Origin of the sequence: Saccharopolyspora sp. NPDC049357, assembly GCF_040677225.1 — a bacterium.
Lineage (GTDB): Bacteria > Actinomycetota > Actinomycetes > Mycobacteriales > Pseudonocardiaceae > Saccharopolyspora.
The window spans coordinates 54,771-110,633 of the sequence record NZ_JBFAQJ010000015.1 but is presented as its reverse complement, the minus strand read 5'-3'; the positions used below and the strand labels follow the sequence as shown (position 1 = coordinate 110,633).

Genomic DNA, 55,863 nt, shown 5'->3' with positions numbered 1-55,863 from the left:
AGCAGCACCCGCACCGGTCGCCGCTGAAGGGTTCCGACGTGCTCCAGAGCCGCCGACACCGCGCCCCCGTAGGCGCGGACCAGGCCGCCCGCGCCCAGCAGCACCCCGCCGAAGTAGCGGGTCACCACGGCCACGGCGTTGGTGATCTCGTTGCGGCGCAGCACTTCCAGCATCGGCACCCCGGCCGTGCCCGCGGGTTCGCCGTCATCGCTGGACTTCTGGATCTCGCCGGAGTCGCCGAGGACGAACGCCGAGCAGTGGTGGCGGGCGTCGTGGTGCGCCTTGCGCTGGAGCTGGATGAACTCCCGCGCCTCGGACTCCTCGGTCACCCGCGCCAACGAGCAGATGAACCGGGATCTGCGCACCTCGATCTCGTGCTCGCCCGACCGCTTGATCGTCCGCATCAACCCTCCCCCGGACATCCTCCCACCTGGGGGTTCAACGATCGGCGTGTGGGGATTTTCATGGAAGGGACGGGCGATTTCCGCATTGTCGGTACCGCCACGTACCGTCCACCTCATGGAGCAATCATCGAGCCCGTTTGAACCAGGCGTGCGGGTGCGTGCCACGTTCGGCCGGTTCCGTGATCAGGAGGGCACGGTGGTGGAGACCGCCACGGGTCTCCCGCAGGTTTTCGAAGGCCCGGTCCTCTGGGTGAGATTCGACGGCGCCGAAGAACCGGGCCTGGTGGCAGGACGCTTCCTCGAAGAAGCGGCCTGATCTCGATCTGACGGTGATCGCCGTCCGCGGCGGTGCCGGGTAGCAGAACCTGAGCGGCTCCATGGACTGCGGGTGCCGTCGCCCATGCGGTCCAACGCACGACGCGACGGCCGTCCTCGCCACGAAGCCGCTCAGAACCTGCGGCGGTGCGATCGCTCCGGTGGGAAGGACGAGGACCGAGCAACCGCCCGCGAACGATCAGCCCCAGACCTCCTGGGCCGTTTCCACGACCAGGCGGAGCTTGGCGACCTCTTCCTCGTAGGTCAGGGCGTTGCCGTCCTTGGTCGAGGCGAACCCGCACTGCGGCGACAGGCACAGCTGGTCGAGGTCGACGTACTTGGCGGCCTCGTCGATGCGGCGCTTGAGCTCGTCCTTGGACTCCAGCTCACCGCGCTTGGTCGTCACCAGGCCCAGCACCACGTGCTTGCCCTTGGGCACGTACCGCAGCGGGGCGAAGGTGCCCGAGCGCTCGTCGTCGAACTCCATGAAGAAGCCGTCGACCTCCAACTGCCCGAACAGCGCCTCGGCGACGAAGTCGTAGCCGCCCTCGGCGACCCACGACGACCGGAAGTTGCCACGGCACATGTGCGTGGTCACCGTCAGCGTGTCCGGGCGGCCGCGCAGCGACTCGTTGATCAGCTCGATGTCCTTGACGTGCGCGTTCTCGCCGTCCTCGCCCCGAGCGTTGAGCATCTCCCGCTGCTTCGGGTCGTTGAGGTAGGCCAGGCTGGTGTCGTCGAGCTGCAGGTAGTGGCAGCCCAGGTCGGCCAGGGCGCGCACCTCCGCCCGGTAGGCGGCGGCCAGGTCGGCGCGGAACTCGGCCATGTCCGGGTAGACGCTGGAGTCGACGGCAGCGGGGCCGCCCCGGTAGGTCAGCATGCCCGGCGACGGGATGGTCAGCTTCGGCGTGTTCTTGGTGGTCTTCGAGGTCAGGAACCTGAAGGCGTCGGCGAAGATCGTGCCCGAGAGCTTGATCTTGTCGGTGACCTTCAGGTCGGGGGTGATGAACTCGATGTCACCCTGGGCGTTGTGGAACTGGACCTTGAGGCTGTTGTCGTCGACGCGCTCGACGCCGTCCAGCTGGTACAGGAAGTCCATGTGCCATGAGCTGCGGCGGAACTCGCCATCGGTGGCGCTCTGCAGGCCGATGTCCTCCTGCATCTTCACGACCTGGGTGATCGCCTCGTCTTCGATCCCGCGCAGCTCGGCGTCGTCGATTCGGCCGGCCGCGTGCGAGTCTCGGGCTTCCAACAGGCGCTCGGGGCGGAGCAGGCTGCCGACGTGGTCGGCCCGGAACGGTGGTGCAACACGTGGGCTCATGGCAGGCAACATAGTTCTCGGGTACCCCGGTGCCTAGGCGAGTTTTCATTTTCCGAAAACCTGTCCCCGATATGGTGCGGCGACGCCGTTCACGGCGTGTGACCAAGGACAATTCGGTACATACGGTCGAGTGGATAAAATTGTCGGGGTAGCTACGTCGGGGATGACGGATGGAGACGATGCGAGTTCTCGTGATCGGAGCCGGAGTCGGGGGACTCGCAATCGCCAACGGGTTGCTCGGCAAAGGCCATGACGTGCAGGTTTATGAGCACCACGACGCCTTGAGGACGTCTGGCGCGGGCATCACGGTGTGGAGCAACGGCACCGCGGCGCTGCGCGAGCTGGGCGTGGACATCACCGACCGCGGGCATCAGCTCGACAGCCTCCGGTCACTCACCGAATCCGGACGGTTGCTCTGGGAAGCCGACCTGGACGAGGTCACCGAGCGGCTCGGGTCGCCGACCGTGCAGATCCCGCGCCGGGAGCTGATCGCGGAGATGGCCGCCGCGCTGCCTCCGGGCGCGCTGCAGTTCGGCCGCCGCTGCGTCTCGGTCAGCGAGCACTCCGATCACGTGCGGGTCGAGTTCGCCGACGGCTCCAGCGCGGTCGGCGACGTGCTCATCGGCGCCGACGGGCAGCGCTCGGTAGTGCGCCAGCAGGTCCTCGGCGGTGATCCCGCCAAGCCCACCGGCTGGGCCAGCTGGCAGGGGCTGACCCGCAGCGACCTGCCGGTCGCCACGGGCAGGCAGACGCTCAACATCGCCGGGCGCAACGCGCACTGCGGGCTCATCCCCACCGGTGACGGGCTGCTGCACTGGTGGTTCGACATGCCCTGGAAGGAGGGCGACCGGGTCCACACGGTCGCCGAGCTGCGCGAGATGTTCCGCGGCTGGCCGGGTCCGGTCGAGGCGCTGCTGGCCTCCGTCACCGACGACGACCTGGGCTTCTTCCCCCACATCCGGCACAAGGTCCCGCACATCTGGGGCGGGCCGCGCAGCACCCTGCTCGGCGACGCCGTGCACGCGATGCCGCCCGCGGTCGCCCAAGCGGCCAACCAGACGCTAGAAGACGCCTGGCTGCTCACCCAGTACATGGCCGACGCCGAGGGCTCCCCGGCCGAGCGGCTGCGCGCCTACGAGTTCGAACGCCGCCCGCGGGTCCTCAAGGTCTCCCGCACGGCGGCGCTGACCTCGGCGCAGCGACGGACCCCGATCCAGCGCCTCGCCCGCTTCCCGGGCTGGCTGGCCACCCACAGCCAGGTCGTCTCGCTGCGCTCGGGCAGCAACGTCCTGCGCGCCCTGTCCCCGAAACCCCGCCTCCGCGTCGCCTGAGCGCGAAGGAGAAGGACCCCCGACCACCAGCGGCGGTCGGGGGGTCTTCTCAGCGAGGGCGAAGGCTCACATCTCGTCCGGGTTCGGGCCGACGCGGACGCCCGTTTCGAGGGCGGTGATGGCCTTGATGTCGTCCTGGGCGAGCTCGAAGTCGAAGACCTCGATGTTCTCCTTGATGCGCGAAGGCGTGACCGACTTCGGGATGGTCACGTTGCCCAGCTCGATGTGCCAGCGCAGCACGATCTGCGCCGGGGTCTTGCCGTACTTCTCCGCCAGGTTGGCGACCGTGGCGCTGTCCAGCAGTCCGTTGTTGCGGCCCAGCGGGCTCCACGCCTCGGTGGCGATGCCGTGCTCGGCGTGGAAGGCGCGCAGATCGGCCTGCGGCAGGTTCGGGTGCAGCTCGATCTGGTTGAGCGCGGGCACGATGCTGGTCTCGTCGAAGAGGCGCTGCAGGTGCGGGATCTGGAAGTTCGACACGCCGATCGCCTTGGCGCGGCCGCTGTTGTAGATCTTCTCGAACGCCTTCCAGGTGTCGACGTAGGCGTCCTGGCTCGGAACCGGCCAGTGGATCAGGTAGAGGTCCACGTAGTCGAGGCCCAAGCGGGACAGGCTGTCGTCGAACGCCTTGAGCGTGCTGTCGTAGCCCTGGTCGTCGTTCCACAGCTTGGTGGTGACGAAGAGGTCCTCACGCTTGACGCCCGAGTCGGCGATGGCCTTGCCCACGCCTTCCTCGTTGCCGTACACCTTCGCGGTGTCGATGCTGCGGTACCCGGCGTCGATCGCTGCGCGGACCGGGGCGATGACCTCGTCGGCCGGAACCAGGAAGACGCCGTAACCCAGCTGAGGCATGGAAGCACCGGTGTTCAGCGTGACGTTCGGAACCTGAGTCATGTGCGTGTTTCCTCCACCGAATTCGGGATTGGTCTGGCCAAGGGGCCCCGGTCGGCTGGAACCGATTCAGGGCCCCTTGCATTCCAGAGCACTCTTGTGAGCTGAGCAACCGCAGATCAGGCGGTGAGCTCGGATTCGGTCGCGGGCGATGCCTGGTGCGAGGCCACGACCCCGCCGCGCTTCGGACGGCTGTCCAGCCGGCCCGAGAGCACTGCGAAGCCGAGTCCGACGAGCGCCAGCAGAGCGCCGATCCAGCTCGGCGAGACCAGCCCGAACCCGGCGGCGATCACCACGCCGCCCAGGTAGGCGCCCAGCGAGTTGGCGATGTTGAAGGTGGACTGGATGCTCGCCGAACCCAGCGCCGGGGCTTCCTTCGCCTCGTCCAGGATGCGGGCCTGGATGCTCGGGATCGCGGTGAATCCGGTCGCGCCGATCAGGAAGACCATGATCGGAGCCATGATCGGGTTCTGCGCGGTCAACGCGAACACCACCAGCGACACCGCCAGCGCGGAGATCCCCACGCACAGCGTCTTGAGCGGCGAGCGGTCGGCGAGCCGTCCGCCCACCGCGGTGCCGACGGTCATGCCGACGCCGAACACCGCCAGCAGCGGGGTGACGGCGGTGGCGCTGAAACCGGTCACGTCGGTGAGCACGGGCTTGATGTAGCTGTAGAAGGAGAAGATCGCGGCGAAGCCGAACACGACGACGGCGAAGGCGAGCCACACCTGCGGGCGGCGGAACGCCCGCAGCTCACCGCGCAGGCTGACCTCGGTGGGCTTGGGCTGCTTGGGCACCAGGATCGCCACGGCGGCCAGCGCGATCACGCCGATCACGGCGACCAGGCCGAAGGCCCAGCGCCAGCCGAGGGCGTGTCCGAGCTGGGTGCCGATCGGCACGCCCACGATGTTGGCGACGGTGAGGCCGATGAACATCATCGAGATCGCCTGGCCGCGCCGGTCGGCGGCGACCAGTCCGGCGGCGACGACCGCGCCGATGCCGAAGAACGCGCCGTGCGGCAGTCCGGAGATGAACCGGGCGGCCAGCAGCGTCTCGTGGTTCATCGCGAACGCGGAGAACAGGTTCCCGGCCGTGAACAGCACCAGCATGTTCAGCAGCATCGTCTTGCGGCGCGAGCGCAGTCCGATCATGGTGAGCGCGGGCGCGCCGATGACGACGCCGAGTGCGTACAGCGAGATGTAACCGCCGGCGTCGGGGATCGACACCTGCAGGTCGGTGGCCACTTCAGGCAGCAGCCCCATCATCACGAACTCGGTCGTTCCGATCCCGAATGCGGCGATGGCCAGGGCCAACAGGGCAATGGGCAAGGAAGTCTCCCGTGTGGTGAAGAAGGTGGTGGTCTCTTCCGCGCGCGCTGCACTGCACGGCGTTGTCAGGCGATCGTCGCCTCGTGGGTGCGCGGTCGACGGAAACGATTCAGTTCAGCGCCGACGATGGCGCTCCGCACACGTTCAACAGTACGCAGGCCTGCGCTCTTCCTCGTCGGAGTATGAACCGCGCCACGAAGGTCATCGCCCGTTCGGCCCAGGGCCGCGGCGCAGCGAGGCGTGCGCTTCGGACTCCAGGCGATCGGCCATGTGCGGGTAGTGCAGTTCGAAAGCCGGGCGGATGGACCGGATGCGCGGCAGCGCGGTGAAGTTGTGCCGCGGCGGCGGGCACGTCGTCGCCCACTCCAGGGAGTTGCCGTGGCCCCACGGGTCGTCCACGTCCACCGGCGTGCCGAAGCGGTAGCTGGTGAGGACGTTGTAGAGGAACGGCAGCATCGAGGCGCCGAGCACGAACGCGCCGATGGTGGAGACCGTGTTCAGAGCCGTGAAACCGTCGGTGACCAGGTAGTCGGCGTAGCGGCGCGGCATCCCCTCGTCGCCGAGCCAGTGCTGCACCAGGAACGTCAGGTGGAACCCGACGAACGTCAGCCAGAAGTGCAGCTTGCCCAGCCGCTCGTCGAGCATCCGGCCGGTCATCTTCGGGAACCAGTAGTAGACCCCGCCGAACACCGCGAACACGATCGTTCCGAACAGCACGTAGTGGAAGTGCGCCACGACGAAGTAGGTGTCGGTGATGTGGAAGTCCAGCGGCGGTGAGGCCAGCAGCACCCCGGTCAGGCCGCCGAGCAGGAAGGTCACCAGGAACCCGATCGAGAACAGCATCGGGGACTCGAACGTCAGCTGTCCGCGCCACAACGTCCCGATCCAGTTGAAGAACTTGATGCCCGTCGGCACCGCGATCAGGAACGTCGCGAACGAGAAGAACGGCAGCAGCACGGCGCCCGTGGCGAACATGTGGTGCGCCCACACGACCGCGGACAGGCCCATGATCACCATGGTGGCCAGCACCAGCCCGGTGTAGCCGAACAGCGGTTTCCGGCTGAACACCGGCAGGATCTCGGTGACGATCCCGAAGAACGGCAGCGCCACGATGTAGACCTCGGGATGGCCGAAGAACCAGAACAGGTGCTGGTAGAGGATCGCTCCGCCGTGGGCCGGGTCGAAGACGTGCCCGCCGAGGTGGCGGTCCACCAGCAGCCCGAACAGCGCGGCCGTCAGGATCGGGAACGCCATCAGCACCAGGATGCTGGTGGCCAGGATGTTCCAGGTGAAGATCGGCATCCGCCACATCGTCATACCCGGGCAGCGCAGGCACACCACGGTCGTGATCATGTTGACCGCGCCCAGGATCGTGCCCAGACCGCTGACGATCAGCCCGGCCGCCCACAGGTCGCCGCCGGGGCCGGCGCTGAACCCGCTGCGCGACAGCGGTGCGTAGGCGGTCCAGCCGAAGTCGGCCGCGCCGCCGGGCATCAGCAAGCCGCTGATCACGATCAGCCCGCCGAACAGGAACAGCCAGTAGGAGAAGGCGTTCAGCCGCGGGAACGCCACGTCCGGTGCGCCGATCTGCAGCGGGAGGATCACGTTGGCGAAGCCGAACACGATGGGCGTGGCGAACAGCAGCAGCATGATCGTGCCGTGCATGGTGAACAGCTGGTTGTACTGCTCCTGGGACAGGAATTGCAGGCCGGGGGCGGCCAGTTCACCGCGGATCAGCAGCGCCATCGCTCCGCCGGCGATGAAGAAGGCGAACGAGGTGATCAGGTAGAGGATCCCGATGTCCTTGGGATCGGTCGTCCGCAGCCAGGGCACCAGCCGCGCGCCCTTGCGCGGGCGCCTGCCGGCCGCGGTCCGGGTGGGCACCGTCGTCGGTTGGATCTGAGTGGTGGCCATGCAGCCTCCGGCCTTCGCGGGAGCGACCTCTACCGACCAATGCTCCGTCCTTACCCGCGAATCCGCCCTCGCAATCTTCGTCGCGCGGTCAGGTCGGGCGCTGCTGATCACGGGCCGGTCGAGCCGGGGAGGACTTCGGTGGAATCCCGGCTCCACGATCTGGAGCCCGGCGGGGTTCAGATCGCTGCGATGGCTCCGTGCGCCATGTCGCGGAGGAGTCGCGCCATCGCCGAGGTGTCCAGGTGCGCGCTGAACGGCGTCGAGTTGATCAGGCCGAAGACCGCGTGCGCCGCCGCGCGGGCGCGGGGCCGGTCCAGCTCCGGACGGGCGTCGCGCAGCACCGCGACCCACACTTCGACGTAGAGCCGCTGGGATTCCCGGACCCGGCGGTGGTCGCGGTCGGAGAGGGAGTCCAGGTCGCGCATGTGCACCGTGATCAGCGCGGGGTTGTGCAGCGCGAACTCCACGTGCCAGCGCACCAGGCGATCCAGGGCGTCCTGCGGGCCGGAAGCGGCGTCGACCCGGTGCTTGCCGCCGAGCAGCAGCCGGTCGCTGATGCCGGTCAGCAGCTCCGCCAGCATCGCGTCCTTGCTGCGGAAGTGCCGGTACAGCGCGGGTCCGGAGATGCCCACGGCGGCTCCGATGTCGTCGATGCCGACGCCGTGGAAGCCGGCACGCGCGAACTTCTCCGCCGCCGCGGTCAGGATCTGCTCGCGCCGGGTCGGTTTCGCCGCATCGGTCGACATGCTGCTCAATACTAGACGACTCGGTTAACCGGCGTTAACATGGAGCACAAGTTAACGATGACTAACCGAGCCAAGCGGAAGGTGTGCCCCATGGATGCGCCCGCTCTGCGCACGTCGGTGGACCCGGGCTCGCCGGAGTTCGCGCGCAACGCCGAGCAGCACGCCAAGCTCGTCGACGACCTCAACGCGCAGCTGGACAGGGCCCGCCTGGGTGGGCCGGAGAAGGCGCGCATCAGGCACGTCGAGCGCGGCAAGCTGCTGCCCCGGGATCGGGTGGACGCGCTGCTCGACCGGGGTTCGCCGTTCTTGGAGCTCTCGCCGATGGCCGCCCACGGCCTCTACGACGACGAGGCTCCGTCGGCGGGGATCATCACCGGGGTCGGCCGGGTGTCCGGTCGCGAGTGCGTGGTGGTGGCCAACGACGCTACGGTCAAGGGCGGCACCTACTACCCGGTGACGGTCAAGAAGCACCTGCGCGCGCAGGAAGGCGCACTGCACAACAACCTGCCCTGCCTGTACCTGGTCGACTCGGGCGGTGCGTTCCTGCCCAGGCAGGACGACGTGTTCCCGGACCGCGAGCACTTCGGTCGGATCTTCTACAACCAGGCCACGATGTCCGCGCGCGGCATCCCGCAGATCGCCGCGGTCCTCGGCTCCTGCACGGCGGGCGGCGCCTACGTGCCGGCGATGAGCGACGAGGCCGTGATCGTCCGCGAGCAGGGCACGATCTTCCTGGGCGGTCCGCCGCTGGTGAAGGCCGCGACCGGGGCCGAGGTGACCGCCGAGGAGCTGGGCGGTGGAGAGCTGCACTCGCGCACCTCGGGCGTCACCGACCACCTCGCGGCCGACGACGCCGACGCGCTGCGCATCGTCCGCAACATCGTCAGCACGCTCGGTCCGCGGGAACCGCGCCCGTGGGAGGTCGCGCCGAGCGAGGAGCCCGCGGTCGACCCCGACGAGCTCTACGGCGCCGTGCCCACGGACTCCCGCACCCCTTACGACGTGCGCGAAGTGATCGCGCGGATCGTCGACGGAAGCCGCTTCGCCGAGTTCAAGCACGACTACGGCCAGACCTTGGTGACCGGTTTCGCCCGCATCCACGGCCAGCCCGTCGGCATCATCGCCAACAACGGGATCCTGTTCAGCGAGTCCGCCCAGAAGGGCGCGCACTTCATCGAGCTGTGCGACAAGCGCTCGATCCCGCTGGTGTTCCTGCAGAACATCTCCGGGTTCATGGTCGGCAAGGAGTACGAGGCCGGCGGTATCGCCAAGCACGGCGCGAAGATGGTCACCGCCGTCGCCTGCGCCCGGGTCCCGAAGTTCACCGTGGTCATCGGCGGCTCGTTCGGCGCGGGCAACTACTCGATGTGCGGCCGGGCGTACTCGCCGCGGTTCATGTGGATGTGGCCCAACGCCCGGATCTCGGTGATGGGCGGTGAGCAGGCCGCATCCGTGCTGGCCACCGTCCGGCGCGACCAGCTGGACGCGCGCGGCGAGCAGTGGCCCGCCGAGGACGAAGAAGCGTTCAAGCAGCCGATCCGCGACCAGTACGAGCACCAGGGCCACCCCTACTACGCGACGGCGCGGCTCTGGGACGACGGCGTGATCGACCCCAAGCAGACCCGGGACGTGCTGGGCCTGGCCATCTCGGCGGCGGGCAACGCACCGCTCGAACCGATCTCCTACGGCGTTTTCCGGATGTGAGGGATGAGCATGTTCGACACCGTGCTGGTCGCCAACCGCGGGGAGATCGCGGTTCGGGTCGTCCGCACCCTGCGTGAACTGGGCATCCGCTCGGTCGCGGTGTTCAGCGACGCCGACCGCGATGCCCGCCACGTGGCCGAAGCCGACACGGCGGTCCACATCGGACCCGCGCTGGCGACCGAGAGCTACCTCAACGGCAAGCGGATCCTCGACGCGGCCCGGGAAACCGGCGCGCAGGCGATCCACCCCGGTTACGGATTCCTGGCCGAAAACGCCAACTTCGCGCGCGCCTGCGAGCAGGCGGGCGTGGTGTTCATCGGCCCGCCCGCGAGCGCGATCGAGTCGATGGGCGACAAGATCCGCGCCAAGCAGACCGTCTCGGCGGCGGGGGTCCCGGTGGTGCCGGGCCGCAGCGACGCCGGCATGACCGACGCCGACCTGCACCGGGCCGCGCTGGACGTCGGGTTCCCGGTGCTGCTCAAGCCCTCGGCGGGCGGCGGCGGCAAGGGAATGCGGCTGGTGCACGCCGAAGCCGAGCTGGACGACCAGATCGCCTCCGCGCGCCGCGAGGCGGGCTCGTCGTTCGGCGACGACACCCTGTTCGTCGAGCGGTTCGTCTCGCGACCCCGGCACATCGAGGTCCAGGTCCTCGCCGACTCGCACGGCAACGTCGTGCACCTCGGCGAACGGGAGTGCAGCCTGCAGCGGCGGCACCAGAAGATCATCGAAGAGGCGCCGTCGCCGCTGCTCGACGCTCAGACGCGCGCCCGGATCGGGGCGTCGGCGGCCGACGCGGCGCGCGCGGTCGGTTACACCGGGGCCGGCACGGTGGAGTTCATCGTCTCCGCCGACCGGCCGGACGAGTTCTTCTTCATGGAGATGAACACCCGCCTGCAGGTCGAGCACCCGGTGACCGAGCTGGTCACGGCGGTGCGTGGCGAGCGCGGTGTGGACCTCGTCGAGCAGCAGGTCCGGGTGGCCTCGGGCCAGCCCCTGACCTGGGAGCAGCAGGACCTGACGCTCGACGGTCACGCCGTCGAGGCCCGCGTCTACGCCGAGGACCCGGCCCGCGGCTTCCTGCCCACCGGCGGTGAGCTGCTCGCCGTCCACGAACCCACCGGTCCGGGAATCCGCGTCGACTCCGGCATCCGCCCCGGCGGCAGCGTCGGCTCCGACTACGACCCGATGCTGGCCAAGGTCATCGCCTGGGCTCCCGACCGGGCCGACGCCCTGCGCCGTCTCGACAAGGCCCTCGCCGACACCACGATCCTCGGCCTGAACAGCAACATCGCCTTCCTGCGCGCCTTGCTGCAGCACGCCGACGTCCTCGCGGGCGACCTCGACACGGGCCTGGTCGAACGCGACCTGGACTCGCTGACCGAGAGCGAGGTGCCCGAGCACGCCTACGTCGCCGCGGCGCTGGAACGCCTCATCGCGGTCCAGCCGAGCAGCGGAGCCGACCCCTGGGAAGCGTCCAACGGCTGGCGCCTCGGCCGCCCGGCGTGGAGCACCTGGCGCTTCACCGGAGATCTCAAGGTCCACCTCCGGGGCGCTCCCGAGCGCGCGGAGGTCGCGGTCGAGACCGGGGACACGACGGCGTCGACGGACACCTCCGGCCACCTCCAGAGCGACACCCTCACCGTCACCTACCAGGGACGGACCCGCCGATACAGGTGCGCGCACGTCGACGGCACCACCTGGTTGGCCGCGGACGGGCACACGTGGGCGCTCACCGAGCACCGGCTGCTGGCCGAACGCGGCGGCGCCGCCGGCCGCTCCGACGGTGTCGTCACCGCCCCGATGCCGGGAACGGTGCTGGTCACCGACGTCACGCAGGGGCAGCAGGTGCGCAGCGGACAACGACTGTTCGTCGTCGAGGCGATGAAGATGGAGCACACCGTCACCGCCCCGATCGACGGAACAGTCACCGAAGTTCACGCGAGGAAGGGGCAGTCGGTCGGGCTCGATCAGCCGCTGGCCGTTCTCACCGCCCAAGGGGAGGAATGACGCGATGGTTGACCACCGGCTCAGCGAGGAGCACGAAGCGCTGCGCGAGAGCGTGCGGGAGTTCGCGCGCAAGGAAGTAGCCCCGGTCATCGCCGACTACTACGAGCGGGAGGAGTTCGCCTACCCGCTGGTGCGCAAGATGGGTGAGATGGGCCTGTTCGGCCTGCCGGTCCCGGAGGAGCACGGCGGCATGGGTGGCGACTACTTCGCGCTGTGCCTGGCGTTGGAGGAGCTCGGGCGCATCGACCAGTCGGTGGCCATCACCCTCGAAGCCGGGGTGTCGCTGGGCATCATGCCGATCCTGCGCTTCGGCACGGAGGAGCAGAAGCGCACCTGGCTGCCCAAGCTTGCCCGGGGCGAGGTGCTCGGGGCGTTCGGCCTCACCGAGCCCGACGGCGGTTCCGACGCGGGCGCCACCCGCACGACGGCGGTGCTCGACGGCGACGAGTGGGTGATCAACGGTTCGAAGGCGTTCATCACCAACTCCGGCACCGACATGACCGGGTTCGTCACGGTCACCGCCGTCACCGGTGAGCGTCCGGACGGCCGCAAGGAGATCTCGGCGATCCTGGTGCCCTCGGGCACCCTGGGCTTCACGGTCGCCAAGAAGTACTCGAAGGTCGGCTGGAACGCCTCCGACACGCACGCCCTGTCCTTCGACGACTGCCGGGTCCCGGCGGACAACCTCGTCGGCGAACGCGGCCGGGGTTACGCCCAGTTCCTGGCCACGCTCACCGAGGGCCGGGTGGCGATCGCCGCGCTCGGCGTCGGCACGGCTCAGGGCTGCGTCGACGAGTGCCTGCGCTACCTGGGAGAACGCGAGGCGTTCGGGCACAAGATCGGCGAGTACCAGGCGATGCAGTTCAAGGTCGCCCAGATGGAGCTGCGGGCCCACACGGCCCGGCTGGCCTACTACGACGCGGCCTCGCGGATGCTGCGCGGCGAGCAGTACAAGAAGGAGGCCGCGATCGCCAAGCTGGCCTCGTCGAACGCGGCGATGGACAACGCCCGCGACGCCACGCAGATCTTCGGCGGCTACGGCTTCATGAACGAGACGCCGGTGGGTCGCTTCTACCGGGACTCCAAGATCCTGGAGATCGGTGAGGGCACCAGCGAGGTGCAGCTCATGCTCATCGCCAGGGAGCTCGGCCTACCGGCCTGAGCAAGACGAGAGGTCGTGGTCGCGAGCGGGGGGCTTCGCGGCCACGACCTCTTCTTTCGCCGTCTCACATGGGTCGATAGCGGTCGACCGGGACGGTCATCTCTTCGGTCTGCTCGACGTCGGGGATGCCGCCGGCGAGCCGTGCTTGCATCGGGTCGGGGGCGTTGTCGGGGTGGGGGCCGTCCTGACCGGGCCACGCGGGCGCGTGAGCCATCGGCTGCTGCTGCGCCTGCGGCTGGGCCGCGTGTTCCTCTTCGGCGATCTCGAGGTGCTGCATCACCCAGTCCCGCGCGAGCGAGGCGGGGGATGTTCCCTGCTTGAAGGCGAGCTCGCGGAGACGCTCGTTGGCCAGCAGCGGCAGCCGCAGCTGGTACACCTGAGCGGCACCGAAGCGACGCCCTGATCCGGTGGTTTCGGGGCTTTCCTCCGGGTCAAGCGCAGCCAGGTACGACTCGAATTCGGGGTCCGGTTCGGCTTCTTCGGCGGGCTTGCGCTGCCGATTCGCCTTCGTTCGTCCTAGAGCCACGCGGACACGATAACGGTTGTATTGCGGCCTGCCTATCGTGGCGACCTTGGAGTTCGGCTCGCGGTTCTGGGCGCGAGACCGCCACCAGCGAGTCTTCCGATCGGGTGAGATTTGGCGAAAACCCGCTCTGACGTGGAAGGCCCCCGCGCCAGGGGGAGGAGCACGGGGGCCGGAGGGGGATCTCCACAGGTGCTGACCGGGGGTGTGTCAGCGCCGCTGATTGTGGCATGCGCCTCCCTCTCTCGGGGAGCGTTGCGGCCACGATTCGTGCATCCGGCGCCGTCCGCCTGCGCCCGGTAGGGGGTCTCGCTCGCCCGCTGCGGACCGTGAGATCGCAATGATCCGGAATGCGAGCGGCGTCCTGTTCGTTGTCCGGGGTGGACGCACGGTGTGATGCAGGCAATATCCGAAGTGGATCGAGCCACGCACGCGATTACTCTCAGTTGAAGGCGAATCACTCTCTGGGGGGCTGCGGCTGTTGACAACCTGTGGATAACCTGCGGCCGGAACCCGAGGGCCTGGGAGGCGTCATGTACGGGTCGCTGGACGTACGAAAGTTCTTGTGGCAGCAGGAAGACGGGCAGTCGCGGCAGCAGTCCGCGGTGCCCGGGCAGCGCGTCGGCGAGCCCTCGCGCATCTCGGAGGAGCAAGTGCACCGAGCCAGAATCGCGGTCGCTCGCAGCGCCGAGAGCGCGGAGGACTGCCGCCTGCTGCTGGACATGCTGGGCCTGGTCCCGGACGAGGACGGGCAGCCACCGGTGGCGCGCTGACCTGGAACGCGTCGTGGGCTGGACCGCGCGTCGGCCGGCCATGAGGCGCGCGTGATCTCGCTGACCGAACTCACCGTCGGCAGGTGTTCTACGAACGTGTGACAACCAGGTGTTCCGCTGGGCGAAAGGTGCGCATCCGGGGTAACTTCCGGTGGCATATTTGATCAACCGTTCGGGCGTGCGTCGCCCGCATGGGCGGTCAGGCATGGCCACCGGGGGTCGGAGTCGATCAATGGCACAGCAGCACCGGGCGCAGCTCACTCGTCACTCGATCATGGTCGCCGCGGCGGAGGAGATCGACGACGTCGGTTACGAGGCCGCCAGGCTCAGCGCGATCCTGCGCCGCTGTGGAACCACCAAGGGTGCGTTCTACTTCCACTTCAGCGGCAAGCTGGAGGTGGCTCACGCGCTCGTCGAGCGCTACCGCGAGCACCTCGCCCAGCTGAGCAACGGCTGGTACGAGCGCGGGCAGGACCCGCTGGCGACGATGGTCGGCCTCACCTGCGACACGGCTCGCCGCCTGGAGGAGGACGTGCTGCTGCGCGCGGGCCTGTCCTTGGCCTGCAACCACGTCGGCACGGACACGGACGGCTGGGAGTTCCTGTTCGACGACTTGATCCGCCGCGCCGCCGACCACGGCCTGCTGCGTCCGGGCGTGGACCCGGCCGCGACGGCCCGCCTCTGCTACGCGGTGGTCGTCGGCACGAACCTGCTCGTGGCGGGCGACCCGAGGCGCCTCGCATCGCGTCTGGAGGAGTCGTGGCGAGTCCTGCTCCCGGGCCTGGCGGTCGACGGTTCCGGGGTCTCCGCGTCGGTCGGATGATCATGAGTCGTGGATCACAAAACCCCACAACTGGCCGATTTGACCGTTTCCAGGCCTGACCGGGCCCCTCGGTCGCCTCGGGGCGGCTCGCAGGGCGCCTCTGCCGATGGTGGCGATTCGGCAGGTCAGGGGACTAGCATCGGGCCTGAGCGCGGAGCGCTGGGGCGGTCCGCGACGGTGCCGCGCGGCTAAAGGGACCCCCGGTTTGGGTGGCTGGAAGCGTGTGTCGTAAGCTTTCATCACTGCCAACGGGGCGCCCCGAAAGGGAAAGCCGGTTGGAGGCGAAGGCCGGACCGGTTTCGGATCGGTCAAGCCCCCATCGTCTAGCGGCCTAGGACGCCGCCCTTTCAAGGCGGTAGCGCGGGTTCGAATCCCGTTGGGGGTACGAACAACTGAAGATTGAAGCATGGCCCAGTGGCGCAGTTGGTTAGCGCGCCGCCCTGTCACGGCGGAGGTCGCGGGTTCGAGTCCCGTCTGGGTCGCCAAGGCGAACGGCAACACGCCGGACGCTATCGGCCAGGTAGCTCAGTTGGTACGAGCGTCCGCCTGAAAAGCGGAAGGTCGGCGGTTCGACCCCGCCCCTGGCCACCGCTCAGAGCTGCGAGAAAGCCCCTCCGGACCCCGGAGGGGCTTTTTTGGGTCTCAGTTTGGGTCTCAGTTGGTCGTTCGGTCAGTTCAGGTCGCTAGGTGCGTGCACCCTCGGGGTAAGCCGGCTCGTATCGGTCGAAACTGGCCCGAGGGGTGGGCCCAGGGCCCCTCGAATCGCCTCTGTAGTCGAGTGCTAACCTCACGTAGCCAGGCTCATAACTGGTCACCAACAGGAATCAACTTCAAAGCACCGCGTTCCTCGGTTCTTCGGAACCGGGGTAGCTGAGGTGCGGAAAGTAGATTCTTGATTACTTACGGATTCATGATCCTTTCGTTGGTGGCCCTCTGTGCGACGAGCACCGTGTGTGTCCTCGCCTTGCTGATCTTTTGGGATCTTGCTGCCCGGAAGCGTAAGGATGTCGAGCGAGCAGCATCGAAGCCACTGTCAAAGCTGGGGGCTTTGATCGTTGGAGTGGCGACGATCGCCAGCGCGGGCGTTACTGTCTTTAAGTTCTTCACGAACTCCTAACGCTTGTAAGGTCGGTCTGCATCGGCGTCGGTGCAGACCGACCTCTTGCGTCTTAGCCCACGCCCCAGAAATAGCTGTTCAGGCGGTCGGCGACGTCTCGTCTGAGGGTGTCGGTGACGTGCATGTAGCGCTGCTTCATGGAGATGGTTGACCAGCCCATGAGGTCCATGACGGTTCGGTCTGGGACCCCGAGGATGAGCAGAACTGTGGCTGCGGTGTGGCGGGCGTCGTGTAGGCGGGCCTCGCGGACGCCGGCCTCGGCGAGCACTGCTTTCCACTCGTCGAGGTCTCGGCGTGGGTCGAGGGGTTTGCCGTTGGGCTGGGTGAACATCCACCCTCCTTCTTCCCACTCGTTGGCAGCTCGTTCTCGTTCAGCGGCTTGGACCTTCCGGTGGCGAGTGATCAGCTCCATGAGTTCGTTCGGCACGGGGATGGTCCGGCGGCCGGCGCGAGACTTGACGTCGACCTCGACGAGTCCGCCGTTCTTGCGCTGTGGGCACCACCTGGCGTGGTCAGTGCAGTCCGGCGGGCAAGGCGGAGGACAAGCACGGGTGTGGCGCTTGCAGCCGTCTGGGCAGGGCTTGATCTTGTGGTACTTGGCCCCGCAGGCGTGGGCGTCCTTGCATCCGTGCTGCCAAGTCTGACGCTGAATCGCTTTGCGAATCCGGATCATGCCTCGGCGCTCGTCGAAGTTCTCCCACGTCAGCGCGAGCGATTCGCCTTGCCTGGTACCGAGGGCCAGGGCGATGACGAACCGGACTCCGTTGCGGCGTTCGAGACAGACCTTGAGGATCCGCTGCACGTCCTCGGCGTCGAGCGGTTCGATCTCCTCTTCCTCCAAGCGGGGCGCTTTGGCGATCTCCAAGGGATTCCTGTTGATGTAGCCCCGCTTGTACGCCTCACCGAAGGCGGTCCGTGCCGTGCGGTGCACCTGGTGCGCGGTGCCGGGCTTGAGGCCGGAGTCGAGCATTCGGCGGTAGAGCTTCTCGAAGAGCTCCGGGTGCTTTTCGATGTGGTCCAGCCGGTGCGCTCCCAACCCGGGGATCAGGTGCTTGTACACAGCCGTCTGGTAGCCGCGCATCGTCTTGTACCTGGTCGTGAGCGGCGCGATGTCCTCCACCCAGTGAGTGAGCCACCGCTCGACTTTCCAGCTATGGCCCTTCTTGCGCACCTTCCCGGAAGATCGCTCGGACTCCAGTTTGCTGACCGCAGCGGCAACCTCGTCCCGGTTCTTCCGCTTGATGTGCCGACGATCCGGCTTCCCGTCGTCTCCAACACCCATCGTCACGCGACCGTGCCAGAGGCCGTCGTTGCCGAAGTAGATCGACGAGCGTCCGTTGGCCGCTCTTGTGCGCTTCTCTTCCACCTTGGCCCCCTTCAGGCGTTCCGCTGGCTGATGAGTCGGTTGGCGTAGTCCTCGATCGCTGCCTTAGGCACGCGGCGGAGTCGGCCGATCTGGACGGATTCGAGTTCGCCGGCCTTGACCAGTGCGTAGGTCTTGGTCCGGCCGATCCCGAGCTGTTCGGCTGCTTCCTCGACCGTCAGCAGCACGCGGTCGGGCATCTTGCGGGCGGGCGGTGCAGGTGCGGCCGGTTCGGGGATCTCCTGCTCGGCGAGCATCGCTGCGAGTGAGGCGAGGGTGGCGGCGATTTGTGCGGTGTTCGCTGTCATGCGATCCCCCTGGTGTTGATGGTGCGTGGGGTAGCCGTCCCATCCGTCCCATCCGTCCCAATGCAGGTCAGGCTGGGACGGCTTGGGTTGCTGGGACGGCTTTTGCCGTCCCAAGGGACTGGGCCGGTGATCTGGGTGGGACGGCTTGAGCCGTCCCAGTCGGTGGTGCCGTCCCGCGCTGACCTGGGCTGGGACGCTTGGGACGGCTGGGACGCCTCCCCCGCAGGGGACTCCGGCGGGCAGTACCGAGCCCAGGCGTCGGCGAAGTCGGCTCGGCGGTAGCCCTTGGCCTGAGATCCGTCGGGGAACCGAACGTTCGCCGACCGGATCTCGAACTCGGCGAGCAGCTTGGACAGCTTCGCCGGGCTCAGCCCGCCAGGTCCGTAGTCGCGCCACGGGGCTTCGAGATCGGAGTTGAGCTGCCGGAGCAGATCAGCGGTGGAGATGACCTGTGCGTCGTTGAACGCGGTACGGCAGTCGACCAGCAGCCGGGTGCGGATGGTGCCCTGGTCGTTGTCGGTCGCTTCGGCCAGGAGGTCAACCGCGGCTTGGCGTGCGCGGTCCGGCCAGCTGCCGCCGGCGTGGTCTGCCACTGCGATCAGCGGTTCCCACGTGTCCGCCGCTCGGTCTTCGAGCGGCATCTCGGGTTCGGCGCGTTCGAGAACGTTGAGGTCGCCTCGAAGCCAGGCGGTCATCTGGTCACCCAAGTGCGTCAGGGCCGGGCGGTCGCGACGGTGGCGGTAGGGCGAGACGGACTCGCCTGGAGCGCGTCGCCGCATCCGGACGATCACGGCACGGTCCTCGATGGTGTCGGGCATGGCTCCGATGCCAGCCAACGCGGCCATGGCGAACGTCGGAATGGCCTCGACCTTGCGAGTGTTCGCGTCGAACCGGATTGCGGGTCGGTTGCGCTGGTGGCCGGCGTTGAGCAGACCTCGCAGGTCCTCGTTGCTCGCAGCCTCGGCGCCGAAAATCGTGTCGGCTTCGTCAACCAGCATTGTGGGCGGGTCGTCGGTGATGGAGCGGTAGATCGCCGAGGGTGAGGCGTTGACGGTGATCAAGGGCTCGTAGCAGACTGCCTCGACCACATCGAGCAGTCGCGATTTCCCGCAGCGCTTCTCCGGGGCGCGGATCACCAGGCGCGGGGCGTGTGCCCAAGCGGGCTGGGCGTGGGTCGCGGCAATCCACAGCACCACGGCGTCGACGGCCTGCGGGCTGGGCAGGATGACGTAGCGGGTCAGCGCGGTGTGCAGCTGGTCCAGTAGCCCGGCCCCGTTGGCTTGAAATGTCATTGAGCTACCTCCTTCCGTACTTGTAGTCATGCGATGCGGTTTCCGAGGCCGTGCAGGGAGTCCGGGCCGTCGTGGGTTCCGCGCTCCCAACCACGGATGGCGTTGCGTCGGGCGGCGGCGGGTTCGAGCGGCTTGCCAGTGCGCTCCCGCCGGCGGAGCGCGGCGGCGGTCAGGGCGTCGATCGCCTCAGTTGCCGTCCAAGGGGCGGTGTCGTGGGTGGCGAGGTTGGCCAGGCGACGAGCGGCCGCGTAGACCAGGCGCCAGCGCTCCCCTGGCTCGGTTTCGACCTTGGTCAGCTGGCCTTCCCAAACGCGCTGCCAGTAGCCCGGCGCGTGATCGCCCGCCCGCTGCGCCCGGAGGTTGGGAGCCACCGGTGCCGGTGTGGCCGGTGGCGTGACGCGCTGGCATAGCCAGTCCGGCAGTTCTGCAACCTCAGTGGTGGTCGAGACGCGGCGGTAGGTGCCGGCGAGATCTTCCGGAGGTGAGGTGATCGAGGTTCCGGGCGCGAGGACGTAACCGCCCCGGGCGCGGACGTCGATCTGGTGCCCCACACGCCCGGTTGCGTCGCTGGAGACGTCCAGACCGGTGGGAGCGCGGAAGTACAGGTGCCGGCCTCCGCTGGGCGTGGCCACGGTCAGGGTCGTCGGCCAGGAGTCTCCAGCGGCGATGCTCAGGGCGTCGAGGGCTTCCAACCCGTCTCCGACTGGACTGGGCACGTCGTGCGCGGCCGGGGACGGGGCCTTGTCCTTGCGGTCGAGGTCGAGCACGACCAGCCCGGACGGGCCGGTCGCGATGCCGACGCCGGCGCTGGGCGTCCGTGCCCACCACTGGCGGATCAGCTCCGGCTTGGTGGTGGCGGCGAGAAGTCCATGGCAGGGCTGTTCAGCGGCCAGGCACCGGCAGGCGGTCGGAGCGGCGTGGCCGGTCTTGCAGTGCGGGCAGTTGGCGAAAGGTCGTTTGCTGAACGGGCGGAGAGGAAAGACGTGGATGCCCTGGGTGGCAAGCCAAGTCGCGATGGTGATGTTCGTGGTCATGGCTGGCCCCTTTCAGTGGCGGTGGTGGTTGGCGCGGTGGATGCGGCGGGCGGCGTTGATCACGCGGCGGCCGGGACGAAGGCGAAGGCCGGTGCCGCCACAGGGCGGGCAGAGACGGAGGGCGCGGCCGAAGGGGGCGCGGCGTTTGCCGGTACCTCGGCAGGTGCGGCAGGCCTTGAAAGGCCAGAACCAGCACGTCACGCCGTAACCGAAAGTGACCATCAGGAGTGCGAGGAACAGGACGGTGCTAGCGGGGTCGGTGGGGGTCACAGATGGCCTCCAGGGCGGTTTTTGGGCGCACTCGCCCACGCACCTCTAGGAACTAGGGCGCTGGTGAGAAAGGGAATGGGGGTCTAGCGGGGTCTCTAGACCTAGAAGGGCTGTCGTCTAGGTCTAGAGACCCAGCGAGGGCTAGCCGGACCCCTCACGGCGATTACGATCCGCAACTTCTTCGGCGATGTCGGCGCGGGTGATGCCGATGCGGCTGGCTCCCTTGCCGTCGCTCGTGCCCCACACCTGAGCCGTCCGGACGCCGTGCCGCTTGAGCGCGGCAGTCAGATCGGCCGACTCGCGATAGGTGCCGTACACCTCCGGCTTGAGCTCATACAGGCGGGCGATGACGCGTTCGTTCCAGACCTTCTTCTCGGTCTCGCCGACCACCGCGAGGATGTCTTCGAGCAGCGTGTCCTTCTTGGACATCGTCTCGTCGATCTCCGGGTTCTCGCCGATGGCGTGGCCGGTCAGGGTGCCGGCGGTCTCGCGGAGGGTGCGGGCGTAGGTGGCGACCTTCTCCGACGCCGGACCATCCAAACCCGCCACCGTGCGCACGATCTGCGCGTCGGAACCCTCGCCGACCAGGTAGCCGATCCCCTTGTCCGCCCACGCGAACGTCGTCGCACGGACGCCCTGCTTGTACTTCGAGGTGCCCAGGACCATGTCGTTTTCGGTCTGCCCCTGCACCTTCAGACAGAACCGCGTGGACACGTTCGCCGAGATGCCAGTCGGGAGACTCTTGGCGTCGGGGCGCTGGGTGGCCAGCATGATGATGATCCCGAGCGCCGGTCCGCGTTTGACCAGGTCAGTGCAGATGGCCTCGAACTCTTCCCCGTAGTCAGGGTGCTCGAACCACACCTGGCACTCATCGACACCGATCACGATCGGGTGCAGCCCCAAGCTCTTCTTGCCCGCGAGTTCCGGGGTGACCTTGTTCTCCGGCGCCAGGCCCTGCTTGGCCAGGTCCCGGATCAGCTTGGCCCGGCGGCGGAGCTCGTCGCGGAGTTTCCGCAGGTCGCTAATGGCCTTTTCGATCTCTTCGTCGTCGTCTCCGACGCCGTGGGCGTGGGTGACCTTTTCCAGGGGGTCGAGGTCGCCGGTGCCCTTGAGGTCGTAGGTGTGCAACTCCGCACGCGGGTCCAACGCCGCGATGAGCAGCAGCTCGCGCAGGGTGAAGGTCTTGCCCATGCGCGGGATCGCCCCGATCGCCACCGAGGTGAACATCAACCGCAGGTCCACCCACCGGCCACGCTGGTCAGTACCGAAGGGCTGGGGCTGGAACAGGTCCACGCGTACGCCCTTGCGCAGTGCCCAGGCGGGTTGCTTGGCCTTGCGCATGTCCTGGTCACCGACCCAGAGGATGAGGCGGGCGGCGTGCTCGGCGTTGTCGGCTTCCGGCCAGACGCACCCGAGGGGTCGGCGGAGACCGGAGGCGAGCTTTTCGCGGCGGTCCATGATGTCCCCAGGGGTCACCCCGTGGGGCAAGTCGACGTCCGCCCGCCATCCCTTGCCATCCCGCGAAATCGGCTTGGGGAACCCGATGCCTTCCCCACCCTTGCCCATGGCTTGGTTGATCCCCGAGATGCCCAGGGAGTTGAGGGCGATTTCGACGGCGTTGCTGGTCAGCTTCGGCACCTTCGTCGCCTCCACCGCCCGCGAGGCGATCGGCTGATCCGCCGGAGCACCCAACCACCCCACCGCGCCGAGGGCGCCGGCCACGATGGCGTACTGGACCAGCTCCGGGAGGAACGCCCGTCCGAGGAAGAACGCCGCCAACGCGGCCGCGCCCAGACCCACCGTGGCGTAGAACCGTCCTCGGACCCGGCTATCACGCTGGCTCGACAGCCGGAGGTATTCGGCGGCATCCGCGCGGTCAGCGGCAGCATGGCGAACGGTCCGGCCTTCGGCGTCGGTCACCCACCGCAGAAACCCCCCCAGCAGCCGCAGCGTCCCTTGTGGAACTCGGATCAGGATGCGGCCGAGGTAGACCGGGCACCGCACCGCGTGGAAGGCGAAGGTGTGGCCGGCGTAGCCCACCGCCCACTTCGCGGCCTCCCGGAACTCCTCCACGCTGCTCGCCCAGCCAGGCAGGACCGGTTCCCGCTTCTCGTGCCGGACCAAGCTCGATCCCGCCTCGCCGGTCTGGGGCTGGTCGACTTGCGGGGCCTGGTCCTCGTCGACCAGCTCGCCATCGATGACCTGGTGCTCCGACTCGCCCTCATCGCGGGTCTGGTCGGGGTTGAGGCGTTCGGAGGGGAAGCGCAGCACCCGCGCCTGCTCGCCGTCCTCGTGCGCCTGGTGCTCGTTGCTCTCGGGCTTGGGGTTCTGCGGCTGTTCGGTCATCGCTGCACCTCCCGGTGGTCATTGGTGTCTTTGATCAGGTGGGCCAGGCCCGCACCCATGCCGAGCACTGCGACGGGCAGGCAGGCCACGGCTGCGGTGATGAGCCACGGGGCCTCGGTCATGCCGGCGGCCTTCATCAGGTGGAAAGCGATCTGACCCAGTGCTCCGAGAGCGAGCGAGCCGAGCGCGGAGTACTTCGCGAATCTGCGGGCCTTGGTTGGGACCTGGCCGGAGAGCCACACGCGCAGGGCGTAGGCGGCGTAGGTCTCCACCCCGATCGGGAGCGTGATCGCGGTGTTGATCGCGAACCCGTCCGCGATCCCAGGCAGTGGGTGCACGATGCCGAACCCGGTCAGCTGGCCGAGTCCGACCCACCCGGACCAGATGGCCACGAACGCGGGCAAAGCCAGCAGCATGACCGGCCACACCGCCACCGGCCTCGGCGTCTGCTCCTGGGTGGGCGCATCCGGGTCTGCGGCAGCCGTGATCGGCTCAGACTTCTCCTCCCGCACCGGCTCCACCTCATCCGGAACCGGCTCAACCTCGGCCACCGTGTCCGCTTGAGTGGGCTCGGGCTCGGTGGGGTCGTCGTGGGTTTCGGTGGGTTCGTCGGCGGTCCGTTCGGTGACAACGTGCAGACCGAACGGGTTGGGAGCCTTGGCCGGGTGCTCGTCGGTCAGGCGGTCCAGGATCGCGCGGGCCTTCGGCGCCCCGATCCGCAGCTCGGCCATCAACTGGTTTCGGCTCGGCATCCGCCCCAGCTTCGTGACCAGCTGGTGGGCCTGCGGCAGCAGCTCGGCGACCGGCACGGGGTAGGAGCTCTTCGCGGTGGTCATCGGCCCACCCCCACCGGAAGCCGCGGAGCAGGAACCCGAGCACCCAACCCATCAACGGCCGTCATGACCAGCCGCAACGCCACACCGAGGCCGAACAGCCCAACGCCGAGGGTGCGGGCGATCCCAGAGGTCACCGCCAGGGCGAAGAGCACGACCAGCGGCAGGACGGTCACAACGGTGACCCGCAGCAGCCCGGCGGCCGCCAGCAACACCAGCGGCAGCACCACGACCACGGCCAGCTCGATCAGCAGGCTCAGCAGTCCGAGGATCAGGGTCTTCATCGCACCCCCACAGGGGCTGGTGGCGATCCGTAGCATCAGAGATCTCCTAACGGATTGTTGATCGATGGGAGACCCGGCCCAGCAGTAGGTTTGGCGACTGGCCTGCTGGGCCGGGTGCATCAAAAAGCCCACGTGGTCTCGCCGCCGTCGACACGCTCGGCAGCCCTCAACAGGGCCTCGGCCATCAAGTCGTCGTTGCGGTGATCCGCCCAATAGGCCTCATCCCGCGCCGCACACGGCCCGTACCGCTCGACGTACTCCCTGGCCTGCCGGTCGCACCGCAGTTCGCTCCGCGTCTCGTCCGACGCGCTCGCCTCGGCCGTCTCGTCGGCCGGTTCGGCGGGCGCGACCAGCAAGGGCTTGCCGGTGATCTGGGAACGCCACGGCCCCTTCTGCCCCTGAAGGCCCCTGCGCTCCATCTCCAGATAGGCCGCCGTGGGGACCTCATCAACGTGCGGCGGAGGCGCGTCGATCTCGAAGCGGAACGCACCGCACTCGCAGGTCCACCGCACCGTCACCTCAGTGACCTGCTCACCACGGCTGGGCTTGTGCCCCGGGCAGGTCAGCTCACGCCGCCGCCGAGCACCCCGAGAGCTGCCCTCGGTCGAAAACTGCGGCGCACGCCGCCCGGACAACAGCCAATTCAGCAACCCGTTCACGCCGCCTCCCCGGAATCCGCATCGATCGTGATCAGCCGCAGCACGGCGCCCGCCTCGCGACGCTCGTAGCGACGCAGCCGCGTTCGCTCCCCGGCGCCTAGCTCGGACCAGACGAACGGCGTGACCGGCAGCTCGCCCAGCTCCTCGGCGACGACCTGATCCCAGTAGCTCCGCACTGCGTCCTGCTCGAACTCGCTGAGCTCGGCCTCGCAGCCGGCCAGCTCGGCGCCGAACGAGGTGTAGACCTCGATGTCGTGCTGTCCGTCCAGGTCGGAAGCGAACGTGTCGTAGTTGTGAGAGTGCATCTCTCGGGCTCCTTCCTTGAGCGATGCGAGAACATTAGCGCAACTATTAGCGCTACGGAAGCGATAGGGGGTGGCCACGGATAACTCCGGCTTGGGATTTCTCGGGGAACTGGGAACTTCAGCGCTAGGATTTGCGCTGATAGGAGTGGGTCAACGGGAGGTGTCGTGAGCAAGGACTGGGACGCAGTAGCGACCGCAATCAACACCCGATTGGCGGAGCTCGACCTGACGCAGCGGGAACTCGCCGAGAAGTCCGGGGTGAGCACCGCGACTCTGCGACAGCTCCAGAACAACTACGAGCCGCGCCGACGCAGTCCGCGCCTGCTGGCCGCCATCTCTGAAGCGCTCCGCTGGCCGTCCGATCACCTGGCCCAGGTCCTCGAAGGCGAGGCCCCGGAAGACGAGGTGGACCTTCGGGCGGATGTCGTCCGACTTCGCCAAGAGGTAGCTGAGCTGCGAGAACGTCTCGTCGCGCTGGAGGGCAAGCAGGCCTGACATCGGTCAGCCGCCGATCGCTTGCATGAAGGTCGACAGGGCGTCGCCGGCGCCAGCGAACTTCGTCCACAGGTCGCCGATCACGTGGGCCGACTCGACCGGCTGCTTGATGATCATCGATCCGACTGCGAACAGAACCAGGAAGCCGATCAGCTTCGGCATCACGCCGCCGCCGGACTGCGGCATCATCGGAAACGCGTTCTTCGCCATAGTTGCCTCCTCGGTCAGCCCCGCCGCCGATTTGGTGGTCGGGGTTTTTCCGTCTCTGGCAACAAGTTCACCGCGAAACCGCGGACGTTCCCACGGGTCTTTCCGGGTCGGTTGCAGACGTCCTCGCAGCTCTATACCGTCTGCTCGACGTCCCAAAAGATCCTCAAAACGTCCCCGGGGTAGAGATGGCGAACGAGCGTCTTCGCGCAGCGGTGCGCGCGGCCGGCCTCACGATTGAGGAGGTCGCCGCCAAGGTGCGAGTCGATGAGAAGACTGCTGGACGCTGGATCACCATGGAGCGGAAACCGCACCGGCAGACCCGGAGGAGGGTCGCTGAGCTGCTTGGCACGTCCGAGGTCCAGCTCTGGCCGTCCCTGGCGGAGGACCCGCACACCACGCCGAACCAGGACGTTGAGCTGGTGCACCTGTTCCCGTCTCGCTCGGCTGTGCCGTTCGAGCTGTGGAACGAGCTGATCCACGGCGTCCAGGAGCGCATGGAGGTGCTCGTCTTCTCAGGACAGTTCCTCGTGGAGCAGCACAACATCCTGCCCGTGATCAGGCGGAAAGCCGAAGAGGGCACGGTTTTTCGCTTCGCCGTGGGGGATGAGACCTCGGCGGCGGTAATCCAGCGCGCGGTCGAGGAGGGGACGACTGGAGGCTTGGAAGGCCGGATTCAGATGATGCGGCGCTACCTGAGCAAGGTCGCCGAGTTGGACAGCGTCGAGATCCGGACCCACGGGACGATCCTCTACAACTCCATCTACCGCTTCGACGATCAGATGCTGGTCAACGGGCACGCCTTCGGCTCCCTTGCCGGTGAGAATCCCGTTCTGCACCTGCGTCAGGTGGACGACGGACCGATGTGGGAGCACTACCTGCGGTCGTTCGAGCGCGTGTGGCAGGAAGCCACGCCGGAAACCGTCTGAGGAGCACAACCGTGGCACGCGTGGACTATTTCAACGACCCCAACGCACCGGCGGCCAACTCAGTCGTGCCCTCGGTGACCGCAGCCATCCGCAACGACGCCGGCGACATCCTGCTGATCCACAAAATCGACAACGACCTGTGGGCACTGCCGGGCGGTGGCCACGACGCCGGCGAATCCCTCACCGACACCGTGGTCCGCGAGGTCAAGGAGGAGACCGGCCTGGACGTCGAGGTCGTGCGCCTGGTCGGCACCTACACCAACCCCCACCACGTCATGGCCTACGACGATGGGGAAGTACGGCAGCAGTTCTCGCTGTGCTTCGAGGCCAAGTGGGTCGGCGGTCAGCCGCGCGAAGACGGCAGCGAAACGAAGGAGGTCCGCTGGGTCGCCCCAACGGACCTCGATCGCCTGAACATCCACACCTCGATGCGCTTGCGCATCGATCACGCGCTCGACGAGACGCGCACGCAGCCCTACTTGGGCTGAGCGGCCAAGCGCTGTTCGGTTCGCTGGACTGCCTCAGCCATGACAGGACGTGCCTTCACCCACGTGCGGTGAACCGGGTCTTCGGGCGCGTAGCGGCTGAAGATCTCTCCGATCCGCTCGTCGTAGGCCAAGCGTTGCCCCGCCGGCCCCGTGGTGAGGTCGGCCATGACCAGCGCATCCAGCAATGCCGAGTCCTCGAACGGGAACTCGGCCAACTCGTCGGACATGCCGCGCTCGACCGCCTCGAAACGCGCTCCGGAGTGGTGCGCGACGAGGTTCACGATCACCTCGGGCCACTCCTGTTCCCGGAGGTACCGGGCACCGTCGAGCGGGTGGAACTTGGTGTGACCGATCTCGGGGGCATAACCGATGTCGTGCAGCCAAGCCGCGGCGACCAAGGTGTCTCGGTCCTGCGGTGGCACGGCGCCGCTGAGTTCGGACGCTCGTGCTGCTACTGCCTGAACATGCTCCCAACGGCGCCCCAGCGGGGCCACGAAGTGTTCCGCAGTCTCGGCGGCTTGCTGGACCAGCTCCATGTGCGCTCACGCTACCTTTCACGGTCTCAAACGGTCATCGGCGAGTTGGGTTGTGCATCGGAGCTCGGCGATTACGGAGCGCTGTGCCGGGCTCTCGCGGATCTTTCGGGGAGGCACGGCCTCGTCCTTGTCTCGCTGGTCAGTGGTGGTGTCGGCGACTTCATAGCGCGCTGAGAGCGCCATACGCGGCTTGTTCACGCAGGTCTGGAGGGATGGGAAGGGTGTGGAACACCGAGGGGCGCGGAGTTCGGGGCCATCCGCGCCCCTCGGTGGCTAGGGGATCTCGGAAGCAAGGCGTTCGGCGATGCAGCTTCGGCAGGCTCGGGCGGAGATCGGGTGGTTGCTCTCGCCGGCGTTGAGGCCACAGAGGGTCAGGCCGTGGTCGTCCTGGCGGCGTTCGTGCACGACGCCGAGGTGATCGGTCCACACGTGGGCGTAGCTCTGCTCGGCCTTCGTCGGGGTGCTCATGACTCGGCCCGCTTCCGGCACATGAGGTCGCAGGCGTGGATGCGGGCGTACTCGCGCAGGCTCACCGCGACGCAGTCGTCGCAGGCGTGGGTGGGTTGGGTGCCGTAGTTGCCGACGGGTTGGCCGCAGAAGGTGTTTCCGGTGCCGGCGTTGCGGATGTGGACGCAGCCGTCAGGGCTGGTCCACAGGCCCGCGTCGAGCGGTGGCGTTGGTCGTGCCGCATCCATGCACCCAACGCTGCCGAACCAGCACCGCCGGTGATCGGAAATGCGGGGCTATGCGCATCAACGGTGGGCTGATGCGCATAGCCATGCTGGTTAGGGGCTGGTCATGGTCCGGTAGGAGTCCTGGAGCTCGCCTGCGGTTGGGAGCTTTCCTGCGGTGACGTGGTTGACGACTTCGCGGACGCGCCACCAGTTGGACGGGGCAACCTGACCGGATTCGATGGCGGTCTGGGCCGCGTCGGCGGCTTCGTCGAGGCGGCCGTTGCGGGCTGCGCACAGGGCGAGGTCGACGTGGGCGGTGGCGTAGCGGCGGGGCCAGGGCTGGGAGTCGTTGGTGGGCCGGAAGCGGTCGATGACCTGGCGGGCGTGTTGTTCGCCCTCGGGGTCGCCGAGCCAGGCCAGGGTGGTGGCGGTGTAGGCCGCGGCTTTGCCGGGGTCATAGCGGTAGTGGTGTTCGGCCGGCACTGGCTTCGGCAAATGAGCCGACAGCGCATGGACGCACTCAACGGTGCGGTAGGTGGCGTCGGCGTTGCCGAGGCGCGCCCACGCGCGGCCTTCCTGCGCGGTCGCCTGGATCTCCGCCGAGCTCCCGGACGGGGCGATCGACTGCGCGTGCTGGGACAGCTCGGCGGCGCGGCGGTAGTCGCCGCCGGTCAGCGTGCGCCAGGCCTCGGTTTCGTAGCACCAGGCGCGGATCTCGTCCTGCTCCGCGTGAGTGGCAAGGCCTGCGGCGGTGCGCAGCCGGGCGGTGGCCGGCGCGTGCTGATTCAAATCGATGTGCACCGTGGCGGCCAGCAGCGAGAACCAGCCGCCGAGCACCAGCAGGTGGCGATGGGCGGCGAGGGTCTTGCGGGGCGCGTCGATGAGCTGGGAGATGTAGCCCAGGTGCTCCCGAAGCCGAGGCAGAAGATCGTGCGGACTGCTGGCGGGGTAGGCGGTAGCCAGGTCGTCGAAGGCCATTTCGAGCTGGGCCAGCGTCTCGGTGCTGATGTCGGAGGCCGCGACCCTGCGAGCCAGCTCCATCGCATCGGTCTCGTCGCTCGGATGGAACGCACCGGCGGCCGGGATTCCCCTGGTCGCGGGCTGTGGGGTGGTGGCGTTGGCCAGGGCGCGGAGCTCGCCGCCGGCGCACAGGAGCGCGTCTAAGGCGTCCACGGTCGTAGGCTCGGGGCGTTGCCGGTCGTTTTCGTACCGGGAGAGATTGCCCTGGTCGAGGTGAAGTTCCTGGGCAAGTTGGGCTTGAGACAGGCCGGCCGCACGACGATGCCGCCGCAAGGCCTGCCCGAAAGACTCCTCGGACATTGTCCTCTACCTTCCCGCCGGAAACCCCCACCGGCGCCCCCAGAGCGTCCCCGGGGGGCTAACACCTCCGGCGGGAGGCAAGATCCAGCATGCCAGGCCTAACACGCCTTGATCGAGCACAAGACCAAACTCGCGGTGGTTCGAACACAAGCTCTATAACGTAACTAAGTCGGCCCGGGATGATGGGGAAGACCACTCGGCCCGCCTTACGGGAACGCAAGAGTGGACTCCACTCGACACACGAATATGGGCTGGCAGAGCTCTACTTTCTTCCACGCGACGACGAATGTAACTTGGCCGCAATATCCGAGAAAAGAAGGTGCCGACCCGAATTGTTTTTGCGGGTCGGCACTTTAGAGATTCCCAGTCCTTAACGGATGACAGCAGCTCGAATTGGGGGCGAAGACTTTCGAGGAAAGTCGCCTCCAAATTCCTGGGTTAACTTCTCTTCTTCGGAAATGTTCGAGTTACGGCTGGAGGCATTTGTCAACCCGGTAGGTCACGATCGGGACGCCGCCGGGTGGCGGCAACATGTACGTGACGCAACCACGTTGACGAACTGCGTCTTTCGCTCCAACGCTCAAGGTAAACGCATTCGCGCCAATGGCCACACCGCAAATAACGCTACCGGGCGGCGGAACCACGCCGCAGAGCGGACTAACGATCCCGACGGTCTCCCCCACCGGCGCGTCCGCGACACGCTTTGTCTCAGTTGCACTCAGAGTAAAACAGACACTGAGTCCGCAGTTATTCGGAAGCGCTCGAGTGCCAGCGCCGGTCGAAGCCTCAGTGGGTACGTTTCCCTCCGTGGTTGACGCTGAGGCAACACCGCCTGACGCCGCTAGTAGTGCAATCAATGCACCGACGAAAGCTGTTCGAATGCGCCGCATATACCAAACTCCATTCCGATCGGATCTTGTGTACGTACCCTGCCAACTTGTCCAGCAGGTGCGAGCCCAAACCCGCAGGTGTCACCCAATCGGAGCAATAGTGCGAATGTGTTAAGTGTCCGGTGTCACTAGCTCTGACGTCAATTTCTCTTTCGGGGTGCAGAGCTCACTGTGTTGAGACGCTGGTCTTGTCGGTCGAGGCCCTGCCAAGCATCCGAGGTGATTGGCGTCATGAACGAACAAGCTATGCGCGGTTGTCCCTGCTTACCTTGCACTCTCGCCCGTTGGGGTCGTCATGTACGGGAAACTTCCCGTTCTTGTTCAGCGTGAACTTTCGATGGCAGTACGGGCACTCGCGACGGCTTCGTGGTCGGGCGCAACGGTCGACGCGGGCGAAGAACTCCGTGCTCCCAGAGGCCGGACATTGCTTCTGCGCCCATCCACCGAAAAAGTGCACGTCTTCGAGGTAGTGGACTGGCACGGTGCGAGCCTTGGTCATTCGTAGGGGGAGGCAGCATTCCGCACAGTGCATCTTTCGCCCTTCTGTCTGGCCCGGTGTACTGGATGATGCCCAAGTCGTATGAGCCAAGGCAGCCACCGAGTGGGCGACACATCGCGGAGTGCCCCTCAGATCTGAGTCCGGGGTGGCGCCGAAGATTGGCATGTAGCCCCGGGTCTGTTGGGCGCGGCTGGGACGTGGTCTCAGTTTGGGTCTCAGTTGTTGCTGTGGTCTGCCTGGACCTTGCCCGTTGCCTAGAGCCCGTGCTCCTCGGCTTCCCGTTCTATCGCTTCCAAGTGCTTACTGATCTCCGCAATGAGCGGCTTGGCTGGCCCGTACACGCCTGTTGCTACGGCGAGCGCTCGCCGAAGGTGATTTCGGGCTGTGGCCAGGTCGCCAAGTTCACGATGGATCTGGCCGAGGTAGCCCAGCCCGATCATGACGGTGGAGGGGTCGCGATCCTGTTCATGGATGGCGAGGGCTCTCTCGAACAGGTCGCGTGCCGTTTCTCGCTCGCTCAGCCGTCTATGGACGAGCCCGAGGCTAGTTAGCGCGCGGGCGACGTCGGGGTGGTTGGGGCCGTGAGCTTGTTCTTGGATGGCAAGAGCACGCTCGTACAGCCCACGTGCTGGTTTCGGCTAACGACAAGCCGCCCGGACAGCACCAACCATCGGGGAAGGGTTGTGGGGCGTTGGGTAATCCCACTTCGACTCCGGGCACAACCACAACGGGCCGGGAGTGCCGGCACAACTTCCTTGCTGCGCGGTCGCGGCGTGGTTGTCATCACCAACCCCAGCAAGAGGAGTTGGAGGAGGTGAAGAAGTTAGGCCCGGTTGTCCCTGCTTACCTTGCACTCTCGACCGTCGGAGTCATCATGCACAGGGGCAGGGTTCAGCGAGTCAGTGCGGTGTCGAGGAGCATGAGGGTGCGCGGTTGCTCGGCCGAATCCAACACCTGCCAGCGAGCCACTTCCCGACCGGACGTAACCCCAACACCACTGAACGCAAGTTGGTAACGCGGTAGTGGCGTCGAAGTCAATGTCTCGCGGTGGGCCCAGTTCCACCGCAACAAGGTCTGCTTGAGTGGCCCGGCATCACGGTAGCGTTCATCCAGCAGCGGCCGAGTCACGGCCGGGTCGGTGAGGTAGTCCACGATGGGGACCGGCGCGTGGAAAGCCAACGCACCTACTTCCCCAGGGCTGCCGACGGGCTGTCCGCCGGTGAGTCGTCCGAGGTCCGCGGCGACGGCGGCGTACTGCGGGGTGCTGGCATAGTTTCCAGTCAGGTAGGCCATTGACCAAGGGGCTGGCAACGACGCGACCAGTGATCCGGTAGCTAGCACGAGAGCGGCTACGAATGTGGCGAGCCCGAGACGGTTCGAGCAGTGCAGGCTGAGCGCCGTAGCCAGGATCGAGCAAGCCACCAATGGCGCGAAGTACCAAAATTGCGGGTAGGCCCCACCCAGCCACATCACCGCCCAATGCGCCCAACCCGCAATAAGCGCGGCCAACACAACGCGCGCATGACGGCCACCCCGGGTCAAAGCCCACACGCCGCACGCCAAGCCCATTATCACCGGCAGCGCGGTCAAGAACGTCGCGACCGGCCACCGGGCGAAGTAGTACGAGCCGACTGACGTCGCCATTGTGAGTGCCGCGCCGCTGCTGCTCTTGAGCCATGTCGTGTCCGGCACCGCACCCCCGAGGGCGAACCAGGACCACACGTGCCACGGCACGGCCACCATGGCGCCAACGGCGGCCGCTGAAAATGACCGCCACCACGGCAACAGAGCGAAGATCAGCACAGCCACTGGCACGATCATGTCAAGGCGAGTCAGCAGGGCCACACCTGCGACCACGCCGACGGCCGCGGCACGGTCGGCGGCCGCGTAGCGGGCGACACCAGTGAGGGCCGCGACCCCGAGGTAGGTCTCGAGACCCACGGTGGATGCCAGCAGGGGTGAGCACACCACCAAGGTCAACGCAAGGTACGGCGCTGCCCAGTGAAGCCCGAGGCAACGGCGTAGCCCTTCGGCCCACCGGCCGGTCACAGCGAGGGTCAGGGAGAGAACAATCCCGAGGGCATACACCACGTGACCATTGGCGAGAAGGCCCCCTGCAGCCAGCAGCCACATATTCAAGGGTGAGCTCTGCGTGTTTGCAGTAACCCCAGGCATTGCGCCCCATACCCCGTGCTCAGCGAGGTTCCGGGCATAAGTCAGCGTGATCATCGCATCGTCCGACATGGCTCGGTGCGTGACCAGGAACAGAGCCAGCCCGAGCGCAGCGCCGTACATGGCGGAACCCCACTGGCTCATCTCAAAACGCCACGAGCGGGCCGAACTACCACCCTCTAGGACTGCGGGTGCTGGCAATTTCTCCAACAGTGCGCTCACCCAGCGAAGGATTCCGCGTGGAGCTCCTTATAAGGCCGCAGGTCACCCGAAAGAGGGCATGTCAGATAGATGGCGCAAATCCGACATCGAAATCCGATGGCGGAGTCGGGCAGGCTGGACTGCCGGGGCGTGCAGTGGGCTGGTACCGGTGGCCGCTCTTTAAGGTCGCTTGACGCACGGACAGATCTAGTAAAACCCCTTGTCAAGGAACTGCTCCCGCAGCTCCTTGACGACTTCCTGCCGTTGGGTGTCCTCGGGCCACGTGGCGAGTTTGTAGGCGCCCAGCACTCTGCGCACAGTGCTGACACCAGCACGACTTGTGCAACGCCCGCATACCGAGGGAAAGACACGCTTGGGATTGGCCAACATGTCCAGGAGCTCAGCCGGGGAGAACACCCGCGCGTCGCGGCGATCATCGACTAAACGGCATGGGTCCTGGCGGTCGATGGGATCGAACTCAGCATGCAGCTTCACGGTCAGATTGCCCGGTTCAGCATGTTGCTGCAGCAGAAACCTGGGCGGGGTCGTGACCTGTCCACGCAACCCCATCTGCTGGAGCTGACGCTCCAGCAGGTCACGAAAGTAGTTGATCTGCTGGTCGGACAACTCGCCGACCACATCCACACTGATCCGAGTCATGGCACGCAACCCTAGCCCGAACGGGTGAATGATCGGCAGTTTGCTCCCGTAGTCCCTCATCTACTTCAATGGTCGATGCGCGGTCTGTGGTCTCAGTTCTGGTCTCATTCGTACGCGTTCACGGCAGTTCGAAGGCGGCGCGGCATGTTCACGCCGATCCTCTGACCTGCCGATTTTCCGTTCGTGATCTCCGCCGAACCGGTGATCGTAGAACTGAAAAGCGGAAGGTCGGCGGTTCGACCCCGCCCCTGGCCACCGCTCATAGCTGGAAAGCCCCTCCCGGTTCGGGAGGGGCTTTTTTCGTGAGTGGTCCGGACCGGTGTTTGGGCTGGTCAGATCATCGAGTGTCGCTTGACACCCGGGATGTGGGGTCTAGGAACGTGGGGCTCCCACTTCATGCGGAACGCGCGCTGTCGGCGCTATTCCCCCAGTGGTCGGAAGGTGCGGGCTCCACTCGCGGCGCTCGGCCCCCGGCACAGATCAGACCTGAGGAGCGTTTCGCGATCTGCTGATCGCTAGGTCTAGGGCGGCCTTGGTCGTCCAGGCCACTGCGCTTCTCAGGTCGATCCCCGGGCATTACCCCGGCACATCACACGATGCCGGAGTTGTGCGGGGTACGACAGGGCACAAAGTCCTCCTCTGCGGAATGGTGTCCGCCGTTCTCCCGCCGGCCCACCGACGAAAGACCCTGGCACGAGGCTTCTGGGCTGGAGCACTGTGGGTTGTGCTTCAGCAGGAGAGGGGGCACACCCATGACGGAGGCGAGCGAGGTCCAGCGGCGCATGTTCGAGTGCGTGTTGCAACGCGATTTCGACGGGCTCAGAGAACTGTGCCACCAGGAATACGAATACATCAGCCCCGACGGTGAGCGGCATGCCGGCGCAGAAGCTGCCGTGGCTGTCGCCGACAAGTACACGACCGCCTTCTCCGACATGGTGTTCGAGGCGGTGGCGGAGTACACGTGCGGCGAATCCGCGTGCGTTCGGGTGTACGAGGTCAGCGGGATCCATGAGAACGAGCTGGAAGGGATCGCGCCGACGTGGCGCGAAATCCACGTCCACCTGTGCAGCATCGTCGAGATCGAGGACGGCAAGATCCGCCGTGAGTACGACTTCTTCGACAACGCGAGCTTGCTGAGCCAGCTCGGAGTGGTGCCGACTCCCCGGTCTTCGGAGCAGCGGGCCCAGTCCGCCTGGACGTGACGGCCGCCGCGCGCACGCACCGGACGACCGGAGACCTTTCGTCTCAGACGGCTAGCACGTTGAGCGGATGCGTTCCAGGTCGTTGGCGTGCTGTCGGCGAGTGGCAAGGATCCGGGCCGGCCGCTCTCGGCGTCGACCACCCGTCGCACGAGAGCGACCGCGTAGCCCGGATTGTCACAGGACAACTGAGCGGAGTCGTCGGGCAGGTGGAGGTCCGCCGCGAGCTCGATGCTCCCGCGCGGTCGGCGGCCGCCGTCGAACCGGTGATCGTAGAACTGAAAAGCGGAAGGTCGGCGGTTCGACCCCGCCCCTGGCCACCGCTATGAGCTGCGAAAACAGCCCCCGTCGATCTCGACGGGGGCTTCTTCGTCTCATTTTTCGTCTCAGTTCATACGGGCTGTGGTTCTGAACTGCCGATGCCTCCAGGCTCACTTGTCGGCTTGTCCCGGGAGCTTGGTCTCGCTTAGGCGCGCGGTTCACCTCGCCCACGTTCGAGTGCCTCAGATCGGAACCGGCGAGGTTCGAATTTACGAGTCGGGTGCTGCTCAACTTCTGGCGTTCGAACGTCCTCGGAGCAGTCGTCTGGTCAGGCAGTACGCGTTGGGACGCGGGTCGGGTTGGTGGAGGGTGTCACGCGTCGTTTGCTGAGGGTGTTTCCGACACTGCTCGGTTGTCTGGATGTTCTGGGGGTTTCACTGCGTGTGCGGGGAGCCGCGGTGTGAGCCAGCGGAGACCGTAGATCGCGGCGCTGGCGCTTGCTGCGACGAGCATCCAGGGGACCCACACGCCTGCAGCAAACAGGCCGGCGAGCGGGGAATGGTGAAAGCGTACTGAAAGGTGGCGAGGTAGCGGCCTCGCATTTCGGGTGGTGCGGCAGCCTCGGCGAGTGCGTTGACCCGCGTTGCGGACAGCAGGGCCGCGGCAGCTTGAAGCAGCGTTGCCGATAGCAGGAAGGCCGGTAGCCATGCCGGGGTGATGAAGACGGCAGCGAGGCTCATCAAGCACCACACCACGTAAAGCCCGGCGCTGATAGCAAGCGTCGTGGTCCGGGCGAGATACCGGGTTGCACGGACGGCTGCGGTACCACCGATGCTCAACGAGGCGGTGAGCAAAGCCAGCATCAAGCCCGGAAGCCAGGCGGGACCGGTGAGTTGTTCGAGCACGTAAACGGGAACGCCCACAAGGAAAAAGTCGCTTGCCAGCGCGAGCAATGCCGTGACCGCGATAAACATCAGGAACGGCCGATCTTGCAGGACTCCCCGGCTGCCGGGCTCCGTGGCTTGCTGCGAATCTCGTGAAGCATGTGCCGCCTGCACAAGCAGGGCCAGCACCAGAGCACACGCGATGAAGCTGAGTGCGTTGACGCCGACCATGAGCCGAAGTCCGGTCGCCCCGAGTGTGCTCAGAAGCCCGCCACCGGCTAGCGCGCCGAGCCCGAAACAAGCAGACCGCACCATGCCCACGATGGCAAACGGCCTGTCCTTCGCGCCTTCTCCGTACACATCAGCGATCAGCGAGAACAGGGCGCAATAGAAGAGCTGGAGCCCGGCGGCAAGCATGATCGCGGCCAGGAACGTCACCGCCACGCCATCGGCCACGAGATAGCTCAACGCGCCGAGCGCCTGCATGAGCTGGGCGGCGATGACCACGGTTCGTGGCCCCACTCGGTCGACAAGCCGCCCCGCCACGGGTGGGACCAAGAACCCTACGAGGGTGCCCGCGGCCACCACGATGCCCGCGAGCGCGAGCGGTATGCCAACGACCCGCGTCGCGTACACCAGCGCCAAAGGCAGGAACAGCCCAGAACCGAAATCGTCCACTCCCAATGCGACCAGCAGGGCAAGGCAGCTTCGCCTCACCAAGGAGCCACCCTCTCGATCGCGAATAGCGGGCATGTGCTGGCCAAGTGCACGAACGCGTCACGTTAATCGATTCGCCGGTACGTGGTCATGGGCTAGACGACGTAATCGTGCGGATTGAGTCAGACCGGTGGGACACAACCCGCAGACTGTCCGATTGATCTGAGAGCTGATCCACAAGTCGACAATGAGATGTGGGCGTTTTCGAGCGTTCGGCTGGTCCGCTCAGAGCTGCTTGCGGCGTCGGCCTGAACTGAGAGGCCTTCGGGGATCGCGTGCACGCTGCTCGAGGACTGCACGGGGCGTGCCTTCGATCGGACTGCCGGCTCTCCCACGCGTTTGATCTCGACGACTGCCCCGGCGGCGGGATCTCCGACACGGGTTGTGGCGTGAAACCTTGCCTCGATCTTCGGGCAACGCACTGACGCTCGTCCCTCCTGGCGAGGGAGGTTCCCCCGTAGTCCGGTGCCTCCGGCGTTTCCCGGCGTCGCGGTGACGACGAGGCAGCTCCGTCGCCGGTGTGACGCGACGTGACCTGTGTCGCGTCGGCGGCTCGCGCTGTCACGGATGCCGCCTCGGTCCCGTCGTCTCCACGACGAGCACTTCGTCCCGCCCTTCGCGACCAGAGGAGAAGGGCGCTCGCATCGAGAACAGGAGGAGCTCGTGATCAGTTCAAGCGAAGCGCGGCAGGACAAATCTCCGAAGGTCGTGATCGATCGTGCGTGCCTTGCGGTTCTGACCTTCGCATCCGTGTTCACCGGCGCGTGGGCGTACTTCGCGCCGAGGTTCTTCTACGACTCCTTCCCCGGTCTCGGCCTGAGCTGGTTACCGCAGTTGGGGCCGTACAACGAGCACTTCGTCAAGGACGTCGGCGCGATGTTCCTGGCGTTGGCGGTGCTCAGCGCGGTCGCCCTCAGACATGTCGATGACGGGCGGTCGTCGCGGATGGCGGGTGCGGTGTGGCTGGTGTTCAACGTCCTGCACTTCGGCTACCACGTGACGATGCTGCACATGTACGAACCGCTGGACCAGGTCCTCAACGTGATCGTGCTCGGGGTCCTGATCGTCGTTTCGGTCCCCCTGGTGGTGCAACCGCGCGCCGACGCCCGGAGTGCTGTTCGAGGCCGGCAGGTCTGAGCCGCTGCGAGTATCCACTGTGGACCTGAGTCGGGGCGGCCCGGATAATCCTCCGGACCGCCCCGGTTCTCAGGTCACCGTCATGCGACGAAGGTGCGGACGTCCTGCGACACTCCGTCGTCGCTGAGGAAGCCGAGGTGCGTGATGCACCCGGTCTGGGTGTTGCGCGCGCCCGAGACGACCGTGCTGTCATCGGGGTCGATGGTCTCGTCGCAGGTCGACCACCACGTGCCGTAGCTGACCGCGCCCGGTGATTCGTCCCCGTCGTTGAGGGTGGTCAGGAATTCCGACCCCGGCCGCATCTCCACGCAGGACGCGTCGAAGCAGGAGTTCGCCGACGTGGTGCCGTGGTTCGGGCCTGCCAGCGAGACCCAGTCGTCGACCTTGTCGGCTCCGCCGACGAACTTGAGGTACCAGCGGCTGTTGAGCCCGCCCATCGAGTGCGTGACGATGTCGACCTCGGTCGCGCCGGTCCTGGCGAGCACGTCGTCGACGACGGCGGAGAGCTGGTCGGCGGTGGTCTTGTTCGACTGCGAGGTGTTGTAGTTCCAGGCGGTGAGCTCGCCATCGGTGTAGCCGTCGGCCTTGAAGTCGGCCACCAGCTCGTTCCAGTTGGAGGCGCTGCCGTTCCAGCCGTGAACGAAGATCACCGGATTGCGTTCGACTGCTGTTGCGGGTCCTGCGGTGAGAGGCAGAGCGGTTGCTGCCGCTAAGGCGGCGGTCACGAACAGACGGGTTCCGCGCATGGGTTCCCTTTCGCTTGAAGGCAACATCGCCGGGCGGATGAACCAACGGCTTGCCGCTCGCGGAGGTGCGCCTGCCCGGTTCTCATCACCCCGATGGCCGCTAACCGCGTTATGGGGCGTTTCCGGGCGCGCTCGCGAAGAGCCTGGTCGCGGGTGAGGGGAGCCCGAAGCGGTGCACATCACTCCGGAAAGTTCGCCCGGCCAAGCGCTGAGCAGAGGAATCCCCTCCCGATCTCGGGAGGGGATTCCTCGGGGCGTTACTGCAAGGCGCTCAGGCTCGGACGTAGTCGGCGAGGTGTCGGGCGGTCAGCGTCTTGCCGGACGCGACGAGGTCGGCCGGGGTGCCTTCGAAGATGACCTGGCCGCCGTCGTGACCGGCGCCCGGACCGAGGTCGATGATCCAGTCCGCGTGGGCCATGACCGCCTGGTGGTGCTCGATGACGATCACCGACTTGCCGGATTCCACGAGCCGGTCGAGCAGGCCGAGGAGCTGTTCCACGTCCGCCAGGTGAAGACCGGTGGTGGGCTCGTCGAGGACGTAGACACCGCCCTTGTCACCCATGTGCGTGGCCAGCTTGAGGCGCTGCCGCTCACCACCGGAGAGCGTGGTCAGCGGCTGGCCGAGGCGCAGGTAGCCCAGGCCCACCTGGTCCATGCGCTCCAGGATCTTGTGCGCGGCGGGCGTTCGGGCGTCCCCGCCGCCGAAGAACTCCTCGGCCTGGGCGACGGACATGTCCAGCACCTCGCTGATGTCGCGCCCGCCGAAGCGGTACTCCAGCACCGAGGCGTTGAACCGCTTGCCCTCGCACTCCTCGCACGTCGTGGCAACGGTTTCCATGATCCCGAGGTCGGTGTAGACGACCCCGGCACCGTTGCAGGTGGGGCACGCGCCTTCGGAATTCGCGCTGAACAGAGCGGGTTTCACGCCGTTGGCCTTGGCGAACGCCTTGCGGATCGGGTCGAGGAGCCCGGTGTAGGTCGCCGGATTGCTGCGCCGCGAACCGCGGATGCCGCTCTGGTCGATGGACACGACGCCTTGTGCTGTCGGGAGCGAACCGTGGATCAGCGAGCTCTTGCCGGAACCCGCGACGCCGGTGACCGCGCACAGCACGCCGAGCGGCACGTCGACGTCCACCTCGCGCAGGTTGTTCGCCGTCGCGCCGCGGATCTCCAGCGCACCGGTGGCCTGGCGGAACTCCGACTTGAGCGAGGCCCGGTCGTCGAAGTGCTTGCCGGTCACGGTGTCGCTGGTGCGCAGACCGGCCACGTCGCCCTCGAAGCAGACCGTGCCGCCGTCGGTTCCGGCGCCGGGACCCAGGTCCACGACGTGATCGGCGATGGTGATCGTCTCCGGCTTGTGCTCGACGACCAGGACCGTGTTGCCCTTGTCGCGCAGCCGCAGCAGCAGGTCGTTCATCCGCTGGATGTCGTGCGGGTGCAGCCCGATCGTCGGCTCGTCGAACACGTAGGTCACGTCGGTCAGCGACGACCCGAGGTGCCGGATCATCTTGGTGCGCTGGGCTTCACCGCCGGACAGGGTGCCGGCGGGCCGGTCCAGCGAGAGGTAGCCGAGGCCGATCTCGACGAACGAGTCCAGGGTGTGCCGGAGCTTGCCGAGCAGCGGTTTCACCGACGGTTCGTCCAGCCCGCTGACCCATTCGGCCAGGTCGCTGATCTGCATCCGGCAGGCGTCGGCGATGTTGATGCCCGCGATCTTCGACGACCGGGCTCCTTCGCTGAGCCGGGTGCCGTCGCACTCCGGGCAGGTCGCGAAGGTGATCGCGCGGTCCACGAAGGCGCGGATGTGCGGCTGCATCCCCTCGCGGTCCTTGGCGAGCATCGACTTCTGGATCCGAGGGATCAGACCTTCGTAGGTGACGTTGACGCCCTCGACCTTGACCCGCGTGGCCTCCTTGTGGAGCAGGTCGTGCAGCTCCTTCTTGGTGTACTTGCGGATCGGCTTGTCCGGGTCGAGGAACCCCGAACCCATGTAGATCCGCCCGTACCAGCCGTCCATGGTGTAGCCGGGGATGGTCAGCGCACCCTCGCGCAGCGACTTCGAGTCGTCGTAGAGCTGGGTGAGGTCGAAGTCGGAGACGTTGCCGCGTCCCTCGCACCTCGGGCACATCCCGCCGGTGATGCTGAACTCGCGGCGCTCCTTCACCTTCGTCCCGCCGCGTTCCATCGTGACCGCACCCGCCCCGCTGATGGAGGCGACGTTGAACGAGAACGCCTGCGGTGAGCCGACGTGCGGTTTCCCGAGCTTGCTGAACAGGATCCGCAGCATCGCGTTGGCGTCGGTGGCGGTGCCGACCGTGGAACGCGGGTCCGCGCCCATCCGCTCCTGGTCGACGATGATCGCCGTGGTCAGCCCGTCGAGCACGTCGACGTCGGGTCGCGCCAGCGTCGGCATGAAGCCCTGGAGGAACGCGCTGTAGGTCTCGTTGATCATCCGCTGCGACTCGGAGGCGATGGTGCCGAAGACCAGCGAGCTCTTGCCCGATCCCGACACGCCGGTGAACACGGTCAACCGGCGCTTGGGGATCTCGACGCTCACGTCCTGGAGGTTGTTGACCCGCGCCCCGTGAACCCGGATCAGGTCGTGGCTGTCGGCGATGTGCATCGCGGCTCCGTTCACTGCGCTTCCTGGATTCTGATCATGTTCCCGGCGGGGTCCCGGACGGCGCAGTCGCGCACGCCGTAGGGCTGGTCGGTGGGTTCCTGGACGATCTCGGCGTCGCCGGCCTGCAGCGCGTCGAACGTGGCGGTGAGATCGGGTGTGGCCAGCAGGATTCCGGCGTAGGTCCCCTTGGCCATCATCTCGCTGATCAGCTGCCGCTCGTCGTCGGTGATGCCCGGGTCGACGCCCGGCGGGTGCAGCACGATCGAGGTGCCGGGCTGTCCGGGCGGGCCGACGGTCAGCCAGCGCATCCCGGCGTAGCCGACGTCCTTGCGGACCTCGAAGCCGAGCAGATCGCGGTAGAAGGCCAGGGCCGCCTCCGGGTCGTCCTGCGGGAGGAAGCTGGCGTTGATGCTGATGTCCATGGCAATCACGCTATGAGCTGCTCTCCGACGGCGCTTCTCGATTCCTGACCGGTCTGGTGACCTGCTTGGCCAGGCACGGCACGATCGCCGCCGTCCCGGCCGCCTCGCGCCGGTACGTGCTGGGCGGGACCCCGACGAGCTCGGTGAACCGGGTGCTGAAGGTGCCCAGCGACGAGCAGCCGACCTCGAAGCACACCTCGGTGACGCTCAGGTCGCCTCGCCTCAGCAGCGCCATCGCCCGCTCGATCCGCCTGGTCATCAGGTAGGCGTAGACGGATTCGCCGTAGGCGGCACGGAACCGCCTGCTGAGGTGTCCGGCGGACATGTTCACCCCGCGCGCCAGCGCCTCGACGTCCAGCGGCTGCGCGTGCTCGCGGTCGATCCGATCCCGGACCTGTCTCAGCAAGGCGAGGTCACGCAACCGCGCCGACCTGCCCGATGCCCCACCCACCTGCGAAATCCTGCCACGCCCGTCCGACAACCGCGCCCGTTTCCTCCCGAAACGGGATCAGGGCTCGCGGCCGGTGAAGGCCAGCAGCTCCTCGAACGGGCTCGCGTCCCTGGGCGCCGACGCGGCCGCGCCGAACATTCCTTCGGCGCGCAGCTCGTCCTCGCTGCTCTGGGACTGGAACCGCAGAACGGCGTCGACGGCGTCGTCGTCCGGTGAGTACGGCAGGCCGACCGCGCGGGCCAGGTCCCAGCCGTGGATCACGGTTTCCGACAGGCTGATGTTGGCGACGACCCAGCCCGGCGTCGGGCCGAACGCGAACGCGAGCTGCTGATCGAGAACGCCCGGCCTGCTGAAGGCGGCCAGGGAGAGCCGCGCTGCTTCGCCGAACGCGGGCGCCATCTCGTCTTCGGAGAGCTGCGGGTCGTCGGCGGGCAGCTCGGCGGCCTGCCCCGCCGCGACCTGCCCGAAGTACCTCGCGCCACCGACGAGATGACCGCCGACCTGGCCGACGGTCCACCCCTCGCACGGGCTCGGATCCCCGAACCGCTGCGGCGGTACCGCCCGCAGCACCGCGGAGGTGTCTTCGAATGCCCGCTCCAACGACCCGACCAGCTCAGGGCCCGTCACCGGTTCTCGCTTCCGCATGTCCGCTCCTCGTCTCCGCGCTGTCGCAGAGGTAGACCGGCGATCCGCTGGGAAGTCATCGCCGCGACGATCTCCCGGGTTTGTCGGTGGCCCCGGGTAGCGTTCGGATGACCGCGGGTGGGGGAGGTCCAGAAGTAGCGACGCCCCCGCGCTCAACCGGCCTGGGGGTTACCGGGAGTGCGGGGGCGTCAAGGTCCACCCCTGGGGGTCAGGTGGACGGCGTCAATGCTACTGCGTGGTATCCGAGATGTCTCTAGGGGCAGAGATCTTTTTTCACTCGCACGGCGGTGAACCGGAGGCAGGTTTGTGTGAGTGGCCCGATCGCCACCGCGTAGAGGACCGTCCCGAGGCCGGCGGTCCCGCCGAGCAGCCAGCCCGCTGCGAGCACGCAGACCTCGATGGACGTCCGCACCAGGCGCACCGACCATCCCGTTCGCGCGTGCAGCCCGGTCATCAGACCGTCCCGAGGGCCCGGCCCGAGGCGGGCGCCGACGTAGGTCGCGGTCGCCAGCGCGTTGAGCACGACCCCTGCGATCAGCAGCGGAACCCTGATCCCCAGGGCCTCCACCGGGGGGAGCAGGGCGAGGGTGGCGTCCACCGCGACCGCGATCAGCAGCACGTTGGCGACCGTGCCCACGCCCGGCCGCTGCCGCAGCGGTAACCAGGAGAGCAGGACCGCGACGCCCACCACCGCGCTCGCCGTCCCCATGCTCACGCCCAGCCGCTCCGAGATCCCCTGGTCGAGCACGCTCCACGGCGACAGGCCGAGGTCGCCGCGCACCATCAGCGCCAGGCTCGCCCCGTAGAGCAGGAGTCCGCCGATGAGCTGCGGGAACCGGGCGTGCGGGCGGAAGCGCACTGACAGCGGAGAGAGGTCCAGTGGAGCGGGGATCGAAGCCATGACTCCTTTCCTACCCGCGAATTGGACTTCATATCGATAGCCAATCGGGCTAGATTGGACTCATGTTGCCGACACCGGGCGCCCACATCTACGGCCAGAAGCTCGTCGATCTCCTCGGAACCTGGCACGGCGCGTCCCGGCCCTCCTCGCAGCTGCTCGCCGAGGGCGTTCGCCAGCTGGTGCTCGACGGACGGCTACCGCCGGGAACCCGGCTGCCCGCCGAGCGGGAGCTCGCCGCCGCCCTCGACGTGAGCCGGACCCTGGTCGCCAGGGCGATCGAGCGGCTGCGGGAGGACGACTTCGTGGCGAGTCGGCGAGGCGCCGGCTCGTGGGTGAAGCTGCCGGATTCGCGGCGGGGCAACGAGATGCACGGCGGTTGGTTCCCGTCCAACGACCCGGGTGTGATCAACCTGGCCCAGGCGACCCCGGGAGCTCCGCCCGAGATGCGCGCAGCCGTGGAGCGCGCGCAGGTGCGCCTCGCCGAGCAGCTCGGCGACCACGGCTACCAACCGCACGGGCTCCCCGCGCTGCGCACCCGCATCGCCGAGCGCTACACCGCGCGCGGTCTGCCGACCAACCCCGAGCAGATCCTGGTCACCAACGGCGCTCAGCACGCGTTCGCGCTGGTCCTGCGCACGCTGGTCGCCCCCGGCGAGCGGGTCCTCGTCGAACACCCCACCTACCCCAACGCCGTCGAGGCCCTGCGCGGCCACGGGGTCACCCCGGTGGCCGTGCCGATGACCGACGACGGCTGGGACCTGGAGCTGCTCAACGCCACGCTGCGCCAGACCGCGCCCCGGCTGGCCTACCTGATCCCCGACTTCCACAACCCGACCGGTGTGCGGCTGGACGCCGAGGGCCGGTCCCGGCTGGCGACGGCCCTGGCGAGGACCTGCACGAACGCGGTCATCGACGAGACGTTGATCGACATCGACCTCACCGGTGAGGAACCCCCGCCGCCGATGGCGAGCTTCACCGAGCGCGCCATCACCATCGGCTCGGCGGGCAAGTCGTTCTGGGGCGGGCTGCGGCTCGGCTGGATCCGGGCCGGCGAGGAGTTCGTGCAGCGGCTGGTGCTCGGCCGGGCGGCCGTCGACCTGGGCACGCCGGTGCTGGAGCAGCTGGTGCTCGCGGAACTGCTCGACGATGCCGAACCGGTTCTGGCCCGGCGGCGGGAGGAGACTCGGCAGCGGCTCGACGTCTTGGTCGCTGCGCTGCGGGAACACTTGCCCGAGTGGCGTTTTCGCTCACCCGACGGCGGATTGTCGCTCTGGTGCGACGTCGGCGAACCCATCTCCAGCAGGCTGGCGGTCGCGGCCGAGGCACATGCGGTTCGATTGGCGCCGGGCGCTCGCTTCTCGGTGAACGGATCTCTGGAGCGCTGGATCCGGGTGCCCTACACGTTGCCGGGTGAACGGCTGGTCGAAGCCATCCAGCGGCTCGCTGCGGCAGCGGGTTCGGTGCGGCCAGGACCAGCACCGAACCCGCTCACCGTTCCGATCGCCTGAAGCTGACACCCCTCGTAGAAAGCTTCAGGCCCGCGCCGGGTGAAATCCGTGCGAATTCCCGTGCGGTCTCCGCACGGATTCCACCCAGGAGTAGTCGCCGGCCGCCCGTCGGCACGGCCCCTCGACGTGCCGACGGGCGGTTCGACCAGAGGGCGCCACCCCGGTGCCGCAGGGGCAATTGCGGCACCGGGGCCAGGGCCCAGTCCTGTTCTTTCAGCAGGTCAGAGACGCTTAATCAGCGATGTTCTTGATCGACGCTGCCGGACAGGCTGGTGGCGCCCCGTTCCGATCCGGTCGGGCGCAGGCGTCCGGATCGGAGTTCATCGGGTGGTGTTGACACCAGGGTCACCGCAGAAGCGGTGATGCGCAGGCCGGAACTGCCGCGATCAGTCAGGCGACGCCGTGGTTTCGGCCGATCGTGTGTTGACGTTCGGTCCGATGTCGCGCTGGGCCACCAGGATGGCAGCGGTGCCCGAGAGATCGGGTGCGGTGGGCAGGATGGCGTGCGCGCTGCGCAGGCCACCGACACCACCGACGCTCGCCGTGGTCAGCGAGCTCGCGGGAGGCGAGCAGGGAGACGGCACGGCAGGGCTCGGACTGTCGCCGTCCGGCGCTTCGTCCGCATCAGGTGCCCGGGGCCGTGCGTCATCGCGAGTGGTGCTGGTTCCCGACGCCTTCACCGATTTGCGGACCGCCGGCCCGGTGACCACGGCGCTGGACGGTGCGTTCGACTGCTCGTCGGCGACGGCGTGGGTGTTCTTGTGACGTGCGCTGCTGCCCTTGCCCAGCGAGTCGTGCTCGCTCTGGGAGGCGGAATTCGCCTGGGAGGCAGAATTCGCCTGGGAGGAGGAGTTGCCGTTGGCCGAGGAGCTGGCGCTCGCGGAGGCGTTTCCGCTCGGCACCGCGCTCGCGTTGGAGTTCGCCCATGCGTTGGCGGTGTCGGGGGTCGCCGGTTCGGCGGGTGCGGCCTTCTCCGGTTTCGCCGGTTCTGCCTTCTCGGGCTTTTCCGGCTGAACCTTTTTCGGCGGCTCGGGCTTCTCGGTCTCGACCGACTTCTGAGGCTTGGTGGTCTTCTGCTGGGAGACCTTCCCGGCGGGCTTCGACGATTTTCCGGAGTCCGAGCCCTTGGCCATTGATCCCGCGGAGTGATCAGCGGAGTCGGGCTTGCTCGACGCTGATGCCGAAGCGGGCTGCGATACGCCCGGTTTGTCGGCGTGCGCATTCTCGGCGGCTGAAGCCGCGGTCGCACCGCCGACCATCACTCCCAGGCACAAACCGCTGAAGAGCGAGGCCCTGACCAGAAACGCAGCGATCCGCGAACGGGGACCGCGCACTGCGCGAATTCCCATCACGGTCACCACCGCCAATTCCGGTCGAGTCGCGCCACGTGGCGCGGTGGAGCAACGGTTGCGCCACGATCGGCGCCGCCGGCTGACATTCAACCACCCCAGGGGGCGATTTCGGACCACCTCGAGCGACGATCACGACAGTTGGGCCAGCATTCTCCATGCATTTGGAGGACTCCGGAAGGGGCCAAATGTTGTCGGAAGGGGTGACTCCCTTTCCCCGAAGGGGTCTCGTCCGCTGTGGACCTAGACCGAAAGCGGCACAGTGTCCGCTGTGGATCAGGATCAGAATCAGGAACGGCTGGGTCTAGCCGAACTCCATCGCATCTGGACGTCCTACGGGCACGAGATGCTGCTGCACGATCCCGGCGGCGATGGCGAATGCCTGGTCAGGCGCGGTGAATTGCTGGCCCCGGCGGACTCGCTGGATCCGGTGCTCGACCGGTACCGCAGATGGATCGATCGGGTGCACCACGACGAAGACCTGCTGCTCGCCCGAATTCGGCTCCGCGATGCCGAACGCGACCATTGCGTCGACCTGGCCGGAGAGGGCGCCGGTGCGTCGGTGAACAACGTCCACGTCGGAAGTCCGGTCATGTTCGGAACGCCGGTGATGTTCGGCACCGGGGAGAAACCGGAATTCACACATCCGGTTGCAGAGCCGCCTGCGGTCGAATGGGAACCACCGGTGTTCGTCGGCGTGCTCGACACCGGTTGCGACCCGCATCCCTGGTTCACCGGCCGTCCCGGATTCGAAGCTGTTCCGGAAGTGTTGGACGCCGACGACGATTCCGGGCAGGACCGGCAGGCCGGGCACGGCACGTTCGTCAGCGGAGTCGTCCTGCAGCACGCCCCGGGCGCGGTCATCCGGCCGAAGCGCGTGCTGTCCTCGCTGGGATTCACCGACGACTACACCGTCGCCTCCGGACTGCGGGCCCTGCGGCGTTCGGCGCAACGCCGGGGCGAGTCGGTCGACGTGGTCGTGCTGACCTCCGGTTGCCACACCGCCGACGACCGCTGCCCGGAGGTCCTGGTCTCAGCGCTGCGCGCGATGGACCCGGCGGTCGTGGTGGCCGCCGCCGGCAACCACGGCCGGACCCGGCCCTTCTGGCCCGCGGCGATGCCCGAAACGGTGGCCGTTGCCGCGACCGGGGCCGACGGCAAGATCGCCCCGTTCTCCAACACCGGCGACTGGGTCGACGCCGCGGCACCGGGCGTGGACGTGCGCAGCTGCTTCGTCCGGATGGCCTCCGGCGGCGACCGCGACTTCGGCTTCGCGCGCTGGAGCGGGACGTCCTTCGCCGCGCCCCGGATCGCCGCCGTGATCGCCACGGCCCTGCAAGCGGACCGGAACCTCGGGCGGGCGCGCGAACTCGTCGAGCACTGCTACCCGTACGGCACCGCGCTGCCCGAGCCCGTCGCGGCCGAGTGATCAAGTACCGCATTCTTGACCCGATCGTGGGGTATCCAGCGCCAACTGAATCTTTGAGCACCCCTTCGTCCTCTTACTCGGTGGGAAGGAAGAGAGATCACCGAGCTCCGGAGGTGCTGGTCGTGTACGAGGTCGGGGAAGCCGGTCCGGCTGCGGTGCTGCTGAATCGGGTGGCGTCCGGGGACGAACAGGCGTGGCGGGAACTGGTGGACCTGTACACGCCCGTGATCTGGGGTGTCTCGCGGGCGTACGCCGGCAGCACCGCGGACGCCGAGGACGTCTGCCAGGCGACCTGGTTGTCGTTGGCGGAGAACCTCGAACGGCTCCGCGAGCCCGACGCCCTGCCGGGCTGGCTGGTCACCACCGCCAGGCGGAAGGCCATCCGGTTGCGCCGCGCGCGGGCGCGGGAAGCGCCCGTCGGCCTGGACACCGATCACCTGGGCGCGGCCGAGCACTCCGAGGCCGCCGAGAAGCTGGCGCTGCGCGTGGTCTCCGGTACTCGGCTGGCGCAGGCGTTCGGCGCGTTGCCGCATCGCTGCCAACAGCTGCTGCGGGTCCTGGCCGTCGCGCCGGAGACCACCTACGCGCAGGTCAGCGAGGCGTTGGGGATCCCGAGAGGAACGATCGGCCCGAAGAAGAGCCGGTGCTTGGCCGAGCTGCGCAGGCGGCTGGTCAGCGCCGACCTGCCCGAGGAGGTGGCGGGATGAAGCAGCGGATTCCGGCGGAACTGCGCCGACTGCGCGAACTTTTCCAGACCCAGGACCCGGTCCCGGACCGAGTGCTGGCCGACTCGTACGCGGCGGTCGCGATGCGGGCGGTGCGCGGCGACCGGGGCGAGCTGACGCTCGTCGGCGACTCCGCGGACGAACGCATCGGGGTGCGCGCGGGCGGCTCGCAGTCGCGCGTGCTGACCTTCGCGATGCCCGGCCGGGTGCTGGAGATGGACGTGATGCCCACGACGGCCGGACTGGTCCGGGTGTCCGGGATGGTGCTCAACAGGTCCGGGCAGGCCCCGCCGACCGGCGAGGTGGTGTTGCGCCACCCGTCCGGCGAGCGCAGCGGGGAGCTCGACCGGGACGGCGCGTTCCAGGTGACCGACGTGCCGCGCGGCCCGCTGAGCGTGGTGTTCCGCCCCGAGCGGGCCGAGCCCGCCATCGCGGATTGGCTGGTCTGTTGAGCGCGGCGACGGCGGTGGCGCCGCCGGATGCGATCGAGGCCGCGCTGCGCTGGCGCGACGAGGCGACCGCGGCACCGCAGGACGCGTTGCGGGAGGCCGAACGGCTGCTGTCGGGCGCGGCTTCCGACGGTGAGTTGCGGGTGCTGGCCCGGCACATCGCCGCGCTGGCGGCGGTCGAGCTCGGCCGGGTCGACGAGGCGCGCGGGCACGTGCGGCTCGGGCTGTCCACCGCACAACGCGGTGGCTGGTCCAAGCGGGCCGCGCAGCTGCAGCTGACGCTGGCGTGGATCGAGCTGGAACGAGGAGCCACCGGTGCGAGCTGGGCGAACCTCGCCGCCGCCGAACCGCACCTGCCCGCCGAGGACCGGCCCAGGGCGACCTGCCTGCGCGGGTTGCTGCACTGCCAGCGCGGCCACCACCGGGACGCGAGGCTGCGCCTGACCAGCGCGTTGGTTCACCTCGACGGGGATCGGCGGTGGAAGGCCAACGCGCTGCTCGGTCGCGGCCTGGCCAACCTCTACACGAACAGGTTGGAGGAGGCCGAGCAGGACCTGGCCGACGCCGAGCGGATCTTCGCCGACGACGCCCGCGGTGCGCGCGCCGCCGGCTGCCGCCACAACCGGGGCTGCGCGGCGTTCCGGGCGGGCGATCTGCCCCGTGCGCTGCGACTGTTCGAGCAGGCGGTGGCGGCCGGGCTCGACGTCACCGCGAACCCGGAAGCGCTGGTGGACCGGGGTGAAGCGCTCGCGGCGGCGGGACTGACCCAGCGCGCCCGCGCGGTGATGGAACAGGCGGCGCAGCGCTTGGCCGCCACCGGGCGGCAGGGTCGTCTCGCCGAAACCCGGCTCGCGCTGGCGGAATGCGCGCTGCGCGACGGCGACCCGGTTGCGGCGGCGGAGGCGGCGAGCGCGGCGAGGCGGTTGTTCCGCGATCAGAAGCGGCCCGCGTGGGCGGCGTTGGCGTCGGCGACCGTGTGGCAGGCCAAGCTGCGGTCCGGGCAGAACACGCGGTACGCCTTGTCCGCGGCGCGACGGGCGGCCAACGCGTGCGAGGACTTCGGGTGGCGCGCGGCGGCCGCCGAGCTCCGGCTCACCGCCGGGCGCACCGCGCAGCTGGCGGGCCTGAACTCGGTGGCGCGCAGGCTGCTCGGGCGCTGCGCTGATCTGCGCGAGCTCGCCGTGCCACCACAGCTGCGAGCCCTGGGCTGGCTGGCCGAGGCGTTGCTCGCCGAGCAGGAGGGCAACACCGCCCGGTTGCTGCGGGCGTGCCGCGCCGGGCTCAAGGCCGTCGACGGTCAGGCGGTCGGCATGGCCGCCTTCGAGATGCGGGTGCACGCGCTGGGGCTGGGTGACGAGATCGGCGCGGTCGCGGTGCGCGCCGTGCTGCGCATCGGCGACCCGCAGCTGGTGCTGCGCTGGACCGAACGCTCCCGGGCCAGCGCACTGCACCGCCGGGCGCTGCGACCGCCATCGGACCCGCGGCTGAACGCGGCGCTGGTCCGGCTGCGCGGTGCGGTGCTCGACGCGCAGCGCGCGGCGGACCCGCAGCGGGCCATGAACACCGTTGCCGAGCTGGAAGAACAGGTGCGGCACCAGGCGATGCTGGTGGAGGGCCGCACCGATCGGCTGCGGGCGCCGGCCGAGATCGGCGAGATCAGCGCCGAACTCGGGGACGCCGTCCTGCTGAGCCTGTTCTCCGAGCGCGGCAGGCTCTTCGCGGTGTCCATCGTGGACGGTGAAGCCGCGCTGCACGTGCTCGGTCCGGAGGCCGCGGCGGAGAGCCAGGCCGTCCGGCTCCGCCACCTGCTCGCGCGTCAGGCGTGCGGCGTGGACACCCGCGCGGCCCCGATGTTCGAGCACGGGGTCGAGCTGGCCGCGGCCGAACTCCAAGCGCAGCTGCTGGCACCCGTCCTCCCGGCTCTGGAGCAGGGGCTTGAACTCGTCGTGGTGCCGACCGGTCGGCTGCACCTGCTGCCGTGGGCGGCGCTGCCCGCGTGCCGGGGCGGCCCGGTCACGGTCAGCCCGTCGATCCGCTGCTGGCTGGGCGGTGCCGAGCGGGCGCGTGCGGCGAATCCGGCGGGCGGCAAGGCGTGGATCGCCGGTCCGCGTCTGGACCACGCCGAACGCGAGGTCCGCACGCTGCACCACCGCGGCGGCGGGCGGCTGCTCACCGGGTCGGGTGCGAGAACCGACCGAGTTCTGTCCTCATTGGACGGAGCTCGCGTTGCGCACCTGGCCGCGCACGGCCACTTCCGCGACGACCAACCGCTGCTGTCCTGCCTGGACCTGGACGATGGCCCGCTCTACGCGCACGACCTCGACGGTCTCCGCCGCAGCCCCACCACGGTGGTGCTGTCGGCCTGCGACGTCGGGAAGTCCGCGATCAGCAGGGGCGATCAGCTCAGCGGGCTGACCGCGACCCTGCTGGACCGGGGCACCGCGACGGTGATCGCCAGCGTCGTCCCGGTCCCCGACGAGCGGACCGTGGAGGTGATGCTGACGCTCCACGACGGGCTCGACGCAGGCCTGCCACCTGCCGCTGCCTTGGCCGAAGCCCAAGCGCGGCACGGCGAAGCGGGGTTCATCTGCATCGGGTACGGAGGTGGTTGAGGACTACCGCAGCTTGTGCAGTCGGCGGATGCCTTCGTCGAGGACCTCGTCCTTCTTGCAGAACGCGAAGCGGACCAGGTGCTGGAAGTCGCCCGGGTTGTCGCAGAACACCTGCACCGGGATGGCGGCGACCCCGACGCGCTCGGGCAGCGAGCGGCAGAAGTCGGCCCCGTCGGTGAAGCCCAGCGGACGGACGTCGGCGCAGATGAAGTAGGTGCCCTCGCTGTCGAGCACGTCGAACCCGGCTTCGCCGAGGCCGTCGGAGAGCCGGTCCCGCTTGCGCTGCAGGTCGGAGCGCAGCTGGTCCACCCAGGCCAGCTCGTTGCGCAGCGCGTGCGCGACGGCCGGCTGGAACGGCGCGCCACCGACGAAGGTCATGAACTGCTTGGCGGCTCGCACGGCCGCGACCAGCTCGGACGGGCCGCAGACCCAGCCGATCTTCCAGCCGGTGGCGCTGAAGCTCTTGCCCACGCTGGAGATCGACACGGTCCGCTCGGCCATGCCCGGCAACCCGGCCAGCGGGTGGTGCGCGCGCCCGTCGAACAGCAGGTGCTCGTAGACCTCGTCGGTGATCGCGATGACGTCGTTGTCCCGGCAGACCTCGGCGATCGCTGCCAGCTCGGCATCGGTGAACACGGTGCCGGTCGGGTTGTGCGGCGAGTTGAGCACCAGCGCTCGGGTCTGCGGGCCGACGACCGACCGCAGCTGGTCGAGGTCGAGCTCGAAGCGGTGGTCGGGGCCGTGGCGCAGGCCGACGGTCTTGCGCACCCCACCGGCCATCGCCACCGCGACCGGGTACGAGTCGTAGTACGGCTCGACGAGCACGACCTCCTCGCCGGGCTCGACCAGCGCCATCATCGTCGCGGTCAGCGCCTCGGTGGCGCCGACGGTGACCAGCACCTGGCCCTCCGGGTCGTACTCGGTGCCGTAGCGGGCGGCGCGGTGCTCGCTGATGGCCGCGCGCAGCTCGGGCTCACCTGCTCCCGGCGGGTACTGGTTCACGCCGCTCGCGATCGCTTCCTGCGCGACGCGGAGCATGCTCTCCGGGCCGTCGGTGTCGGGGAAGCCCTGGCCGAGGTTGACCGCGCCGGTGCGGCGGGCCAGCTCGGTGATCTCCGCGAAGATCGTGGACGTGAACGGCCGGAGGCGGGAGGTCAAAGCAGGAGTGCGCACGCCTCCGGATGCTAATGCATCGGACGAAGCCGGTGACCAGCGTTTTAGCGCGGCCGATGGTCGTCTCGCGCGGTGGAACCGGAGGCGGCTCGGGGCGCGCCGACGCGTTCTCGCCAACGCACGTCCACCCCGGAGAGCGGCCGCTCGCAGGTCTCCGCCGGGTCGTCGTGGCCGCTGTTAGCAAGGCCACGTGGTCGCGTTCGCCCCGGCTTGCCCGGAAACGCTGCAACAATCGATGCGTGCACCCCTCATCGGTTCCCGACTCGGAAAAGCGCCGGAGTCTTCGGCGGATGAAGACCGTCGCCACCGCATTCCTGCTGGTGGCGGTAGCGGTCTACTTCTTCGCTCGCTGGCAGGAGACCGCCGGAGCCGGAGCGTGGGTGGGCTACGTCCGAGCCGCCGCGGAGGCGGGCATGGTCGGTGCGCTGGCGGACTGGTTCGCGGTGACCGCGCTGTTCCGGCGCCCGCTGGGCCTGCCGATCCCGCACACCGCGATCATCCCGACCCGCAAGGACACCATCGGCCGCAGCCTCGGCGACTTCGTCGGCACCAACTTCCTCGCCGAGAACGTGGTGCGCGACAAGCTGCGCAGCGCGGGCATCAGCCGACGGGTCGGGCTCTGGCTCGACGACGCCGACCACGCCGAGCGGGTTACCTCCGAGCTGGCCACCGCCGTGCGCGGTGCCGTTCAGGTGCTCCGCGACGACGACGTGCAGGCGATCATCGAGCACGGTGTCGTGCGCAAGCTGGTCGACCAGCAGTGGGGACCGCCGCTGGGGCGGATCCTGGGCCAGGTGTTCACCGACGGCTCGCACCACAAGCTCGTCGACCTGGTCTGCGACCGCGCCTACGACTGGGTGCGCGACAACCACGAGACCGTGCTGCGGGTGGTCAGCCAGCGGGCGCCGTCGTGGTCGCCGAAGTTCGTCGACGCGATGCTCGCCGACAAGATCTACGCCGAGGTGCTCTCGTTCGCGTGGGCGGTGCGCACCGACTCCGAGCACCCGATGCGCCAGGCCGTGGACCGCTTCCTGGTCGAGTTCGCGCACGACCTGCAGCACGACGAGAAGACGATGGCCAAGGCCGAGCAGATCAAGCACCAAGTGCTGGAGCACCCCGAGGTGCAGAACCTGGTGTCCTCGGCCTGGGGCACGGCCAAGAAGATGCTGCTCGACGCCGCGGAGGACCCCTCCAGCGAGCTGCGCGTGCGGGTCCGGGACGGTCTGCGCTCGCTCGGCGCCCGGCTGCACACCGAACCAGAGCTGCGGGAGAAGGTCGACGGCTGGCTGGAAGGCGCCGTCACCTACGTGGTGTCGAACTACCGCGACGAGCTGACCGCGCTGATCACCGACACGGTGGAGCGCTGGGACGCCCAGGAGACCTCGCGCAAGATCGAGCTGCAGGTCGGCCGCGACCTGCAGTTCATCCGCATCAACGGCACCGTCGTCGGCGCCCTCGCCGGACTGGCGATCTACGCGATCTCGGACCTGCTGTTCTGAACGCGCACTTCCTGCGAGCGGCGTGGCCGCGAGGCGTGCGAACCACCCGCTCAGCCGGTACTGCGGCGGGTTCTCAAGCCGGTGTGTGCCTCTCGCGCCAGGAGCGGGCCTTCTCGCGGTTGCCGCAGACGCGCATCGAGCACCAGGTGCGCGATCTGTTGCGCGAGCGGTCGTAGAACGCCCACAGGCAGTCCTCGGCCGGGCAGATCTTGATCCGATCCCAGTGCTCGGTGTGCACCAGCCGCGTGGCGGCGACCAGCACGCTGCCCAGCGCGTCCACGCCGACCAGCGAGGGGATGCCGTTGCGCAGCTGTATCTGCACGGGCCACGTCGTGTTCGCCAGGCCGGAGGGGCGCATCCCGTAGGTCACCGCCGACCGCATCGTGTCGCGGATTTCGCGGGCGGCTTCGACTTCGGAAACCACGACCAGACCGCGTTCGGTGCACCACCGCTGCCATCGGACGTGATCGTCGAGGACTTCGGTGCCCTTCTCGGCGTCGCACGTGTTGAGGAAGGCCAGGACTAGCTCGATGTCGTGGTCGAAGTCGAGTTCGACCGCCTCCAGCACGGGCGCGCGGCCCACTTCCGGAGCGACAGCTCTGCTGTTCACGGACACCATCGTAAGCCAGTAGGGGGTTGCGGCCGACCCCTGTAACCAGCATTCTGCTTCTTGACGGTTAGTAACCGCCAACACGTCGAGACTGGTTTGAGAGGGAGTGCGATGAGTGCGTTGAAGCTCGCCGCGTACGCGATCGACTGCGCCGACCCGCGTCGGCTCGCCGAGTTCTACGGGCGGCTGCTGGGCTGGCAGATCGATGAGGAGGAGTCCGGGGATCGCTGGGTGGAGCTCGCCGACCCGTCGGGCGGCGCTCCGCTGGCCTTCCAGCTCGACCCCGATCACCGGCCGTCGACCTGGCCCGATCGGGAGGTTCCGCAGATGGCGCACCTCGACGTCCGGGTGGACACGCTCGACGAGGGGCACGAGCGGGCGATCGGCGCCGGTGCGGTGCAG

Annotated in this window: 52 protein-coding genes, 3 tRNA genes and 1 pseudogene (2 of these 56 running past the window's edge); 21 read left to right on the top strand and 35 right to left on the bottom strand. The window is 68.1% G+C overall.

Going from position 1 to position 55,863, the window contains the following annotated elements:
- On the bottom strand, nt 1–404 hold the 5' portion of the coding sequence (locus AB0J91_RS15540) for a YigZ family protein (RefSeq protein WP_363868749.1). It extends 211 nt beyond the left edge of the window; only the first 404 of its 615 coding nucleotides appear in the window; it begins with the start codon at nt 402–404; the stop codon falls past the left edge of the window.
- Nucleotides 405–918: 514 nt separating this feature from the next.
- Nucleotides 919–2,040: a 5-methyltetrahydropteroyltriglutamate--homocysteine S-methyltransferase gene (locus AB0J91_RS15535; protein WP_363868746.1), complete on the bottom strand. Its 1,122-nt coding sequence runs from the start codon at nt 2,038–2,040 to the stop codon at nt 919–921.
- Between the two features lie 170 nt (nt 2,041–2,210).
- Here AB0J91_RS15535 and AB0J91_RS15530 point away from each other — a divergent pair, with 170 nt between their 5' ends.
- A complete protein-coding gene (locus AB0J91_RS15530; RefSeq protein ID WP_363868743.1) occupies nt 2,211–3,371 on the top strand; it encodes an FAD-dependent monooxygenase in 1,161 nt (386 codons plus the stop codon).
- Between the two features lie 66 nt (nt 3,372–3,437).
- Here the strand turns inward: AB0J91_RS15530 and AB0J91_RS15525 are convergent, their stop codons facing one another.
- The 4 genes from AB0J91_RS15525 to AB0J91_RS15510 all read right to left on the bottom strand — a co-directional run bounded on the left by AB0J91_RS15525 (nt 3,438) and on the right by AB0J91_RS15510 (nt 8,247).
- A complete protein-coding gene (locus AB0J91_RS15525; RefSeq protein WP_363868740.1) occupies nt 3,438–4,262 on the bottom strand; it encodes an aldo/keto reductase in 825 nt (274 codons plus the stop codon).
- A gap of 116 nt (nt 4,263–4,378) precedes the next feature.
- Complete coding sequence (locus AB0J91_RS15520) at nt 4,379–5,587, bottom strand: MFS transporter (RefSeq protein WP_363868737.1); 1,209 nt, start codon at nt 5,585–5,587, stop codon at nt 4,379–4,381.
- Nucleotides 5,588–5,788: 201 nt separating this feature from the next.
- Nucleotides 5,789–7,501, bottom strand: coding sequence for a cytochrome c oxidase subunit I (gene ctaD / locus AB0J91_RS15515; RefSeq protein WP_363868734.1), 1,713 nt, complete (start codon nt 7,499–7,501; stop codon nt 5,789–5,791).
- Nucleotides 7,502–7,677: 176 nt separating this feature from the next.
- Nucleotides 7,678–8,247 (bottom strand): TetR/AcrR family transcriptional regulator, encoded by a 570-nt coding sequence (locus tag AB0J91_RS15510; protein ID WP_363868731.1) that lies wholly within the window; start codon nt 8,245–8,247, stop codon nt 7,678–7,680.
- 90 nt (nt 8,248–8,337) lie between these two features.
- Here AB0J91_RS15510 and AB0J91_RS15505 point away from each other — a divergent pair, with 90 nt between their 5' ends.
- From AB0J91_RS15505 to AB0J91_RS15495, 3 genes are read left to right on the top strand one after another with little or no spacing between them, the layout of a single operon-like run.
- The gene (locus AB0J91_RS15505; RefSeq protein WP_363868728.1) at nt 8,338–9,951 is read left to right on the top strand and encodes a carboxyl transferase domain-containing protein; all 1,614 of its coding nucleotides are present in this window, start codon (nt 8,338–8,340) and stop codon (nt 9,949–9,951) included.
- A 9-nt stretch (nt 9,952–9,960) separates the two neighbouring features.
- On the top strand, nt 9,961–11,958 hold the full coding sequence (locus tag AB0J91_RS15500) for an acetyl/propionyl/methylcrotonyl-CoA carboxylase subunit alpha (RefSeq protein ID WP_363868834.1): 1,998 nt from the start codon (nt 9,961–9,963) through the stop codon (nt 11,956–11,958).
- A gap of 4 nt (nt 11,959–11,962) precedes the next feature.
- Entirely contained in the window at nt 11,963–13,120 is a 1,158-nt protein-coding gene (locus AB0J91_RS15495) for an acyl-CoA dehydrogenase family protein (RefSeq protein ID WP_363868725.1), read from the top strand.
- Between the two features lie 64 nt (nt 13,121–13,184).
- Here AB0J91_RS15495 and AB0J91_RS15490 read toward each other — a convergent pair whose 3' ends face one another.
- Complete coding sequence (locus AB0J91_RS15490) at nt 13,185–13,646, bottom strand: hypothetical protein (RefSeq protein WP_363785871.1); 462 nt, start codon at nt 13,644–13,646, stop codon at nt 13,185–13,187.
- Between the two features lie 530 nt (nt 13,647–14,176).
- Here AB0J91_RS15490 and AB0J91_RS15485 point away from each other — a divergent pair.
- From AB0J91_RS15485 to AB0J91_RS15465, 5 genes are all read left to right on the top strand, one after another.
- Entirely contained in the window at nt 14,177–14,416 is a 240-nt protein-coding gene (locus AB0J91_RS15485) for a hypothetical protein (RefSeq protein WP_132680513.1), read from the top strand.
- A gap of 232 nt (nt 14,417–14,648) precedes the next feature.
- Nucleotides 14,649–15,239 carry a TetR/AcrR family transcriptional regulator gene (locus AB0J91_RS15480; protein ID WP_363868722.1) on the top strand — a complete coding sequence of 197 codons (591 nt, stop codon included), beginning with the start codon at nt 14,649–14,651 and terminating at the stop codon, nt 15,237–15,239.
- A 312-nt stretch (nt 15,240–15,551) separates the two neighbouring features.
- A tRNA-Glu gene (locus tag AB0J91_RS15475) sits at nt 15,552–15,624 on the top strand.
- A gap of 23 nt (nt 15,625–15,647) precedes the next feature.
- A tRNA-Asp gene (locus AB0J91_RS15470) sits at nt 15,648–15,724 on the top strand.
- Nucleotides 15,725–15,753: 29 nt separating this feature from the next.
- Nucleotides 15,754–15,827: transfer RNA gene (locus tag AB0J91_RS15465), tRNA-Phe, on the top strand.
- Between the two features lie 581 nt (nt 15,828–16,408).
- Here AB0J91_RS15465 and AB0J91_RS15460 read toward each other — a convergent pair.
- From AB0J91_RS15460 to AB0J91_RS15420, 9 genes are all read right to left on the bottom strand, one after another.
- A complete protein-coding gene (locus tag AB0J91_RS15460) occupies nt 16,409–17,722 on the bottom strand; it encodes a site-specific integrase (protein WP_363868719.1) in 1,314 nt (437 codons plus the stop codon).
- A gap of 11 nt (nt 17,723–17,733) precedes the next feature.
- Entirely contained in the window at nt 17,734–18,027 is a 294-nt protein-coding gene (locus AB0J91_RS15455) for a helix-turn-helix domain-containing protein (RefSeq protein ID WP_363868716.1), read from the bottom strand.
- A complete protein-coding gene (locus AB0J91_RS15450) occupies nt 18,024–19,319 on the bottom strand; it encodes a DUF3631 domain-containing protein (protein WP_363868713.1) in 1,296 nt (431 codons plus the stop codon). Before AB0J91_RS15450 ends, AB0J91_RS15455 begins: the two co-directional genes overlap by 4 nt.
- A 26-nt stretch (nt 19,320–19,345) precedes the next feature.
- Entirely contained in the window at nt 19,346–20,353 is a 1,008-nt protein-coding gene (locus AB0J91_RS15445) for a bifunctional DNA primase/polymerase (protein WP_363868710.1), read from the bottom strand.
- 411 nt (nt 20,354–20,764) lie between these two features.
- Nucleotides 20,765–22,969: a cell division protein FtsK gene (locus AB0J91_RS15440; RefSeq protein ID WP_363868707.1), complete on the bottom strand. Its 2,205-nt coding sequence runs from the start codon at nt 22,967–22,969 to the stop codon at nt 20,765–20,767.
- On the bottom strand, nt 22,966–23,805 hold the full coding sequence (locus AB0J91_RS15435) for an ABC transporter permease (RefSeq protein ID WP_363868704.1): 840 nt from the start codon (nt 23,803–23,805) through the stop codon (nt 22,966–22,968). The genes AB0J91_RS15440 and AB0J91_RS15435 overlap by 4 nt, the downstream gene beginning before the upstream one ends.
- Nucleotides 23,802–24,086, bottom strand: a complete 285-nt coding sequence (locus AB0J91_RS15430; protein WP_363868702.1) for a hypothetical protein — start codon at nt 24,084–24,086, stop codon at nt 23,802–23,804. The genes AB0J91_RS15435 and AB0J91_RS15430 overlap by 4 nt, the downstream gene beginning before the upstream one ends.
- Nucleotides 24,087–24,205: 119 nt before the next feature.
- Nucleotides 24,206–24,745, bottom strand: a complete 540-nt coding sequence (locus AB0J91_RS15425; protein ID WP_363868699.1) for a hypothetical protein — start codon at nt 24,743–24,745, stop codon at nt 24,206–24,208.
- Complete coding sequence (locus tag AB0J91_RS15420; RefSeq protein WP_363868696.1) at nt 24,742–25,050, bottom strand: hypothetical protein; 309 nt, start codon at nt 25,048–25,050, stop codon at nt 24,742–24,744. Before AB0J91_RS15420 ends, AB0J91_RS15425 begins: the two co-directional genes overlap by 4 nt.
- Nucleotides 25,051–25,215: 165 nt before the next feature.
- On the opposite strand from AB0J91_RS15420, the gene AB0J91_RS15415 reads away from it, so the two are divergent.
- Nucleotides 25,216–25,545: a helix-turn-helix transcriptional regulator gene (locus AB0J91_RS15415; protein ID WP_363868693.1), complete on the top strand. Its 330-nt coding sequence runs from the start codon at nt 25,216–25,218 to the stop codon at nt 25,543–25,545.
- Between the two features lie 6 nt (nt 25,546–25,551).
- Here AB0J91_RS15415 and AB0J91_RS15410 read toward each other — a convergent pair whose 3' ends face one another.
- Complete coding sequence (locus AB0J91_RS15410) at nt 25,552–25,755, bottom strand: hypothetical protein (protein ID WP_363868690.1); 204 nt, start codon at nt 25,753–25,755, stop codon at nt 25,552–25,554.
- A gap of 185 nt (nt 25,756–25,940) precedes the next feature.
- On the opposite strand from AB0J91_RS15410, the gene AB0J91_RS15405 reads away from it, so the two are divergent.
- Nucleotides 25,941–26,681 carry a helix-turn-helix transcriptional regulator gene (locus AB0J91_RS15405; RefSeq protein ID WP_363868687.1) on the top strand — a complete coding sequence of 247 codons (741 nt, stop codon included), beginning with the start codon at nt 25,941–25,943 and terminating at the stop codon, nt 26,679–26,681.
- A gap of 11 nt (nt 26,682–26,692) precedes the next feature.
- The gene (locus tag AB0J91_RS15400) at nt 26,693–27,169 is read left to right on the top strand and encodes an NUDIX domain-containing protein (protein ID WP_363868684.1); all 477 of its coding nucleotides are present in this window, start codon (nt 26,693–26,695) and stop codon (nt 27,167–27,169) included.
- On the opposite strand, the gene AB0J91_RS15395 is transcribed toward AB0J91_RS15400, so the two are convergent.
- The 8 genes and pseudogenes from AB0J91_RS15395 to AB0J91_RS15360 all read right to left on the bottom strand — a co-directional run bounded on the left by AB0J91_RS15395 (nt 27,157) and on the right by AB0J91_RS15360 (nt 34,181).
- On the bottom strand, nt 27,157–27,705 hold the full coding sequence (locus AB0J91_RS15395; RefSeq protein ID WP_363868681.1) for an HD domain-containing protein: 549 nt from the start codon (nt 27,703–27,705) through the stop codon (nt 27,157–27,159). The two genes, AB0J91_RS15400 and AB0J91_RS15395, sit on opposite strands and share 13 nt — an antisense overlap.
- A gap of 273 nt (nt 27,706–27,978) precedes the next feature.
- Nucleotides 27,979–28,173, bottom strand: coding sequence for a hypothetical protein (locus tag AB0J91_RS15390; RefSeq protein ID WP_363868678.1), 195 nt, complete (start codon nt 28,171–28,173; stop codon nt 27,979–27,981).
- On the bottom strand, nt 28,170–28,400 hold the full coding sequence (locus tag AB0J91_RS15385; protein ID WP_363868675.1) for a hypothetical protein: 231 nt from the start codon (nt 28,398–28,400) through the stop codon (nt 28,170–28,172). The genes AB0J91_RS15390 and AB0J91_RS15385 overlap by 4 nt, the downstream gene beginning before the upstream one ends.
- Nucleotides 28,401–28,490: 90 nt before the next feature.
- Nucleotides 28,491–29,699: a helix-turn-helix transcriptional regulator gene (locus AB0J91_RS15380; RefSeq protein ID WP_363868668.1), complete on the bottom strand. Its 1,209-nt coding sequence runs from the start codon at nt 29,697–29,699 to the stop codon at nt 28,491–28,493.
- A gap of 1,643 nt (nt 29,700–31,342) precedes the next feature.
- Nucleotides 31,343–31,609: a tetratricopeptide repeat protein gene (locus AB0J91_RS15375; RefSeq protein ID WP_363868831.1), complete on the bottom strand. Its 267-nt coding sequence runs from the start codon at nt 31,607–31,609 to the stop codon at nt 31,343–31,345.
- Nucleotides 31,610–31,711: pseudogene (locus AB0J91_RS15370) on the bottom strand (tetratricopeptide repeat protein); the annotation flags it as partial. It lies immediately after the preceding gene.
- A 268-nt stretch (nt 31,712–31,979) separates the two neighbouring features.
- A complete protein-coding gene (locus AB0J91_RS15365) occupies nt 31,980–33,482 on the bottom strand; it encodes a hypothetical protein (protein WP_363868665.1) in 1,503 nt (500 codons plus the stop codon).
- 186 nt (nt 33,483–33,668) lie between these two features.
- Nucleotides 33,669–34,181: a hypothetical protein gene (locus AB0J91_RS15360; protein WP_363868662.1), complete on the bottom strand. Its 513-nt coding sequence runs from the start codon at nt 34,179–34,181 to the stop codon at nt 33,669–33,671.
- 692 nt (nt 34,182–34,873) lie between these two features.
- On the opposite strand from AB0J91_RS15360, the gene AB0J91_RS15355 reads away from it, so the two are divergent.
- The gene (locus AB0J91_RS15355) at nt 34,874–35,323 is read left to right on the top strand and encodes an ester cyclase (RefSeq protein ID WP_363868659.1); all 450 of its coding nucleotides are present in this window, start codon (nt 34,874–34,876) and stop codon (nt 35,321–35,323) included.
- A gap of 692 nt (nt 35,324–36,015) precedes the next feature.
- On the opposite strand, the gene AB0J91_RS15350 is transcribed toward AB0J91_RS15355, so the two are convergent.
- Nucleotides 36,016–37,182 carry an MFS transporter gene (locus AB0J91_RS15350; protein ID WP_363868828.1) on the bottom strand — a complete coding sequence of 389 codons (1,167 nt, stop codon included), beginning with the start codon at nt 37,180–37,182 and terminating at the stop codon, nt 36,016–36,018.
- A gap of 663 nt (nt 37,183–37,845) precedes the next feature.
- Here AB0J91_RS15350 and AB0J91_RS15345 point away from each other — a divergent pair.
- Complete coding sequence (locus AB0J91_RS15345; protein WP_363868656.1) at nt 37,846–38,319, top strand: hypothetical protein; 474 nt, start codon at nt 37,846–37,848, stop codon at nt 38,317–38,319.
- An 80-nt stretch (nt 38,320–38,399) separates the two neighbouring features.
- Here AB0J91_RS15345 and AB0J91_RS15340 read toward each other — a convergent pair whose 3' ends face one another.
- From AB0J91_RS15340 to AB0J91_RS15315, 6 genes are all read right to left on the bottom strand, one after another.
- Nucleotides 38,400–38,969, bottom strand: coding sequence for an alpha/beta fold hydrolase (locus tag AB0J91_RS15340; RefSeq protein WP_363868653.1), 570 nt, complete (start codon nt 38,967–38,969; stop codon nt 38,400–38,402).
- A 367-nt stretch (nt 38,970–39,336) separates the two neighbouring features.
- Complete coding sequence (locus AB0J91_RS15335; RefSeq protein ID WP_363868825.1) at nt 39,337–41,688, bottom strand: excinuclease ABC subunit UvrA; 2,352 nt, start codon at nt 41,686–41,688, stop codon at nt 39,337–39,339.
- Nucleotides 41,689–41,699: 11 nt separating this feature from the next.
- Entirely contained in the window at nt 41,700–42,110 is a 411-nt protein-coding gene (locus tag AB0J91_RS15330; protein ID WP_210968269.1) for a VOC family protein, read from the bottom strand.
- Nucleotides 42,111–42,120: 10 nt separating this feature from the next.
- Entirely contained in the window at nt 42,121–42,561 is a 441-nt protein-coding gene (locus AB0J91_RS15325; RefSeq protein ID WP_363868650.1) for a helix-turn-helix transcriptional regulator, read from the bottom strand.
- A 57-nt stretch (nt 42,562–42,618) separates the two neighbouring features.
- Nucleotides 42,619–43,206 carry a TIGR03086 family metal-binding protein gene (locus AB0J91_RS15320; RefSeq protein ID WP_363868647.1) on the bottom strand — a complete coding sequence of 196 codons (588 nt, stop codon included), beginning with the start codon at nt 43,204–43,206 and terminating at the stop codon, nt 42,619–42,621.
- A 253-nt stretch (nt 43,207–43,459) separates the two neighbouring features.
- Nucleotides 43,460–44,107 (bottom strand): hypothetical protein, encoded by a 648-nt coding sequence (locus AB0J91_RS15315; protein ID WP_363868644.1) that lies wholly within the window; start codon nt 44,105–44,107, stop codon nt 43,460–43,462.
- 62 nt (nt 44,108–44,169) lie between these two features.
- Here AB0J91_RS15315 and AB0J91_RS15310 point away from each other — a divergent pair, with 62 nt between their 5' ends.
- Complete coding sequence (locus AB0J91_RS15310) at nt 44,170–45,615, top strand: PLP-dependent aminotransferase family protein (protein ID WP_363785939.1); 1,446 nt, start codon at nt 44,170–44,172, stop codon at nt 45,613–45,615.
- 386 nt (nt 45,616–46,001) lie between these two features.
- Here the strand turns inward: AB0J91_RS15310 and AB0J91_RS15305 are convergent, their stop codons facing one another.
- A complete protein-coding gene (locus AB0J91_RS15305; RefSeq protein WP_363868642.1) occupies nt 46,002–46,748 on the bottom strand; it encodes a hypothetical protein in 747 nt (248 codons plus the stop codon).
- 487 nt (nt 46,749–47,235) lie between these two features.
- On the opposite strand from AB0J91_RS15305, the gene AB0J91_RS15300 reads away from it, so the two are divergent.
- From AB0J91_RS15300 to AB0J91_RS15285, 4 genes are all read left to right on the top strand, one after another.
- Nucleotides 47,236–48,393 carry a S8 family serine peptidase gene (locus AB0J91_RS15300; protein ID WP_363868639.1) on the top strand — a complete coding sequence of 386 codons (1,158 nt, stop codon included), beginning with the start codon at nt 47,236–47,238 and terminating at the stop codon, nt 48,391–48,393.
- A gap of 122 nt (nt 48,394–48,515) precedes the next feature.
- The gene (locus tag AB0J91_RS15295; RefSeq protein WP_363785947.1) at nt 48,516–49,100 is read left to right on the top strand and encodes a sigma-70 family RNA polymerase sigma factor; all 585 of its coding nucleotides are present in this window, start codon (nt 48,516–48,518) and stop codon (nt 49,098–49,100) included.
- Nucleotides 49,097–49,570 carry a hypothetical protein gene (locus tag AB0J91_RS15290; RefSeq protein ID WP_363868636.1) on the top strand — a complete coding sequence of 158 codons (474 nt, stop codon included), beginning with the start codon at nt 49,097–49,099 and terminating at the stop codon, nt 49,568–49,570. The genes AB0J91_RS15295 and AB0J91_RS15290 overlap by 4 nt, the downstream gene beginning before the upstream one ends.
- Nucleotides 49,555–52,179: a CHAT domain-containing protein gene (locus AB0J91_RS15285; RefSeq protein ID WP_363868633.1), complete on the top strand. Its 2,625-nt coding sequence runs from the start codon at nt 49,555–49,557 to the stop codon at nt 52,177–52,179. The genes AB0J91_RS15290 and AB0J91_RS15285 overlap by 16 nt, the downstream gene beginning before the upstream one ends.
- Nucleotides 52,180–52,182: 3 nt before the next feature.
- On the opposite strand, the gene AB0J91_RS15280 is transcribed toward AB0J91_RS15285, so the two are convergent.
- On the bottom strand, nt 52,183–53,352 hold the full coding sequence (locus AB0J91_RS15280) for a pyridoxal phosphate-dependent aminotransferase (RefSeq protein WP_363868630.1): 1,170 nt from the start codon (nt 53,350–53,352) through the stop codon (nt 52,183–52,185).
- A 290-nt stretch (nt 53,353–53,642) separates the two neighbouring features.
- On the opposite strand from AB0J91_RS15280, the gene AB0J91_RS15275 reads away from it, so the two are divergent.
- Nucleotides 53,643–54,851, top strand: coding sequence for a DUF445 domain-containing protein (locus tag AB0J91_RS15275; RefSeq protein WP_363785957.1), 1,209 nt, complete (start codon nt 53,643–53,645; stop codon nt 54,849–54,851).
- Between the two features lie 73 nt (nt 54,852–54,924).
- On the opposite strand, the gene AB0J91_RS15270 is transcribed toward AB0J91_RS15275, so the two are convergent.
- Nucleotides 54,925–55,470 (bottom strand): CGNR zinc finger domain-containing protein, encoded by a 546-nt coding sequence (locus AB0J91_RS15270; protein WP_132680534.1) that lies wholly within the window; start codon nt 55,468–55,470, stop codon nt 54,925–54,927.
- Between the two features lie 102 nt (nt 55,471–55,572).
- Between AB0J91_RS15270 and AB0J91_RS15265 the strand changes: the two genes are divergently transcribed.
- Nucleotides 55,573–55,863 carry the 5' portion of a VOC family protein gene (locus AB0J91_RS15265; protein WP_363868627.1) on the top strand. 90 nt of this gene lie beyond the right edge of the window, so 291 of the gene's 381 nt are visible here — the first part of the coding sequence; its start codon is at nt 55,573–55,575; its stop codon lies off the right edge, out of view.

Bases quoted from the DNA above. Each gene is read 5' to 3' on its own strand.
- AB0J91_RS15435 (WP_363868704.1), bottom strand. From the start codon at position 23,805: ATGACCACCGCGAAGAGCTCCTACCCCGTGCCGGTCGCCGAGCTGCTG.
- AB0J91_RS15505 (WP_363868728.1), top strand. From the start codon at position 8,338: ATGGATGCGCCCGCTCTGCGCACGTCGGTGGACCCGGGCTCGCCGGAG.
- AB0J91_RS15290 (WP_363868636.1), top strand. From the start codon at position 49,097: ATGAAGCAGCGGATTCCGGCGGAACTGCGCCGACTGCGCGAACTTTTC.
- AB0J91_RS15385 (WP_363868675.1), bottom strand. From the start codon at position 28,400: ATGGATGCGGCACGACCAACGCCACCGCTCGACGCGGGCCTGTGGACC.
- AB0J91_RS15355 (WP_363868659.1), top strand. From the start codon at position 34,874: ATGACGGAGGCGAGCGAGGTCCAGCGGCGCATGTTCGAGTGCGTGTTG.
- AB0J91_RS15500 (WP_363868834.1), top strand. From the start codon at position 9,961: ATGTTCGACACCGTGCTGGTCGCCAACCGCGGGGAGATCGCGGTTCGG.
- AB0J91_RS15405 (WP_363868687.1), top strand. From the start codon at position 25,941: ATGGCGAACGAGCGTCTTCGCGCAGCGGTGCGCGCGGCCGGCCTCACG.
- AB0J91_RS15510 (WP_363868731.1), bottom strand. From the start codon at position 8,247: ATGTCGACCGATGCGGCGAAACCGACCCGGCGCGAGCAGATCCTGACC.
- AB0J91_RS15330 (WP_210968269.1), bottom strand. From the start codon at position 42,110: ATGGACATCAGCATCAACGCCAGCTTCCTCCCGCAGGACGACCCGGAG.
- AB0J91_RS15320 (WP_363868647.1), bottom strand. From the start codon at position 43,206: ATGCGGAAGCGAGAACCGGTGACGGGCCCTGAGCTGGTCGGGTCGTTG.
- AB0J91_RS15420 (WP_363868696.1), bottom strand. From the start codon at position 25,050: ATGCACTCTCACAACTACGACACGTTCGCTTCCGACCTGGACGGACAG.
- AB0J91_RS15525 (WP_363868740.1), bottom strand. From the start codon at position 4,262: ATGACTCAGGTTCCGAACGTCACGCTGAACACCGGTGCTTCCATGCCT.
- ctaD (WP_363868734.1), bottom strand. From the start codon at position 7,501: ATGGCCACCACTCAGATCCAACCGACGACGGTGCCCACCCGGACCGCG.
- AB0J91_RS15270 (WP_132680534.1), bottom strand. From the start codon at position 55,470: ATGGTGTCCGTGAACAGCAGAGCTGTCGCTCCGGAAGTGGGCCGCGCG.
- AB0J91_RS15455 (WP_363868716.1), bottom strand. From the start codon at position 18,027: ATGACAGCGAACACCGCACAAATCGCCGCCACCCTCGCCTCACTCGCA.
- AB0J91_RS15450 (WP_363868713.1), bottom strand. From the start codon at position 19,319: ATGACATTTCAAGCCAACGGGGCCGGGCTACTGGACCAGCTGCACACC.
- AB0J91_RS15335 (WP_363868825.1), bottom strand. From the start codon at position 41,688: ATGCACATCGCCGACAGCCACGACCTGATCCGGGTTCACGGGGCGCGG.
- AB0J91_RS15440 (WP_363868707.1), bottom strand. From the start codon at position 22,969: ATGACCGAACAGCCGCAGAACCCCAAGCCCGAGAGCAACGAGCACCAG.
- AB0J91_RS15430 (WP_363868702.1), bottom strand. From the start codon at position 24,086: ATGAAGACCCTGATCCTCGGACTGCTGAGCCTGCTGATCGAGCTGGCC.
- AB0J91_RS15310 (WP_363785939.1), top strand. From the start codon at position 44,170: ATGTTGCCGACACCGGGCGCCCACATCTACGGCCAGAAGCTCGTCGAT.
- AB0J91_RS15360 (WP_363868662.1), bottom strand. From the start codon at position 34,181: ATGAGGGACTACGGGAGCAAACTGCCGATCATTCACCCGTTCGGGCTA.
- AB0J91_RS15480 (WP_363868722.1), top strand. From the start codon at position 14,649: ATGGCACAGCAGCACCGGGCGCAGCTCACTCGTCACTCGATCATGGTC.
- AB0J91_RS15390 (WP_363868678.1), bottom strand. From the start codon at position 28,173: ATGAGCACCCCGACGAAGGCCGAGCAGAGCTACGCCCACGTGTGGACC.
- AB0J91_RS15410 (WP_363868690.1), bottom strand. From the start codon at position 25,755: ATGGCGAAGAACGCGTTTCCGATGATGCCGCAGTCCGGCGGCGGCGTG.
- AB0J91_RS15315 (WP_363868644.1), bottom strand. From the start codon at position 44,107: ATGGCTTCGATCCCCGCTCCACTGGACCTCTCTCCGCTGTCAGTGCGC.
- AB0J91_RS15275 (WP_363785957.1), top strand. From the start codon at position 53,643: ATGAAGACCGTCGCCACCGCATTCCTGCTGGTGGCGGTAGCGGTCTAC.
- AB0J91_RS15380 (WP_363868668.1), bottom strand. From the start codon at position 29,699: ATGTCCGAGGAGTCTTTCGGGCAGGCCTTGCGGCGGCATCGTCGTGCG.
- AB0J91_RS15395 (WP_363868681.1), bottom strand. From the start codon at position 27,705: ATGGAGCTGGTCCAGCAAGCCGCCGAGACTGCGGAACACTTCGTGGCC.
- AB0J91_RS15530 (WP_363868743.1), top strand. From the start codon at position 2,211: ATGGAGACGATGCGAGTTCTCGTGATCGGAGCCGGAGTCGGGGGACTC.
- AB0J91_RS15535 (WP_363868746.1), bottom strand. From the start codon at position 2,040: ATGAGCCCACGTGTTGCACCACCGTTCCGGGCCGACCACGTCGGCAGC.
- AB0J91_RS15485 (WP_132680513.1), top strand. From the start codon at position 14,177: ATGTACGGGTCGCTGGACGTACGAAAGTTCTTGTGGCAGCAGGAAGAC.
- AB0J91_RS15305 (WP_363868642.1), bottom strand. From the start codon at position 46,748: ATGGCCAAGGGCTCGGACTCCGGAAAATCGTCGAAGCCCGCCGGGAAG.
- AB0J91_RS15445 (WP_363868710.1), bottom strand. From the start codon at position 20,353: ATGACCACGAACATCACCATCGCGACTTGGCTTGCCACCCAGGGCATC.
- AB0J91_RS15495 (WP_363868725.1), top strand. From the start codon at position 11,963: ATGGTTGACCACCGGCTCAGCGAGGAGCACGAAGCGCTGCGCGAGAGC.